The sequence below is a fragment of the Trueperaceae bacterium genome, assembly GCA_036381595.1.
In the GTDB taxonomy this organism is placed as follows: domain Bacteria; phylum Deinococcota; class Deinococci; order Deinococcales; family Trueperaceae; genus DASVCN01.
The window spans coordinates 1-57671 of record DASVCN010000002.1 but is presented as its reverse complement, the minus strand read 5'-3'; the positions used below and the strand labels follow the sequence as shown (position 1 = coordinate 57671).

The window sequence follows — 57671 nt, the reverse complement described above, 5'->3', positions numbered from 1 at the left end:
ACTACCGCCGCAATGACCTGGCGCGTGGGCTCGTAACCGGCAGGACCGGCGTTATCGGGGTGCTAATCCCGGACGTCATCGGCCCACTCTACGCGCAGATGGCCCGGGGGATCGAGGACGTGCTCGAACCTCTTGGCATGCACTACATGATGGTGACCGACAACCGCAGCCTCGAGCAGGAAGCCGCTGCACTCGAACTGCTACTCGCCCGCCAGGTGGACGCCCTCGTCCTCATCGGAAGCCAACTCGAGCCGAGGCGGCTGGAGGCGCTTCTACGAGGTGGCCCCGCCACCGTCCTCGTCCAACGTGAGCTGCCAACCGACGCCGATGATTTCACGACCCTTGCCATCGACAACCGTGCTGGCGTTGCGGCCTCCGTCGATCACCTGGTGGCTCTCGGCCACACCCGGATCGCTCACATCGCCGGGATAAGACGCGACGGGGTAGAGCGACGGCAGAGCTTCATCGAGCTGGTGGGGGATCGCGGCCTCCAGCCCGCCGCGCTCGTGGAGAGCGACTCCAGAGAGGAGAGTGGACGCGAAGCGGCGCAGAGGATCTTCGGCACAGTCTCGGCCACTGCCGTCGTCTGCACCAACGACAGGGTGGCAGTCGGTGTCTATCGAGCCGCTCGCGAGCGCGGCCTGTCCATACCGGCGGACCTGGCGGTGGTGGGGTTCGACGACCTCCCCTGGTCGGCTTACCTCGACCCGCCGCTCACGACCGTACGCCAACCGGCGCGAACCATGGGCCGCGAGGCGGCCAGGCGAGTATTAGCTGCTCTGGCGGGTGAAGACGAGGTCCAGCGCATCGTCGTCGCTCCCCGCCTGATCGAACGCGAGTCCAGTCGGGGGTTGGCCCGTTCCCAGGGAGGTGAGACGAATCCGAGCGTAAGAGTCAGATAACGATCCGTGAGCGACCGAGCACTCAAGGAGGCAGCAGAATGAAGACCATCCGAACCGCGGTACTACTACTCCTGCTATTCGGCCTCGCACAGGCGCAGCAGATAACCCTGTGGACGACCGAGGAGCAGCCGGAACGCCTGGAGATCCAGAATCGGATCGCTTCCGATTTCGAAGCGCAGACGGGGATCGGCGTCGAGGTGGTGCCTGTGACCGAGAGCGCGATGGGCGAGCGCGCGACAGCCGCCTTCGCGGCGGGAGAGTTGCCCGACGTCATCTTCCACCCCCTCTCCCGGACCATCGGCTGGGCTCAGGAAGGCATACTCGATACCTTCGCCGCCACCGATGTCGTCCTCGATCTGGGCGAGGATACCTTCGTAGAGGGCTCCCTCGACCTGGTCGCATTCCAGGGCGGATACGCGGCTGTTCCCCACAGCGGCTGGACCCAGTTGCTGCTCTATCGGGCCGATCTTTTCGAAGAACACGGCCTGGAGCCGCCCACCAGTTACGAGGCGATCCGCGAGGCGATAGACGTGCTGCACGATCCACCCGAGATGTACGGTTTCGTCGCCGCCACCGATCCCAACGAGGACTACATGATGCAGGTCTTCGAGCACATCGCCCTGGCCAACGGCGTCCGTCTGGTGGACGAAGAGGGCAATGTCACCCTGGACAGCGAAGCGATGGTCGAGACCCTGGAGTTCTACAAGGATCTGGTGGAGGCCAGCCCGCCAGGAAACCTCTACTGGCAGCAGTCACGGGAACTCTACTTCGCCGGCGACGCCGCGATGATCATCTGGTCGCCGTTCATCCTCGATGAGCTCGCCGGTTTACGCGATGAGGTCCCGGTCGTCTTCAACGCCGAGACCGAGGGTGCGAGCCTGGCCGACCGAACTGGCATCGTGTCACAGATCTCCGGTCCTTCGAATCCTGAAGGCGCCGGCTGGGCCGACATGCGCTACTACGGCATAACGATCGATGCCGATCTGGAGGCCGCCAAGCAGTTCGTCGAGTACTCGATGAGCGAAGGGTATGTCGACACCCTGTCGATAGCGCCCGAAGGCACCTTCCCGCTGCGGCGCGGCCCTGATCCGGGCTCGAGGGAGTTCGTCGAGCAGTGGTCGCAGCTGGACGTGGGCGTTTCCTCGCGAGCTCCTCTGGCCGAAGTCTTCGAGGAGGAGGTCATCAACGACATAGTTGCGGGACTGGAGAACGCCGACCGCTGGGGTTACAGCCAGGGTCAGGGAGCCCTGGTGTCGTCGCTCTACGGCACCCGTGTGATCTCCGAACTCGTCCGCGAATTCATCGACGGGGAACGGAGCGCTCAGGAGACGGCCCAACTCATGCAGCAGGAGGTCGCGGCGCTACAGCAGTAGCTTCGTCGGTGGGACGTCAACACGTCCCACCGGTACGCTCATATGGCCCGAGAACGACGAATCCGAGGTGGACTGGAGGCGCGCGAGCGGAGGCTCGCCTTGCTGATGCTGGCGCCCGCCTTCACCATCGTGTTCCTTGTCGTGCTCTTCCCGGTGCTGGCCAACTTCTGGATCAGCCTCAAGGAGGTTCGGCTGGGCGACCTGAGGGCACCGACCGCCGTACTGCGAGAACGTGTGGTCAGCGAGCCCGAGGAACCGGGGGACCACTTCGTCCTCAACTACCTGCTGAGGAACAGCAGCCCGCGTGGGCCGATCACGAATGTTCGGATCGACGCCACCCTCCCACCCGGACTCGAACCGGTCGCCATCGACGAACGATGCCGCGTCGAAGCCGGAGCACTCAGCTGCGACTTGGGCCGCTGGGAGGGAGGGCACATCGGCAGACTCGAACTCGAGTTCCTCGCGGGACCCGATTTTTTCGAGGCCCAGCTCGACGAGCGCTCGCCCACCGACGCCCACATAAGCGGACGCCCGATCGGCGTGCTGGGAAGCCTCGACTTCACTCTGGAGAATTTCCGCCACGTCCTCAGCGGTAGCGAGTTCTGGCCGGCGTTCTGGGTGACTATCGTCTACACGGTGGGAGGTTCGGTCTTCTCGATCCTGCTGGGCCTTTTCGCCGCCCAACTGCTGAACGCGAGTTTCCCGGGCCAGGGCCTGCTGCGTGGCCTGTTCCTCTTCCCCTACATCGCCCCGGTGATCGCCGTCGCTTTCACCTGGGCCTTCTTTCTCGACCCGTTCAGTGGCAGCCTCAACCTCCTGGCCGTCGAGCACGGCATCTTCGACAGGCCTATATCCTTCCTCAGCCAGCGCAACGTGGATTTCAACCTCTTCGGCGTTGCGTTCGAAGTGCCACTGGCGCTCTCCACCGTCATCGCCTTCGAGGCGTGGCGTTATTTCCCTTTCGCCTTCCTCTTCATACTGGCCCGGTTCCAGGCGATGCCCAAGGACATGTTCGAGGCGGCAGAGGTCGACGGGGCGACTCCCTTCCAGCAGTTCCGCTGGGTGACTCTCCCGCAGTTGGTAGGCGTTCTCTCGACGCTCTTCCTGCTCAGGTTCATCTGGACATTCAACAAGTTCGATGACATATTCCTCCTTACCGGCGGAGCTGCAGGGACCGAAACTCTCACCATCCGCGTCTACGACTACGCCTTCGCCCAGGCGAACATCGGGGCGGGGGCGGCGACCGCCGTAATACTCTTCATCATCCTGGCGATCTTCATGGTGCTCTATTTCAAGTTCGTCCCCGAGGAGGCCTGATGCAGCGGGTGAGCTCAGCCGTGCCGGCAAGAAGCGGGAGAGGCATCGGGACCGGTCTCGTAGCGGCTGCCGTCGTGGGCGTCGCCTCGGCACTCACCACCGTGCTCGTGAGCGCCTTCCTGCTCTCCATTCTCACGCGTTTCGAACCGCGTTTGGAGTTGGGATGGCCGCTTCTCCTCGGCCTGGCCCTCGGTGCGGGCATCGGTATTTTCAGGCGAGGCAAGAACAGCAGTCGTGCGGCCACGCTCTCTCTCGGCCTTGCCGCTGCGCTCGTCTGGCTGTTGCTCAACGCTCTGGACCCGCTGGAGCTCGGCGCGGCCGGGCTGCACTGGAGCCTCGTTGCCGCGTTCGGGTCGATGCTGCTTGCGGCCCAGCTCACTCGCTACGGACTGAGGGATATCGACCTGAGCAACCTGCGGCGCGACAGACTCGAGGTGATACTGTTGCGGCTCCTGCGGGGCGCCGGCTTCGTGTTCTTCCTCACGATCGTCATCTTCCCCTTCTACTTCATGGTCGTCTCGAGCCTGAAGCCACGCGCCCTCTACCTGCAGGATCCCACGCTGCTCAGTGTCGACTTCGGTCGCGGGCTATCGGAGCTGCTCGTGGGCTACCGTGAGGTGCTAGTCAGGTTCGACTTCGCCCACTACATCCTCAACAGCACGACAGTTGCCCTGGCAACGGTCGTCATAACGCTCACGCTGGCGATCCTGGGGGCGTATGCCGTTACCAGGCTTCGTTTCCCCGGCCGCGGCGTGCTCTCCCGCAGCATCCTGCTCATCTACATGTTCCCGGCGATCGTGCTGGTCGTGCCCCTCTACAGCATCTTCACTCAGGTGGGCCTGCGCGACACCCTCTACGGCCTGCTGATCGTCTACCCGGCGACAACCATCCCCGTCGCCCTCTACATGCTCAGGAGCTATTTCCAGACTCTGCCGGCCGACCTCGAGGAGGCCGGGCTGATAGACGGCTGCACTCGCGCCGGCGTCATCTGGCGGATCACCTTGCCCCTCTCCCTGCCGGCGATCGCCTCGGTAGGACTGTATGTATTCATGATCGCCTGGAACGAGTTCCTCTTCGCGTTCATGTTCCTCGACTCGCCGGAACTCTTCACCCTGCCGCGCGGGATGGTCAACCTCAACTCGCAAGAGGTACCACGACAGTTCCTGATGGCCGGGGCGGTGATCGTGACGGTGCCGGTGATGGTGCTCTTCTTCTGGTTCGAAAGGTACCTCGTCGGCGGTCTCACGGCCGGCGGAGTGAAAGGATGAGCGTCACGAGCGAAGGGCTCGCTCTCGACGGTCACGAACGTAACCGGTTGATAGGCGAGGCCCGTGCGCTGCTGAGGCGGAACCATACCGGTCGCTTCACCAAGCCGAGCCTGGGCCAATACCCTCACCAATGGAACTGGGATTCGGCCTTCATCGTCTTCGGCCTCGATCGCCTCGACGCTGACCTGGCCCGAAGCGAGGTTCGTTCGCTCCTCGAGGCCCAATGGGAGAACGGGATGCTGCCCCATATCGTTTACTCGGAGGGCCACTCCGACTACTTCCCTACGCCCGAGTTCTGGGGCACCTCCGAACTCTCGGGTACGCCCCCCGTGGCCACTTCCGGGCTCACTCAGCCACCGGTGCTCGCGAGCGCGGTGCGGACGCTCGTCGAACATGCTGGCGACCAGCGGGAGGGTGATGAGTTCGCGAGGGATGTTTTCCCGGCGCTCCTTCGCTGGCACCGCTGGCTCCACGAGGTCCGTGCCGTCGACGGGCTGGTAGCGATCGTGCACCCCTGGGAGTCGGGCACCGACAACTCGACTCGGTTCCGGACACCCCTGGCCAATCTGGGGGAGGTGCGGGCACCAGAATTCGCGCGCCGTGACCAGACCCACGTGGCGGTAGGGGAACGCCCCGTCCAGGAGGACTACGACCGGTTCATGTACCTCATCGCCCGCTACCGGACGCTGGGGTGGGACTACGACACGCTTGTCGAGCACGCCCCCTTCCTGGTCCAGGATGTCCTCTTCAATTCCATCCTCCACGCTGCCGACGCCGACCTCATGTGGCTCGCCAGACGGCTCGGCGAACAGACCGACGAGCTGGAGAGTTGGCTGAACGACACCCGCGCTGCTTTCGACGAGCGCTTCTGGAACGAGGAGGCGGGCCTCTACTTCGATTACGACCTGCGGGCAGGGAAGCAGATCGAGGAGAGCACCTGCGCCACTTTCATGCCCCTCTACGCCGGTATAGCGGGCGAAAGACAGGCGGAGAGGCTCGTACGGCAGCATCTGCTCGATCCGGGGCAGTACGCTCCCGGTGACGGCAGCCGCTACCTGCTGCCCTCGGTCAGCAAGAGCAGCCCCTACTTCGAACCGCGTCGCTACTGGCGCGGGCCGATCTGGCTGAACGTCAACTGGCTGGTGGCGCGCGGTCTGGAGCGGTACGGTCACCACGAGCAGGCCAGGCTGCTGCGCGAGCACAGCATCGAGCTGGTGAGCCGCTCCGGGTTCGTCGAGTACTACGACCCGAGGGACGGGACGGCCTGCGGCGCCGCCGGTTTCTCCTGGAGCGCCGCCCTCGCCGTCGATATGCTGCTGTCAACGTGATTCTCACCGATCGATGGCGGACCGAGGACAGTGCGTGGCCCAGTTAGTTTCCCTCCTGGGCCCCCGCCAGGTGGTACTGGAGGAGGTGCCCGATGCTCCGCTCGCCCGCGGGCAGGTGCGGGTTCGGACCCTCTACTCGGGAATCAGTGCGGGGACCGAACTCACGGCTTACCGGGGAACCAACCCATATCTCCATAAGAGGTGGGACCAGCAGATGCGGCTCTTCCAGGGGGGTGGTCTGGCGAGCGAGTCGTACCCGTTACGCAGTTGGGGGTATGAGGAGGTGGGGAAGGTGGTCGAGCTCGGCCCCGGAGTCGAACCTGGCCGAGAGTCCCTGGCGCCTGAGTTGGGCGCAGTGGTGTACGGAACCTGGGGCCACCGCAGCACAGCCGTACTCGACGGCCAGTACGCCTTCGGACGACTCCTCCCCCAGGGGCTCGAGCCCATCCTCGGGATCTTTTCCCACATCGGTTCAATCGCCCTGAACGGCATCCACGACGCAAACCCGAGGGTGGGCGAAACGGTTGCCGTATTCGGTCTGGGTGTCCTGGGCCAGATCGTCGCTCAGCTGGCGAAAGCGGCGGGCGCTCGGGTGATCGGGGTCGACCTGGATGGCAGCCGGCTAAGGCTCGCCCGAGAGGGTGGCGCGGTGGACGCCGCACTGGACGCAACCGAAGGCGGCGTGGCCGTGCGGGTCAAGGAACTCACCGGCGGCCGAGGCGCGGACGTGACGATCGAGGTGAGCGGCTCGGCTGCCGCCCTCCACGACGCCATCCGCGCCACGGCCTACTCGGCTCGGACAGTTGCGATGGGGTTCTACCAGGGTGGGGCAGAAGAGCTCTTCCTGGGCGAGGAGTTCCACCACAACCGCATCGAGCTCCGCTGCTCCCAGATATCCGGTGTGGCGCCGGAGCTAAGCGGCCGTTGGGATCGGCTTCGCCTGGCTTCTACCGTCATGCGGCTGCAGCTCGAGCGGGTATTGCGACTCGAACAGCTGATCTCCCGGGTGGTTCCGGCCGAGAGCGCCGCCGAGGCGTACAGGCAGTTGGATGAGCAGCCGGGCAAGGCGCTCCAGGTAGTGCTCGACTTCACCGCCGGTTCTGAAGATCGCAGGGACACGACGTGAGGATCGCCATGATAGGGGCTGGCGGGATCGCCGCCCGTCACCTCGAGGCGCTCGGCAAAGAACCCGGCGTCGAGATCGCAGGCCACCTTGCGAGGCATCCCCAGAGCGCCCGCGGTGCGGCCTCGCGCTGGGGCGGCAGGCCGTTCGAAAGCCTGGACGACTTGCTGGCCGACGGCGACCTCGACGCCGTCTGGGTTACGGTGCCACCCCACGCCCATGGCGAGATCGAACTCGCCCTCATCGAACGACGTATCCCCATGTTCGTGGAGAAGCCGCTCTCGGCCGACAGAGAGACAGCCCGTCGGATCGCCCGCGCCGTCGAGGAGTCCGGCCTGGTGACGGCAGTCGGCTACCAGTGGCGAGCCCTCGATACCCTCCCTCGACTTCGCGAGGCACTCAAGGAGCGGCCGGCCAGGATGGTATCGGGCAGTTGGCAGGGATCGCTCCCTGAGCCCGGCTGGTGGCGGCGGGTGGAGCTGAGCGGTGGCCAGATGGTCGAGCAGGCTACGCATCTATTCGACCTGGCCCGCTATCTGCTCGGGGAAGCCACTGTCCTCCATGCCGCGGTCGGTGACAACGAGCGCTCCGACTTTCCCGAGGCGAACGTCGCTGTCGCCGCGGCGGCTACCCTCCGCTTCCAAGGCGGTGCGCTCGGGAACTTCACCGCTACCAGCCTCCTTCCTTGGACGGGCTTCGTTGGGCTCCAGTTGATCTGCCAAGGGCTACTCGTGACGCTCACGCGGGAGAGTGTCATCTACTCTGACGCGAAGGGGCGCCGCGAGGAGATCACGGGGAACGACCCGTTCGAAGCGGTGGACCGGGCGTTCCTGCAGGCCGTAGGAGCCGGCGATCCGTCGCTCGTCCACAGCAGTTACGCTGATGCGATGAAGACCCACGAGCTCGTATTAGATGTTGCCGAAGCAGCGGGGGAACATGGGAGTGGAGAGCGATGACCAAGATCAGTTTCATCGGAGCCGGCAGTACCGTTTTCGCGAAGACCCTGATCGGCGACATCCTCAGCTACCCGGAGTTGGCGGGCTCGCAGATATGCCTGTTCGACATCGACGATAAGCGGCTGGAGAACTCCCTGGCGCTGGGCCGGCGGGTCGCCCAGCGGCTGGGCGTGGAGGCCGACATCCGCATCACCACCGACCGGGAGCGAGCCCTGGAGGGAGCGGATTACGCGATAAACATGATCCAGGTTGGCGGCTATCGCCCAGCAACGGTCATCGACTTCGAGATCCCCAAACGCTACGGCCTGCGCCAGACGATCGGCGACACCCTGGGCATCGGCGGGATAATGCGTGCGCTCCGAACCATCCCGGTGCTCCTCGAGATGCAGCGCGACATGGAGAGGCTCTGCCCCGACGTGCTGCACATAAACTACGTGAACCCTATGGCGATGAACTGCTGGGCGCTCTCCAGGGCCGGCTCGATAGCCACCGTCGGACTGTGCCACAGCGTTCCGCACACGGCCGCTCTACTGGCCAGGGACATCGGCGTGCCGCTCGCGGAGATCGATTACCTTGTCGCCGGCATAAACCACCTGGCCTTCTTCCTCCGCTTCGAGAAGGACGGCATTGACCTCTACCCCGAGATCCGCCGGGTCCTCGCCGAGCAGCGCGTCCCGGACAGCAACCGCACGCGATACGAGCTGCTGCGACAGTTCGGCTACTTCGTCACCGAATCGAGCGAGCACCTCAGCGAGTACGTTCCCTGGTTCATCAAGCGCGACCACCCCGAACTGCTCGAGCGCTTCAACATCCCGCTCGACGAGTACCTGGGGCGCTGCCAGCTCTACGAGGTGTTCTGGGAGTACCTCGAGGATGAACTGGCCCGACCCGGTTCCCGGGACGCTGAGGATCTCCGAGCGGACCTGCGCAGCCGCGAGATCGAGGTGATGCCTGGCCAGGCGGAGTACATGGTGCGGGAGTTCGCCACCCTCGACGAGCCACGTCGCAGCCAGGAGTACGGCGCCGCCATCATCCACTCCGTCGAGACCGGGGCTCCGCGCGTGGTCTACGGCAACGTGCCCAACGGAGGGTCGATCGAGAACCTGCCGAGGGATTGCTGTGTGGAGGTTCCTTGCCTGGTCGATGGGAACGGAGTCCAACCCACGAGGATCGGCGCGCTCCCGCCGCAGCTGGCTGCCCTGATCCAGACGAACGTCAACGTCCAGTCGCTGACGGTAGAGGCGCTGCTCAGCGGGAACCGTGAGCACGTCTACCACGCTGCCATGCTCGATCCGCACACCGCCGCCGAACTGACGCTGGACGAGATCAGGGAGATGGTGGACGACCTGCTCGAGGCGCACGCCCAGTGGCTACCCGAGGAGTGGGGCGGGCGGCACTACCCGAGCGTGGGTCTGGTGGGTGGCTGAGCACCTCCCCGGCGATTCAGCCGGCCTCGTTCACTCCGACCGGCGGTCCGCGATGCGCTTGGCGAGGTAGCGGGCGTCGCGGTGCACCCAACCGAGCAGGGCCGAACCGGTAGTGTGTTGCCAACGCAGCCCCAGGAAGTAGAGGCCCGGCACCGACGTCACTCCGCGTCTGTGGAGGGGCCGGCCTTCGTCATCGAACACGGGGAGTCGGATCCAGCTGTAGGCGTTGCGGTAGCCGGTCGCCCATACGACGTTGCTGAAGCTCGCGCGCGAACCGTCTGCGAAAGTCACGGTGTCGCCCTGGGCGTCAACGGCCCGGGGCGCGCGCTTCAATCGCTCTCCCAGGAGTGACGGCGGTCGATCCCCGATGAGGATGTTGTCGTTGCTGCTCATCCGTCTGCCCAGCGCACTGTTCGCCGGCACCAGCATGATGCCCGTCGCCCGGATCCACCAGAAGATGCTTCGTCCCAAGATCCGCAGCGGCACCCGCGGCAACTCCCTACCGGAGAGGACGACGTCGCGTGTTGCCGCGAGATCGACGGCGATCTGCCAGCCGGAGTTGCCGGTGCCGACCACCAGTACATCCCCGGGCGGCAGCGACTCGGTGTTCCTGTACTCCGAGCTGTGGAGTTGGGTCACGTGGGGGTCGAGTCGATCTGCGAACGGTGGGATGTAGGGCCGCTGGAAGGGGCCGGTCGCCACGACCACCTGCTTCGCCAGAACCGTCGAATCCTCCGTCTCGAGCAGGAAGTCGTGGCCCCGCCGTTCGAGCGCCACGACCTCCTGGTTCAGCCGAACGGGCAGGTCGAACACCTCCGCGTACCTCGCCAGGTAATCGGCCACCTCATCCTTGCCCGGAAAACTGTCTGGCCGCGCCGGGAAGGGCAGACCCGGCAGGGCATCGTAACGGGCCGGGGAGAAGAGGGTGAGCGAGTCCCAGCGCCGGCGCCAGGAGTAGCCGACCTGGGGGCCGCTGTCGAAAATCTGGAAGTGGGCCCCCTGACGCTTCAGGTAGTAGCCGAGGGCGAGGCCAGCCTGGCCGGCGCCGACGATGACGACTTGGAACGCCTCGGGCACGGGCCGATCGTAGCAGTCGGCGTCGTGATGCCGCACCGTTAACTTGACTAATAACTAGCGAACTAGCAAAAATAGAGACATGGACCTGGATCTCGACCGCCATTCCCCGTTGCCCCTCCATGAGCAGCTGACGGCACAGCTTCGGCTACTGGTCGATACCGGTGAACTCCGGCCCGGCGATCCTCTGCCGACTATAAAAACTATGGCATCGGACTTGGCCGTGAACCCTAACACCGTCGCCAGCGCCTACCGGACGCTCGAGAACGAAGGCTACCTGCACCAGCGAAAGAGGGCCGGGACGCGAGTGGCGCAGTCGCCGCCTCGTGACCCGGCAGGCATACTCGCCGGCCGGCTGGCGGCCGAGGCGGCCAAACGCGCGAGCGCGGCCGGCCTCAGCACAAGCGACCTGTTGAGGGCGGTTGCCGCTCAGAGCGCTCTGGTAAGCCGGAAGCCCAAGCTCAGTGTCGCCGTGCTGGCCGCGACCGAACTACAGGCCCGGAGGCTGGCCGCGAAGACCGAGGCCGTCCTGGGGGACGGGTTCCTCTGCATGCCCCTCACCCCCCTGAGCTACGACAGCATCGACTATCACCTGACCGTCATCGACCCGCAGCTCACCTCGGGTCTAGGCGGCAGGCCGGAGTCAGCGCCCCTCCCCACCTACCTTCGGTACGGACCCGAGTTCCCGGCGGGCGCGGACTGAGCCGGAAGCGAGCAGCGAGGAGACGGAAGTGAACAAGGTACGAGACGTAGAACAGCCCGACTACTTCGAGACGGCTTTCCCGCCCGGTTCGTTCCCCCGCTACGACTGGATCGATCGTCCCGCTACCCTGCCCGCCGAGGCGTGGACGACCGAAACCACCCACAGGGATGGACAGCAGGGCGGTCTGCCACTCTCCACCGAACTGTCGATCGCTATCTACGAGATCCTCTGCGAGTTCACCGGATCGTCAGGGGCGATACGACAGGCAGAGTTCTTCCCCTACCGGCCCTCCGACCGGGCGGCACTGGAAGCAGCTCTCGAGCGCTACCGCTCCGGCGCCCCCATCGAGCCGACTACCTGGATACGGGCTGTGAGGCGGGACGTGGAGCTCATCCGCGAACTAGGGGTGCGTGAGACGGGGATGCTGGCGTCGGCCTCCGACTACCACACGTTCTACAAGTTCCGGCCGGGTGGGCGCTCAGCGGCGGCCGCCGCCTACCTGGAAGCGGTGCGGATGGCGCTCGACCTCGGCATCCGGCCGCGCCTCCACCTCGAGGACGCAACCAGGGCGTCGATGGAGTTCATGGCGCCGTTCGTCGAGGAGGTACTGGAGGTCGCCTCGGGCTATGGACCCGAACTTCGCCCCAAGTTCAGGGTCTGCGACACCATGGGGTTGGGACTGCCTTACGACGACGTCGCCCTTCCTCGCAGTATCCCGCGCACCTTCAGGAGGCTTCGCGAGCTGGGCCTCGCGTCCGCCGACCTCGAGTTCCACCCGCACAACGACACCTGGCTGATAGTCCCCAACTGCCTGGCAGCGGTGCGCGAGGGCTGCGCGGTCATAAACGGAACCACACTGGGGAAGGGCGAACGTACCGGCAACGCTCCACTGGAAGGGGTGCTGCTTCACCTCATCGGCATGGGCTACTTCCGGAACGGCCCGCCCGACTTCACGGTCCTGAACCGACTCGTCGAGCTCTACCGTGAGATGGGCCAGGAACCCCCTGCCAACTATCCGCTCTACGGCAGTGACGCTCATAGGACTCGGGCAGGTGTCCATGCCGACGGGCTCAACAAGTTCTGGCGCATGTACGCCCCGTTCGACGTGCCTGGCCTCCTGGGCAGGCCCCTCGAAGTCTCCCTGACGAAGGAGTCTGGCAGCGCCGGGCTGGTGTTCCTCATCCGTCAGCACCTGGGCCTGGATCTCGCCAAGGATGATCCGGCGATAGCAGAGATCCAGGCGCAGATCGACCGGCAGTGGGCCGAGGGTCGCACCACGGGGATCGACTGGCCCGAGCTGGAGCCACTGGTTAGGGAGAGGCTGGAGACGCCCACGGGTAGCTAGGGGAGGCGAGTGAGATCGGGCCGGAGGCGTCCTCCTTCTTCCGCCACCACCAGGTTCTCGACCTCCCTCGCCAGCGTCAACGTCTCCTGTTCGGCGTAAAGACCGCCGCTGACCGTCATGCTTTCCTGGACCGGTACACCCCTCTCGTCGAGCCCGAGCGGCACCGACACCGAAGGATTGCCAGTGGCGTTGGTGAGGAAGAGGTTGGCGTAGAAGCCGGACGGGCACAGGTAGGCGTCGATCCCTTCGAAGAGCGCGGACATCGCTTTCACCGCTATGCTGCGCAGCCGGTTCGCCTGGACGTATTCGACCGCCGGAACGAGTCGCGCCGCCCGGAAGAGATTGGGCCACGAGCCTTGCCCCTGCTGCGCGAGGTGGTCATCGCCGCCCCTCCGGGTGAGCGCGTCGAAAGCGGCCGCCGCCTCTACCATCAACACCGTCATGATCGGTTCCGCTCCGAAGTCGGGCAGCTCTATCGGGACGAGTTCGATCCCTCGGGATTCGAGCCCCTCGAGAATCCTCTGACGACGGTCCCCTGCCGGACCCTCGTTCCCGAACGCCTTCTCTACGTAGCCCACCTTCAGGTCGCGGGCGGAGGCCCTGCCGTCCCACTCGAATCCGAAGTCGACGACGCTCGCGTCCTTGCCGTCAGGCCCGGCGATGGCCTGCAGTACCAGGGCGCAATCCTCTGCCGTTCGGGCTAGCGGACCAAGCTTGTCAAGGCTCCATGCCAGAGCCATGGCTCCATAGCGGGAGACCCTGTTGGCGCTGGGCCGCAACCCCACGACGCCGCAGCGGATCGACGGGCTGATTATCGAGCCCATCGTTTCGGAGCCGATCGCGAACGGAACCAGACCGGCCGCGACGGCCGCCGCCGATCCGGCAGATGACCCCGACGATCCGTTCCCGGGGTCCCACGGGCTCAGCGTCATCCCACCGAACCAGACGTCCCCCATCGCCAGCTCCCCAAGTGAGAGCTTGGCGACCAGCACGGCTCCGGCACGTTCGAGTCGCTCCACCACGCTGGCGGCCTCCTCGAAGCGCTGGTCCCGGTAGGGCGAGGCGCCCCAGGTGGTGGGGTAGCCGGGGACAGCCAGGAGGTCCTTGGCTCCGTACGGGATGCCGTGCAAGGCGCCACGATCTATCCCGGCTGCCAGCTCCTCATCCGCCCTGGTCGCCGCCTCGAGCGCCAAGTCGCTGGTGAGCGTGACCAGACAGCGGAGCTTGGGCCCGAAGCGCTCGAGGCGCTCGAGGCAGAGGCGGGTCAGCTCGAGAGAGGTCAGCGACCCCGAACGCAGCAACCGCGCGAGTTCGCTGACCGACAGGAACGGCAGGTCCTCCGCCCCTACCGAGTCGAGCCCGGGCCCGCCCGGGAGTGCGGGCGGGATCGGGTCGAGCGGGGGAGCTGGCGGGCGCGGGTCGAAGTAGAGGGCCGGGGCGACGCTGTTGTCGAGCCCTACCCTGCGGGCCTGGTCGAATCCCCGTAGCTGTTCCAGAGCCCGGGGCAGCAGCAGCCACCGTTCAGCCTCGGTGAACGAGATGCCAGCTAGCTTCTCGAACGCGCTGACGTCTTCGACCGTGATGCGAGGCTCCTCGCCCCCTGTCGTGTCGTCCATGGAGCCATTCTGACCCGCGGCAACGACCGCCGAGCCAGCCCGGCACTCCCGCCTGGAAATGTCATCCTTGAGCGGAGATCGGCCGAACGGAGGAGTGGATGAAGAGAAGAGTGGTGATCTTGTGTCTGCTGTCGGCATTGTCCGCCTGTGCCCCGTCGATCCGCGGGGGCAGCGCCGGTGATCCGATTCTGGCAGAGAACGCACAGCAGGTCGTGATGGAGCAGGGGAGCGAGAAGTTCCTGCGGCTCGACTACACGCTGGAGGATTTCGGGCTCAGGCGCAGCGACATAGCCGGAGCTTTCTGGATCCCGGAAGGCGTGGACGAGGAGAGTGCCAATATGAGCACCCGCTTCGCCCTCACCGATGTGATAGTTCCGGCCGGCTGGGAGCTCGAGCTCGTCGACATCAGGGCCTACCGGACGATCGAGACGCGCTACGGCCGGGACACCGGGGAGGTGACCCTGCGGATTTCGCCGGTACTGCGGCTGTACGTTCCCGCCGATGCGGATCTGGGTGAGTCGACCGTGAGGGCCGAACTCGACTCGCGGGACGGTGAAGCCCTGGAGATCGAACTGCCGGTCCGGGTGAGAGCGCCCCAGATTCGCTAGGTTCGAACGAGTCTCGAGGTCCGATAGGGCGAGGTCGCTCGTTCGCCCCGGGCCCGAGCCAGCGTAACAGCTACCACTCCCGCTCGAGTCCGGTGATGAGCCAGCGCTCACCGTCTCCGGCGGAGTTCGAGCGCTTGAGCGAGACCAGGAAGCGGGCGCGTCCGCCGTCGAGGGCGGCAACCGTCAGCACTTGCCTAGCGGAATCGCCGATCCGCTCCAATGGTCCCCGTTCCGTCCCGCGCGAGTCGATCAGCGGCGAGAAGAGCTCGTTGCCCAGCAGGCGCTCGAGATGTTCGGTACCACCCGCGCTGCGCCTCAATTTGGCCGCTCCGTTAGCCCACAGGAACTGGGCCGCCTCCCGACGCGAACTCGAAAAAGCTCCGAGGAGGTCGTCGATCAGTCGCTCGGCTGGATGCGCCGCTTCGTCCTCAGCCAAGCTGGCCGGGAAGACCCATCGAGACGTACTTGATCTCGAGGTACTCGTCGATCCCCCAGGGACCGCCTTCGCGCCCGAGTCCCGACTGCTTGAACCCGCCGAACGGGGTGTGAGGCGCCGATGGAACACCGTCGTTGACGCCCACGATCCCGTAGTCGAGCGCCTCGGACACGCGCCAGGCGCGGGAGAGGTCGTTGGTGTAGACGTAGGCGGCCAGCCCGTAGGGGGTGTCGTTCGCCCTCGAGATCACTTCCGTCTCGCTACCGAACGAGAGCAGCGGTGCGACCGGTCCGAACGTCTCCTCGTGCATGAGCCTCATGTCGGAGTTGACACCGGTGAGTACGGTCGGCTGGAAGAAGAGGCCTTCGCCCGGTGAGCCGCCCAGCACCACCTGCGCGCCCTTCGATACGGCATCCTCGACGTGAGCGACGACCTTCTCCAATCCCTGGCGGTCGACCAGCGGCCCCACGTCCGTGGACTCGCTCAACGGATCGCCCACCTGCAGCGCCTCGACCGCCCGCACGTAGCGTTCGGTGAAATCATCGAAGATCGCTTCTTCGACGTACACGCGATTGGTGCAGACGCAGGTCTGGCCGGCATTGCGGAACTTGCAGGCGACCACCTCTGCGACCGCCTTTTCGAGTTCGGCATCCGCGAATACCAGGTAGGGTGCGTGGCCCCCCAGCTCGAGCGAGATCTTCTTCACCGTGTCGGCCGACTTCCGGTAGAGGATCTTGCCTACCTCTGTCGAACCGGTGAAGGTCACCTTGCGGATGCGCGGATCCTCGAGGAGCGCGTCCGAGATCGGCACCGGGTCGAGGGCCGGGAGCACCTGGAGCGTGCCGGCGGGGCCGCCCGCCTGCTGCCACAGATCGGCGAGCATGAGCGCCGAGAGGGGCGTCTGCTCGGCCGGCTTGACTATCATCGTACAACCTGCGGCGAGCGCCGGAGCTGCCTTGCGCGTGATCATCGCAGCCGGGAAGTTCCAGGGCGTAACGGCGTAGACAGGACCCACAGGTTGCTTCATGGCGAGCAGACGCTTGCCGCCGGCATGACTCGGTATCAGACTGCCGTAAGCGCGCTTGGCCTCCTCGGCGTACCACTTCACGAAGCCGGCCGCGTACCTCACCTCGCCGCGCGACTCGCGGAGCGGCTTTCCCATCTCCAGGCTCATCGTGCGCGCGAGGTCTTCGCTGTTCTCCATCATCAGGTCGAACCAGCGCATGAGGATCTCGCTGCGTTCGAAGGCAGTCGTGGCCCTCCACGAAACGAACGCTTCCCACGCCACCGAAGCCGCTTGCCGGGCGTCGTCGGGGCCGCAGTCGGCCACCTGCGCCAGCGGTTCTTCGTTGACCGGGCTGGTGACCGTGAAGGTCCGCTCGGTCTCATGCCAGTCATCGGTCATGAACCGTCGTTCGAACGAAGCCAGGGTTGCCATGGGCCAGTCTAGCAATCGCAGGTCGCAGATGCCGTCGTGCTGAGCGCGGACTGGGCGCTACCGGGCCGGCGTCGACGAAGCGGCACTCACCAGCGGAAGACGCGCGGCGAGATCGCGTCGGCTACAGCAGAACGCCGCGCAACACCGAAGCGGCGATCGTGAAATAGATGACGATGCCGGTGACGTCGACGAGCGTGGCCACGAACGGCGTCGAGGAGGTAGCAGGGTCTACCCCTACGCGCTTGAGGAAGAGCGGGAGCAGGCCGCCCACTAGAGTTCCCCAGATGACGACGCCCAGGAGCGACAGGAAGATCGTTATGCCCATGTAGTGCCAGGCACCGCCGTACTCCTCACCGAGCCAGTCGCCCACGGCCACCCTGAGGAAACCCAGGGCGCCCATGATCCCGCCCAGCGCCAGGCCCGAGGCGAGCTCGCGCCGCATCACTCGCCACCAGTCCTCGAGTCGCACCTCGCCCACGGCCAACGCGCGGATGGTGAGAGTAGCCGCCTGCGAGCCGCTGTTCCCGCCGCTCGAGATGATGAGAGGCAGGAAGAAGGTCAGGACCAGCGCTTGGGAGATCTCGGCCTGGAAGTAGCCCATCGCGTTGGCGGTGAGCATCTGCCCGAAGAAGAGGAGGATCAGCCACAGCGACCGTTTGCGGATGAGCTTGCCCAGCCGGATGGTGAGATAGGGCTCGTCGAGCGCTTCGGAGCCGCCCAATTTGTGGAAGTCCTCGGTGGCCTCGGCCTCGGCGACGTCCAGGACATCGTCCACGGTCACTATCCCGACCAGGATCCCTTCGCTGTCGACCACGGGCAGAGCGGTTCGGTCGAAGCGGCGGAAGACGGCCACCGCCTCCTCCTGGTCGTCGCTGGCGTTGAGCGCTACGAACTGCCGGTCCATCAGGTCCTCGATCAGGACTTCGGGGTCGGTCAACAGGAGTTCGCGCATGCGCAGGTCGTCGATGAGCTTGCCGCCCTTGGCCACCACGTAGACGACGTTCAGCGTCTCGCTGTCGCGACCGAAGTGGCGCACGTGTTCCAGCGCCTCGCGAACCTTCCATTGCGGCTTGACCGCCACCCAGTCGGGCGTCATGAGCCGCCCGATGCTCTCCTCCGGATAGCCCAGCAGCTGCGTCGCCACCAGCCTTTCTTCGGGTGAGAGCAGGTTGAGCAGCCGCTTCGTCACCTTGCCCGGCAACTCCTCGAGCAGAGCGGTGCGGTCGTCCGGCGACATGTCGTCGAGGATCGAGGCCACGTCGTGGTCGCCCAATGCCTTGAGCAGAGCCTCCTGCGCGTCGAACGGCAGGTGCTCGAAGGCGAGAGTGGCGACACTCTTGGGCAGGAGCCTGAACACCACCGCCTGATTCTCGTGGCCCAGTGCCAGGAGCAGATCGGCGAGGCTCGGTGGGTCGAGCGCCTCCAGGCGCCGCCGGATCTCGAAGAAGCGCCGCTCTCCAATGAGTTCCCGGAGGCGGCTCACCTCCTCCTCGCGAAAGCCGGTTTCGACCATGCCCCTTGCCTCCAGATCGCCAGAATCGCCGTGTTCGACCGTGCATCGGCAATGCTACCGCGAGATCGACGCGCTCCTTCGTCGATTCGTCGGTCCGCTCCTGAGCCGCCCGGCGCAGAGGAGCCACTCCTTGGCTCATCGTGCGGCAGAGCCTATGCTGTCCGAATGAACAGACAGTTCCGCCGGGCTCAGGAGAAGCAGGACAAGAAGCAGCAGAAGGAGAAAACGCGGCGACGCGAGGAGCGCAAGGCCAAGGTCAGCCAGATGCGACAGGCCCGGCGGCAGCGGAGCGATGCGAAGCAGACCAGGGAGACTGGGGCCGAGAAGGCTCCGGACGGTTCGACGAAGCCCACGCGGGGCCGTGCACCCGGCCGCTTCTCCGGCGTGCTGGCGGCAGTCACCGTCTTCTTCATCACGCTGCAGGGCACCTCCGCCGAAGAGGAGGATCTCGTCGGCTGGCAGGAGGCCGCGCAGCCTTTCGTCTACCCGGCTTTCTACCTCATGCTCGGCTACTTCGCTACGCTCTGGTTCATGCGTCGGGGGACCGATCGAGCTGCGCTGATGAGCGTGCTGGGGGGCGTGCTGCTGGCCATCGGCGTGACGGTGGCTCGCCTCGTCCAGGACCTCCCGCTCGAGCCGTTGCCGCTCGTTCTGATACTCCCCGCACTCGTCCTCGGGGCGTATCTGGGCCGGCTGGTGTTCATCGCTACGCCGCGCTAGGCGCTCAGAAGGCCCGCCGGGTCGGCTTTCCGTGGCGCTCACGGCGTTCCGGGCCGCTCCTGTGACGATGATTACAATGCCATCGGGCGGTTTCCCAGGTTGGCGTGCACCACGCCCAAACGGCTCGTCTACACTTTCCCGCTGAACTGCAAGTTATCTCACTTGGGCCCCGGAATCCGCATGAGAAACGGCAAAAACGGCCGTCGACCCCTTGCCAAACCTTCACGGCCGCTGGTACCTTAGGGCAGTTCTCGAAAGGAGGGACTCAGTGGCAGTTTCCAAGGCAGATCTAGTCGATCAGATTGCTGGAGAGACCGGCATGAGCAAGAAGGACGTCAAGGCGGTTATCGACGGCATGCTCGGCCGCGTGACGACCAACCTCAAGAAGGGTGAGAAGGTGCAACTCACCGGCTTCGGCACCTTCGAAGTGCGCGAGCGCAAGGCCCGCAGCGGCGTCAAGCCAGGCACGACCGATCGCATCGAGATCCCGGCGAGCAAGTACCCGGCGTTCAAGCCCGGCAAAGGTCTCAAGGACAGCGTTCAGTAAACTCGCACTGATGTGAGGGCGCTCCGCACCGACGGGGCGCCCTCGGCCTTTGGAGATCACCACTTGAGTCCTCCCGGACCGGTAGCCATCCTCGGCGCAATGCCGGAGGAGATCCAGGCGCTGCTCGAAGCCCTCGAGGCCCGTAGCCAGGAGATCTCCTCGGGTGTCGTCATCCACCGCGGGCGACTCGAGGGGAAAGAGGTCGTGCTGGCTCGGTCGGGGGTCGGCAAGGTCAACGCCGCGGCCGTTGCGCAACTGCTCGCGTCGGCGGGCCCGCGCGCCCTCATCTTCACCGGTGTCGCCGGTGCTGTCGATCCTTCTCTGAGCACAGGCGACCTGGTAGTCGGTGTCGAGGCACTGCAGCACGATGTGGACGTGACAGCCCTTGGCTACGAGCTGGGCAGGGTACCGGGCGAGGCCCTGGTCTGGAAGGCCGCGCCGGACCTGGTAGAAATTGCGCTCGAGGCGGCAGCCCGGCTTGCGGCTGACAGCGAGGAGTTCGGCGAAGTGCAGATCTTGAGGGGCCGGGTGGCATCGGGTGATCAGTTCGTAGCGGACACCGCCCGCACCACCCACCTGCGAGAGGTGTTCGCCGCGACCTGCGTCGAGATGGAGGGGGCGGCAGTGGCCCAGGTGTGTAACCGTGCGGGCGTCCCCTTCGTGATCATCCGCTCTATAAGCGACAGCGCCGACGGTGAGGCTCAGATGTCGTTCCGCGAGTTCACCGAGTTGGCGGCCGGGCGGGCGAAGGCGCTCGTTCGAGCGATGCTGCGCCGACTCTGAGCACGTCCGCGGACTCGACGGGAGCGAAGGGTCGCGACGGTTCCGGCTCTGGGGCCCTGGGCTCGACCGACACATGGGGGGCACCGACTCCGCCCCGGGTCACGGGCTCCGGGCCCTGAACTCGGGGCCGTGAACTGGGGTCCAAGCCCCGACCGACACTTGGTCCGTCGGTCACGTAGTACGATGTGCGGGCACAGGGGAGTAGCCACCCGACACAAATCTCAAATCGGGGTTGCGCATCGTCAACACGGTCTCCGGCGGGGAGCCCGGTGCGCGAGGATAGAAGCGAGACCTGACAGCTGCGGCCGGCGCGGCCGCGGCTAGTCAGGAGGCCTAACTCGTGGAAGTCCCGCTAATCTTCTGGATCGGATTCCTGGTCTTCGTCCTGGCGATGCTGGCTCTGGACCTGGGCGTCTTCAACCGCAAGGAGCACGTCATCTCGGTAGGCGAGGCCGCCCGCTGGGTGGCGTTCTGGGTGAGCCTCGGTCTGCTCTTCAACGCCGGACTCTACTTCCTGGCCGGACCCCAGGTGGGGATCGAGTTCCTCACCGGCTACCTGATCGAATACTCGCTCTCTGTCGACAACATATTCGTCTTCGTGCTGCTCTTCTCCGCTTTCTCGGTGCCGGCACGCTATCAGCACCGCGTGCTCTTCTGGGGGATCCTCGGGGCGCTCCTCATGCGCGGGGCGATGATCTTCCTCGGTGTCGCCCTGATCGAGAACTTCCATTGGATCATCTACTTCTTCGGCGCCTTCCTGGTGTTCGCCGGTCTGCGCCTGCTCTTCAAGGGCGACGACGACGAGCTGATCGACGTACAACGGAATCCGATTCTCCGGCTCATACGCCGCTTCATACCGATTACCGAGCGGTACCACGGCTCCCGCTTCTTCATCCGGAACGGCGGTCAGCTTGCCGCTACGCCGTTGCTGCTGGTCCTCGTGCTCATCGAAGCGACCGACGTCGTATTCGCCGTAGACAGCATTCCCGCCATCTTCGCCATCACCCAGGAGCCGTTCATCGTCTTCACCAGTAACATCTTCGCGATCCTGGGCCTCAGGAGCCTCTACTTCCTGCTGGCTGGCATCATCGACAGGTTCGTCTACCTCGAGTATGGCCTCGCCGTGATCCTGAGCTACGTAGGCGTGAAGATGCTCGTGAGCGCCTTCTGGCACCCGCCTACCTGGATGAGCTTGGCGGTGATCGTGGCGGTACTGGCGGTCAGCATCGGGGCGTCGCTCATGAGCAAGAAGCGCAAGCACATCCCCGAAGGCAGCGCGATGAAGACCGAGGCTCATCACGAGTGAAGGTAGCTCGGGCGGCGCCTCCCGCCCGTAGCTATACCCTCCCCCGGCGCTCGTCACCTGCCTCTCCGGTGGAGGCAGAGGGCCGAGACGGACCGCTCGGGCTCTCAATCGTCCGGCAGCGACAGCAGGTAGACGGTCGTAGCCGCGTCCCAGGCCTGCGGTCTGCACGCGACCGGGTAGGGGATCGGCGGGCTGGAAGTGGATCCGGGCGAGTGAGCCGGGCTCCGGTCGTAGCCTCCGACCAGCTCGGGCAGCCGCAGGTCGGGTTGGGTCTGGGCCAGGTCGAAGAGAGCATCTCTTACCCGGGAAGCCTCGGCTGTGAAGCCGTAGTTGGCCATTCCTGCCGCTATCAGGGCGCTGTCGTGAGGCCACACCGAGCCGTTGTGGTAGGAGACCGGGTTGTAACGCCGTTCGGTGCTGCCGAGCGTGCGGAAGCCCCAACCGCTCCAGTTCTTGGCCGAGAAGAGCGTCTCGACCAGTCTGGGCGCCCGCTCCCGGGGCACTATGCCGCTCCACAACAGGTGACCGGCATCGGAGTTGTGGACCGCGAGGGGTCTCTTCTCACCATCCAGCGCCAGCGCGTAGGTGCCCATCTCTTCGATCCAGAACGCTCCGTCGAAGGCGGCCCGAAGCTCCCCGGCACGCTCCCGATAGCGTGAAGCTGCCTCCGCCTCGCCGAGTTCTGCGTAGAAGCTGGCGGCCGCCAGGTACGCCTCGAAGGCGTAGCCCTGGACCTCGGAGACGGCCAGTTCACCCTGAGCGAGTGTGCCGTCCGAGTGACTCATGGAGTCCTCGGAGTCTTTCCACGACTGAACGTTCAGCCCCTCCCCGGGCCGTGCCGGCGTGAACTCGAGGAAACCGTCGCCGTCGATGTCGCCCTCGCGCTCCATCCAGTCGAGGGCAGCCTCCCAGTTGGGCCTGAGCTCCCGCACCAGTTCGGGCCTGCCTGCGGTCTCATGGAGTCTGCCCAGAAGGACTATGAAGAGCGGAGTCGCATCGACCGTGCCGTAGTAGGGGGAGTGAGGCACCCGGCCGGTGCGGGCGAGTTCGCCGAAGCGCAACTCGTGCATGATCTTCCCGGGGGCTTCGGCGCGGAACGGATCGTGCCGCTTCCCCTGGTGACGGGCGAGGTACCGGAGTGTTCCCTCGGCGACTTCGGAAGCCCACGGCAGCAGCATCGCGCCCGTCAACAGGGCGTCGCGCCCGAACGCGGCCACGAACCAGGGGATGCCGGCGGCAGGGAAGGGGCCGTCCTCGGTGAAGAGGAGCAGCGCGCGCAGGTCGTCGATCGCCCTCTGAACCACCCGCTGCCTGCCCGTCGGGATCGACAGGGCCGAGAACCGCTCGCGCCACTCCAGGTAGTCGATGCGGGGCACGACCTCGACGCTGCCGTCCTGCATCTCCACCTCGACTTCCAGCGTTCGCGTTTCGCCCGGCTGGAGTTCGAGAACGAATCGAGCCCTGCCCGTGTCCTTCCACTCTGGGGCCTCCGACAGCGACAGCAGGGTGGCGATCTCGCGGCCATCACGCGCCCGGTAGTCGAGTCGAGCGTTGCTGCCTTCATGCTTGCGCTTCACTCGCCGGTCGGTCTCCCCCCAGCCGCGAACCTCGAACAGGTCGGCGAAGTCGCTGTCGAACTCGAGTTCGAGAGTCACGACCCTGGGCTCGAGACCGGTTGCTTCGACGACCAGCGTGTCGAGCAGTCGATCGGCGCTCACCCTGACCGTACGTCGCAGAGCCAGCTGTTGGTGATGGTTGTCGAGGAGGGCATGGTGCGCCCGGAACCGGTCGGGGCGCGCCGAGTCGATGAGCAGCGTCTGCAGCTCCGGTGTGACTCGCCAACGGTAGCGGTCGAGGAAGCGGGTATCTCTGCTGTACAGGCCGCGCTCGCCTCGTTCCACCTGGCCTTCCTGGTCCGCCACCAGGAAGGCGTAGTTCTCCTTGAGTACGATGTTCCTGCTGAAGTCCATGCGGTTCCTCGGTCGGACGGGCGGGCAGCTGCACCCGTCGGCTCTTCGCGCCTCCGAACGATACCCCTTCCGGAAGATAGCTCTGGGAACCGGTGAACTGGCCGAGCACCGGCACCGCCGACCTGCCCCGGGAGCAGCTTCTCGAGCAGGTAAAGGGGCCACCTGCCCGCTTCCGCTCCGCTATATCCTCGGGCGATGGCAAGACTTCTGATCATCTTCGGACTGCTCCTGCTACTGGCCGGCGTTCTCCTCGCCTTCTTCCCCCGAGCCCTCTCCTGGTTCGGTTCGCTGCCAGGGGATATAGACATCCGCCGCGGCAACACCCGGGTGTTCATCCCGCTCGGGTCGATGCTGGTGGTGAGCGTAGGCCTGACCATCCTGCTGAACCTGATCGCCTGGCTGCTCCGCTACTTCCGCTGAAGCACACCCGAGCCGGAGAAATTACGTTAGTAGCGGCTTCGGAGCGCCGAGCGCCGGGGTGTAGACTGGGTCGACAGGCCCGTCGACGGGCGCAACACAAGCAGAGGCGACGACGGCATCGAAGGATCCACCCGGCACCGCAAGAGACGATCACGCCGGAACGACGATGCACGTCCACTCGTGAGAGGACAGAAGCTGGCAATGGCAGACGTACTGGACGAACTACTGAACGTCGATCGTTCGCAACTGGAGCCGGCCGAGAGGCGGGAACTGGATCGGATCGAGACGCGCGAGTGGCTCGAGTCGCTCGATTACGTACTCGCCTCGGGCGGGCCCGAACGAGTCCTGGAGATCCTCGATAGGCTCGAGGGCCATGCCAGGCGACACGGCGTGGAGCTGGAGTTCACCCAGACCACCCCGTACGTGAACACCATCCCGGGCGAGGAAGAGCCCGAGTATCCCGGCGACCTTCAGCTCGAGCGGCGGATCCGCAACCTCATCCGCTGGAACGCGATGGCCATGGTGGTGCGAGCGAACAAGCTCTCGGACGGGATCGGCGGCCACATCTCCAGTTACGCCTCGGCTGCAACCCTCTACGAGGTGGGTTTCAACCACTTCTTCCGTGGTCCGGACGCAGGCGTCGACGCCGATCAGATCTACTTCCAGGGGCACTCCTCGCCCGGTATCTACGCTCGCTCCTACCTCGAGCGGCGTTTCGACGTGGAGCGCCTGCGGAACTTCCGGCGCGAACTCCAGGACGACCCGGGGCTCTCCTCCTACCCGCACCCGTGGCTCATGCCCGACTACTGGAGCTTTCCCACGGTATCGATGGGCCTCGGGCCGATCATGTCGATCTATCAGGCGCGCTTCAATCGCTATCTTGAGAACCGCGGCCTCAAGCCGCGTGGCAACGGCAAGGTGTGGGCGTTCCTGGGAGATGGTGAGACCGACGAACCGGAAACCCTGGGGGCTATCAAGGTCGCGAAACGGGAGAAACTGGACAACCTCATCTGGGTCGTCAACTGCAACCTGCAGCGCCTCGACGGGCCGGTGTACGGCAACGGACAGATCATGCAGGAGCTCGAGGGTCTCTTCCGGGGCGCCGGCTGGCACGTGATCAAGGTCGCCTGGGGCCGGGGCTGGGATGCTCTCCTCGAGAAGGACGAGGAAGGCGTGCTCATCGAGCGCTTCAATCAGCTCGTCGACGGCGAATCGCAGCGCTACGCCGCCTTCGGGGCCGAGGAGTTGCGCGAGAAGTTCTTCAACACCCCCCAGCTCCAGAAGCTCATAGAAGGCTGGAGCGATGAGGACATCGATCAGCTCAACCGGGGCGGTCACGACCCGATCAAGGTGTTCGCGGCGTACAAACGCGCCGTGGAACACAGCGGCTCGCCGGTCGCGATCCTCGCCCGCACCGTCAAGGGTTACGGACTAGGCGAATCGGGCGAAGGGAAGAACGTCACCCACCAGCAGAAGAAGCTCACCGAGGACGAGATGCGGGCCTTCCGCGACCGCTTCGACATACCCATCTCCGACGATGAGATAGGGAAGTTCCCCTTCTACCGCCCGCCGGAAGACAGTCCCGAGTTCCGCTATCTGATCGAGCGGCGCGAGGCGTTGGGCGGATTCGTGCCGCAACGGCGGGTGAAGGCGGAACCCCTCGATCCCCCGGCGAGCGAACTGTTCGAGGAGTTCTTCGAGGGCACCGGCGAGCGCGCCGTCTCGACCACGATGGTCTTCGTATCGATCCTCCGCAAGCTGCTTCGCGACGAGACCTGGGGCCGGCTGGTGGTGCCGATCATCCCCGACGAGGCCCGCACCTTCGGCATGGAGGCGCTTTTCCGGCAGATAGGCATCTACTCGAGCATCGGCCAGCTCTACGAGCCTGTCGACAAGGAGAACCTGCTCTACTACAAGGAGTCGAAGGACGGCCAGATCCTCGAGGAGGGGATCACCGAGGCCGGCTCGATCTCCTCCTACATCGCAGCGGGTACCGCCTACGCAACGCATGGCGTCAACACCATCCCCTTCTTCGTCTACTACTCGATGTTCGGTTTCCAGCGCATAGGCGACCTCGTATGGGCGGCGGGCGACATGCGCACCCGCGGCTTCATGCTCGGCGCTACTGCCGGACGTACCACCCTCGCTGGCGAGGGCCTGCAGCACCAGGACGGCAACTCGCATGTGCTGGCCTATCCGGTACCCACCCTCAAGGCCTACGACCCGGCGTTCGCCTACGAACTGGCGATCGTGATCCGGGACGGCATGAGGCGGATGTACCGGGAGCAGGAGGACCTGCAGTACTACCTCACCATCGGCAACGAGAACTACCCGCAGCCGGCCGCGCCGGAACACCTGAGTCGCGAGGAGCTCGAGCGGGGTGTACTGAAGGGGCTCTACCTCTTCCGGCCGTCACCTCATGGCAAGGGCAAGGGCAAGTTCAAGATGCGGGCGCAACTGTTCGGTTCCGGCTCGATCATGAACGAGGTACTCGAGGCACAGGAGCTGCTGGCCAAGTACGAGGTGGCCGCCGACGTCTGGAGCGCGACCTCATACAAGGAGTTGCACCTGGACGCCCTCCAGACGGAACGTTGGAACAGGCTGCATCCGCAGGAAGAGCCTCGCACCAGTTTCGTAGCGTCGACACTGGCGGACCGCGAAGGGGTGTTCGTCGCGGCGTCAGACTACCTGAGACTGCTGCCCGACGCGCTCTCCGGCCACCTGCCGCGGCGCATGGTCGCTCTCGGTACCGACGGTTTCGGACGAAGCGAGGCGCGTGAGGAGCTGCGCGACTTCTTCGAGGTCGACGCGAGGTACATCGCGATCGCGACGCTCTCGGCCCTCGCTGACGAGGGTGAACTCGGCCGTGATACCGTTGTCCGGGCGATGAAGGACCTGGAGATCGACGGGGACAAGCGGAACCCGTTCGTTTCCTGAGGGAGAGTGCAAGTGGCTAAAGAGTTCAAGCTCCCGGAGGTCGGTGAGGGCATCGAGGCCGGCACCGTCGTCCGTGTTCTGGTCGACGTGGGTGACCGGATCGAGGTCGACCAGCCCGTGCTCGAGCTGGAGACGGACAAGGCGGTGGTAGAGGTCCCCTCCACCGTGGCGGGCACCGTCGAGTCGATAGGGGTCAAGGAGAACGAAGAGGCCAAGGTCGGGCAGGTGGTTCTCACCGTTGGTGAGGGCAGCGACGCAGCGGAGAAGCCTGCGGCGGAGGCCGAACCGGAAGCCGTCGAAGCGAAGCCGGATGAAGGCCGAGGCTCACCGGTGCCGGCGGAACGGCGCCGCGAGGGCGAGCCGCGCGATGGGGCCGAGACCGGTCCGCTGCAGGCATCGCAGCGCCGGCCCACGCCACCGACACCGGCCAGAGAAGCCGGGGGCGATGGCGGCCTCGTCCCGGCTGCTCCGTCGGTGAGGCGGCTGGCCCGGGAGAAGGGGATCGACATCCGGCAGGTACCGGGCAGCGGACTGCTCGGCAGGATCTCGGCCCAGGACGTCATCCGCTTCGTCGAGGGAGGCGCAGCCGCCAGCGCCGGTCCGGCACGCCCGGCGGCGGCCCCTCTGCCCGACTTCTCGAAGTGGGGCGAGGTGGAGCGCAAGCCTATGAGCGGCGTCCGCAAGGCGACGGTCAGGTCGATGACCAATGCCTGGGCGACCGTGCCGATGGTCACCCACTTCGACAAGGCCGACATCACGGAGTTCGAGCGCCTGCGAAAGCGTTACGGCAAGCGTGCCGAGGAGGTGGGGGCCAAGCTCACGCCCACCGCCATGATCCTCAAGATCGTGGCCGCCGCCCTCAGGCGCTTCCCCGACTTCAACGCCTCCATCGACACCGACGCGCAGGAGATCGTCTACAAGAAGTACGTGAACGTAGGGGTAGCTGTAGACACCGACTCAGGGCTGCTGGTCCCGGTCATCCGGGACGCCGACAAGAAGAGCATGATCCAGCTCGCTGTCGAGCTGGGCGAGTTGGCAGAGAAGGCGCGCGACCGGAAGCTGGGACTGGATGAGATGCAGGGCGGCAACTTCAGCGTGAGCAACCTGGGAGGGATCGGCGGTACCGGCTTCACTCCCATCGTCAACCCGCCCGATGTTGCGATTCTGGGGGTGTCACGGGGCGATTACCAGCCGGTATTCGATCGCGACAAAGGCAAGTTCGTTCCTCGGCTGATCATGCCGGTGTCGCTCACTTACGATCACCGTCTCATCGATGGCGCTGCCGCCGCCAGGTTCCTCCGCTGGATCTGCGAGGCGATCGAGGAGCCGTTCCTTCTGACTATCGAGGGGTAGACCCTGGCGAAGCAGATCGACGACTATCTCCCGAAGTCCGTCTTCACCCGCCGCTTCCCCGGCTTCGGGGAGGCGGTCAACGGGTTGGAGGCGAACCTGAGCTCGTGAGCGATCTCCTTGAATCGACCAGTGCCCTTGTCAAGCAGGGGAGGGCTTTGCGTGAGGCGGGACGGCTCGAGGAAAGCTGTATCGTCCATGCCACCTTCCCTGCTCAGGAGAAGAAGTACCTGGTGCTGGTGCGCTACCTGCTCGAGCAGTTCGAGCCGGGTCGCGAGTACTCTGAAAGAGAGGTCAATGAAATCCTCGGCCGCTTCCACGAGGACACGGCCAGAGTGCGCCGGAGCTTCATCGACTACGGCTACATGGAGCGGGATCCCGCCGGCGCCCGTTACCGGAGAACCTGAGACCTCGACCCGATCAGCTCGCAGCTCCGAAGACCCGCCTCAGTTCCTACCGCTCGTGAAACGGCCTCAGCTCCGTGACCACGAGCTGCAGGTCGCCGTCGGGCGCTCGCACGGTTCCTTCCATCAGGTAAGGCCCGGGCGTCGTGAGCCTGCGGCCAAGGCGCTCGTTCGCAGCCGGGAACAGCACGCCCTCGACGAGCCCGGTCTCATCCTCCCAGGTGAGGTAGCGCAGCTCCCCCTCGCGCGTGGGAACGCGGCGAGCAGCGGCCAGGATCCCGGCGAAGCGTACGGAGCGGTCGATGCGGGTGTCGAGGGCGGTCGCCGGCAAGCAACCCAGTTCCTCTGCTTCTGCCCTCAATAGCCGCATCGGGTGCTCGGTTACGTGCATGCCGAGGATCTCGATCTCGTTGCGTACGCGCACCAACTGCTGGTAGTGCCGGAACTCGTCCGCGTCGGCACCCTCCCGGGGCCGGGCCTCGACTCGGCTCAGTACCTCGCTGAGCGCTCTAGGAGGCACCTCTCCCTCGAACCCTTCGAGCACGACGTCGTGGACATGCGGGTACGCATCGGGGGAGAGGGGCGGCAGTTCGTCGCAGGCGCCCGACAGGATGAGCCCCCTTAGTTCGCTCCTGGCGGGACGGGCGACGTCGATCAACTTCCCCAGGTCGCGGAATGGCCGGCCCCCGATGATGTCGCCGGCGGTTCGGCGGTTAAGGCCCTTGATCGCCGACAGCCCGATCAGCACCCCGTCGCCGACCAGCTTCGCCGAGAGCGCCGACGAATTGACGGAGGGCAACACGATTTCCACGCCCCAACGCTGGATCGCCGCGGCGATCGTGCGAAGCGGGTAGAGGGCGCGGTGATGGTTCAGTAGCGCGCAGCCGAACTGCAGCGGTGCGTGGGTGCGCAGCCAGGCCGCCTTCCAGGCGAGGTCGGCGTAGCTGGCGGCGTGTGCTTCGGCGAACGAGTAGGAGGCGAAACGGGAGGCGGCGCTCCAGGCGTTCTGGGCCGTTCCCGCGCGGGCTCCCGAGTCCACGGCCCTCGTTACGAACTCGTCACCGAGCCGGGTCAATGCCGCGGGATCCTCTCCTGCCGATATCAACGCGCTCCTCAGGGCGTCGGCCGAAGCGAGGCTCATGCCGCCCACGGCCGACAGCAGCCGGATGATGTCCTCGTCGTAGAGCAGTACGCCGTTCGTTCGCAGGAGCCTCTCCCGCAAGTCTGCATATCGTTCGTCATCGACGACTTCGCCCAGCAGTTCGAGCGGCCGGAACCGCTCCTCGCCGCGAGCTCGCCGGATGTAACGCTCCTTGGAGGCTCCGGCTGCGGCACCCGGACGTACCACGGCCAGGGCAGCCACCAGGTCGGAGAACCGTTTCATCGGCAGGCGTCTCAGTACCGAGCGCATCGCCGGACTCTCCACCTGGAAGCAGCCGATCGTATCGGCCCGGTCGAGAGTTTCCCAGGTGAGGGCGTCATCCTTGGGGATCGTCGGCACTCCGGGCAGCCCTTCGAGCGACTCCTGCATCTCGCTCAGGAAGTGATTGCCAAGCAGGTCGATCTTGAGGAAGCCGGCTCGCTCGACCGCGCCGTAGTCGTACTGGGTGACCAGCTTTCCGCCGGGCGCGAGCTCCAGTGGCACCAGCTCGTCGAGGTGGCGGTCGCCGATGACGATGCCGCCAGGGTGGGCTGAGAGGTGCGACGGCATGCCGAGGAGCCGGCGGATGAGCGGTGCCGCTTGCCGAACCGATGGGAGGCCGCTCTGCTGTAACGCCAGTTCTAGCCGGTCGCCCTCGGACAGATCGCGGTCCCTCATCGAGGCGTACTGTCGCACGAGCCAGTCGACCTTGCTGCGCGAGATACCAAGTGCCCCGCTGCCAGCTCTGATGGCGCTGCGGGCGCGGAAGGTGGAGTAGGCGGCGATCCCGGCGACCCGTTCCCTCCCGAACCGGCCCACTACCCAACGGTTGAGCTCGTCACGGCCGATCGAGGCAACGTCGAGATCGATGTCGGGCGGTGCCTGCCGCTGCTCGTGAAGGAATCGCTCGAAGAGGAGGCCGGACGCTACCGGGTCGATGGTGGTGACGCCCAGCAGGAAGGCGACGAGCGATCCGGCTGCGGAACCGCGTCCGGCGGTCTCCACCCGTAGTTCGCGGGCGCCTCTCGCTATCTCGGCGACAGCCAGGAAGTAGTCGGCGAACCCCAGGTTCTCGATCGTTGTCAACTCTCGCTCGAGCCGGGCGGCGTAGGCATCGCCACCGGTGGGAGCGAGGGCATCGAGGGCGTTCCTGCAGCGATTCCTCAGTTCGCCGGCAGCGGCGCCGGGTTGAAGCTCCGGCAGTCGGGGTTGGATCCTTTCCGGGGTCCTCAGGTCGAGCGTGAACGTTTCCACCATCCGCTCTATCTCTTCCGACCGCACCGAGCCGGTGCTCGATGCAGCCGGTCGTCCAGGATCCACTGCGCTGTCGATCCGTGACTGCCGCACCTCGCCCACCGTCAGGCGATGACGTATCGCCATGAGCAAGCGGTGCAGCTGAACGTCCTGTTCCTTCAGCGCGGTGACTTCAGGGATGGCTGCTGTTATCACCCCTGTTCCGGCGAGGCTCGAAGTCGAGTCGAGCATGCGGACCGAGTCGAAGTCCACCCCATGAAGGCGCGCTAGCCTCTCGATGACCCCAACGTCGTCGCTCAGCAAGTAGAGCCCTCCGGTCGCCCCCGCCAGTGACTCCAGCGGATCGCCCGTCTCCGAGCGCCGGCGCCTGCGGCTCGTTATCCGGCACAGATTTCCGTAACCCTCGTCGTCGCGGGCCAGCAGGAGCAGCCGGCCCGCCGCCGGGCCAACGCTGCGCCTCGAGAAGCCGGCACGAAGTTCGACCCCGGTGAGGGGTTTGACGCCTGCCAGGCAGCAGGCATCGTGAAACCTGATCTGCCCGGCAAGAGTCTCGATGTCGGTCAGGGCGAGGGCCGAGACGTTAGACTCCACCGCCCAGCGGACGAGCTCCTCGACGGAGGCGGTGCCGAATCCTAGCGAGTAGTGGCTGTGGGCGATTACGAGCCGTGGTCCCATGGACAAGGTCATTCTCGCGAGCGCCGGGAGTGTGCGCCGTGGAGAAGGCACAACTCGGCCGTGCCGCTATCGTCGGAACCGATGACCGCCAGCGATTATCCGGGGGCAGAGGAGTTCGTGCCGGAACGAGCGAGCATGGAAGCGATGCGCGCTGCGGTGCAGGGTTGCCGCGGCTGCCCGCTCTATCGGGACGCTACGCAGGCTGTTTTCGGCGAGGGGCTGGTGCGCTCCAGGCTGATGCTGGTGGGGGAGATCCCGGGCAACGACGAAGACCTGCAGGGCAAGCCGTTCGTGGGCCCTGCGGGCAGACTGCTGGACCGCGCGCTCGAAGCGGCCGGGATCGACAGGGGCGAAACTTATCTGACTAATGTCGTGAAACACTTCAAGTGGAAGCCGCGGGGCAAGCGCAGACTCCATCGCACGCCGAATCAACGCGAGATCGACGCCTGCCTGCCCTGGCTCGATGCCGAGATCGAGCGGATAAAGCCACGGATCCTGGTGGCGATGGGAGCGACCGCCGCCAAGACCCTGTTCGGTCCGAAGCACCGAGTATCGAAGCAGCATGGGGACCTCGTGGCGTTCGACCGCGCCGATTTCGCGACCTCGACCCTCCACCCGTCGGCGATCCTGAGAAAGCGGGAGGGGAGTGAACGCCGGGAGGAGATGGAGCGGTTCGTTGCGGATCTGCGGAAGGTATGGGGGCTGCTGGAGTCTTAGTCAGGTCGAAGCTATGCTATTCGGCGAGCGGAATCCTGGTCACCACCTGCCTGCGTTCGCTATCGATCCGATAAAGGCAGACTTCGAGCCGGCGCCGAGGCAGCTACTTCTACCTCCATGAGGGTGTACCAGCACGTGAGTATAACCTCATATGAGTAGAGTCAAGCCTGGCGATTCTCCTCCAGCCAACCGACACCGAACTCCACCAATTCCCGCTGACTCATCAGACGAAGCTGGGCCTGGCCCACCTTCGAGACCCGTACGGCGCCGGCGGCTTCGAAATCGCTCCCGAGGGCGTCGAAGTCGTCCGAGTCGTAGTCCAGGGGCCGGTACTCGACCCATTCGCGCCTGCCGTTCCGCAAGACAGCAGAACCTGTCTCTTGCCAAACTTTCCCCCTGTACCGGGCGCGGGCTTCGGCGAGGTGCAGAGACGTGTTGCTGGCGTGCCCCACCCCCAGGAGCAGGACGGAGGCATCGAGGTCGTAGAGCCGGGCCAGAGGCGACCCGTCCCCGAGAGCGTCCTCCAGGTCGTGGTTCGCGGTTATCAACGAAGCTCGCGGGCCGAGTGCAGCGAAGGAAACCGTGGGGTGGACGCTGCGCTTGACGCCGGGCCACGATCTGAACGCTTCGGCGATGACTCCCACTCCCCTGGTGGGCGTCTTCTCGGGATCGAACGGCGGCATCGACTCGCGGATCGTCTGCCACCACTCCCGTGGAACGGGCGGGTTCTGCCACAGGGACGGGTCGCAGTTTTCGCCGTTGTGGCTGGGCATCGCGAGCGTCCCGGATGGCCCGAGGACGATCAGCAGCGCCTCGATCACGGCGACGGGACCGCCCACGACCCAGCCCAGCGAACTGAGCGAACTGTGCACGAGCACCGTCTGCCCCGACTCCAGACCGGCGTTCCGGAGTCCCAGTGCGAGCGACTCGGCCGTAAGCGGACGGCGCGTGGCCCCCACGACCTCGTGCTCGCGCGAACCCATCAGAGGTGCCTCAGGTACGCTTCCGGCGAGTCGAGGAAGGCTCGCATCGTTCGCACATGCTCGAGCTCGTCGAACTCGGCGGCGACGACATCCGCGCCCCGCACCTCGTAGACGCGAGCGCCGGGGTAGGCCATCAGTATCGGGGCGTGGGTGGCGATGAGGAACTGTGCGCCCCTTGCCACCGCCTCCTTGACCAGTGCCAGAAACGCAAGCTGACGGAGCGGTGAGAGAGCGGCCTCCGGCTCGTCGAGCAGGTAGAGACCTGCGCCGCCGAGCCTCCCCTTGAAGAGCGAGAGGAAGCTCTCTCCGTGACTGCGTTCGTCGAGGTCGCCGCCGTACCGACTGTCGGTGGCCGCCAATGAGCCTGCGTAGGGGGAGCTTATCCGCCTCAGCTCCGGTTCCGGCATGCCCGGGTTCTCGTCCCGCAGGCGCTGGAGCTGCGAGCGCATCTCCGACTTCATCCGATTCTGAGCCTTGACGTAACCGAAGTAGTCCTCTGCCCTGAGGAACAGGCCCCGGCGGGTCCGGTGGCTCCAGGAAAGCTTGATCGCGTCTGCCAGCGGAGCGACCTTTCCAAGCGACGGGTCGGCTCCAGCGACCTCGAAGCTGCCCACGACAGGCAGCTCCGCCGCCAGCGCGATCGCCTCCAGCAGCGTGCTCTTGCCGCTGCCGTTCTCTCCGACTATCAGCGTTACCGGCCGGTCGAGCCTGAGTTCGCTGGTACCGCGCAGCATCTCGAGATCGAAGGGGAACTCGTCGCCGGCCGCAGGGAGCCGGATCTCTTCCAGAAGCATCCCCGGATGTTAGCAAGCGGCCATGCGTGGCACCACGTCACGGGCGCCCGGAGATCGATAGGGACCGCAGCTGCAGTGGCAACAGGTGTCACAGACTACGCTTCGGCGGCCGAGAGGCCCGTGTTAGCATGACCCGGTATGTCGGCGCTTACAGGCCCCCCCTACGAGAGCGCTCGCGCCGAGTCGAGCGAGAAGCATCTCGCGGCGACCGGCCTCGTGAAGCGCTACGGCCGCCGACCGGTCGTTTCGGGGGTCGACCTCAGGCTCGAGCCCGGCGAGATAGTCGCTCTCCTCGGACCCAATGGTGCCGGCAAGACTACCACCTTCTACATGATGGTCGGTTTCGTGCGGCCGCAGTCGGGCAGGATCGAGCTCGGAGGCCAGGACGTAACGAGCTGGCCCATGCACCGGCGCGCCCGGCAGGGGCTCGGTTACCTGGCGCAGGAACCGAGTGCCTTCCGGAAGATGAGCGTTCGCGACAACCTGCTGGCCATCCTCGAGTTCCAGGGCATGCCGCGCCACAAGCAGGAGGCCAAGGCGCAGGAGCTGCTCGAGGAGTTCGGGCTCGCCCATCTTGGCCTGCAGCGGGCCGACACCCTCTCCGGCGGCGAGCGGCGCCGTCTCGAGATAGCCAGGTCGCTCACCACCGACCCCTCCTACATCCTCCTCGACGAGCCGTTCACCGGCGTCGATCCGAAGTCGATCCGCGAGATCCAGATCCTGATCGCCGAACTGCGGGAACGGCGCGGGCTTGGCGTTCTCCTCACCGATCACAGCGTCCGCGAGACGTTGGCGATCGCCGATCGCGTCTACCTGATGTTCGACGGCCGCGTCCGCTTCTCGGGAACGCCGGCCCAGTTCGCGCAGGACGCCGATGTTCGTACCTTCTACCTTGGGAGCGACTTCCAGCTTTGAGGCTTGCGGGCTCGTCCCGGAGCCGCTGGACTGAGGGCGCGTCCCGATGATCTACCTACTCGGTCTGGTCGTGCTGCTGGTGCTGCTCGCCGGCATCATCGCCTACGCCGGTGACCGCCTCGGTACCCTCGTGGGCCGCAGGCGCTTGAGCCTATTCGGTACGAGGCCCAAGGTCACCGGTCAGATAGTGGGCGTGATAGCAGGTATCGTCATCATGCTCACCACCCTCGTCGTGCTGGCACTCGCCTTCGAGAACGCCACGGCGACGCTGCTCAACGCCCAACGCACCGCACGGCAGCTGAGCCTGCTCCAGTCGGAGCAGCGGCAGCTCAGCGACCAGATAGAACGACTGCAGCAGCGGATCGCCCAAGGTCAGGAGCTCCTGGCGGAGGCGGAGACGCAGCGGGACCAGGCGCAAGAGGAGAGGGCCCGGGCCGAAGCCGAGTACCGCCAGTTGAGCGAAGAGGCCAACGCGCTACGCAACGAGGTGGAGACTCTGCGTACCTCACTGCGCCAGGTGAGCGAGCGTTACGACCAGGCAGCCCTCGAGCTGGCCGAGGTCGAGCAGCAGCTTGCCGACGCCACCGACGCTCAACAGGAGGCCGAAGCCGATGCCAAGACGGCGCGCGACCAGGCCGAGCGGGCACGAGCCGACGCCGCCGCGGCCCGGGAAGAGGCCGAGCAACTGCAGGCGGAACGCGACCGGTTGCAGGGAGAGGTGACCGCCCTCAGGGAGCAGCTGGACGCCGCCAATTCGGACCTGGCGACCCTCGAGGGGAACCTCTCCGATACGCAACAGGACCTGCAGGTCGCGATAAAGAATCTCGAAACGGCGCAGTCACTCACCGTGCAGCGGGAGGACCAGGCGAGGCAGGCGCGGCAGGACGCCGAACGCGCTCGGGAGCAGGTGGCGGTCCTGGAAGGCCAGATCGCCGAGATGCAGCGCGCGCTGGCGGACAGCAACACCAGGCTTCAGCAGCAGCAGCAGCAGCTCGCGTTGGTCAGGGAGGAGCTCACGGCGACGGAGGCGAACCTGGAGGAGGCGATGGCCGCTCGCGAAGCGGCGATCGCCCAGCGCGACGAGGCCGACGCGCAGGCTCAGGCGTTGGAAACCGAGATCGAGGGGCTGCAGGGTCAGGTGGAGAGCCTCGGACAGCAGATCGCCAGCCTGGGTCAGGAGGCCGACCGCCTGCGAGCGCAGAACAGTCAACTCCGTGCCCAGAACCAGAGCCTCGAGAACCAGAACCGCGGGCTCGAACAGCGGGCCGCGGAACTCGACGCCAGCAACCAGGAGCTGCTTCTGCTCAACGACAACCTCGAGCAGCTCAACAGCACTCTGCGGGAGGACGTGCGAACCAGCAACGCGCGTGCCGAGGATCTGCAGACCTCTTTGGGTGAGCTCCAGCTCCAGCTGGAGGAGCAGAGTGAGCTGCTGAGGAACCTGCAGAGGCAGGCCGAGGCGTTCGCTCAGGGTGACGTCACCTACGGCACCGGCGACGTCATCTACAGCGGACTGGTGAGCGCCTCAGATCCCGCGGCCGCTCGGGAGGCGATCGCCGGCTTCGTGCGCGATGCGAGCGTGGCGACCGCAAGACGAGGGAGCGGAGAGGTGGTACTCAGCGCCGAGCAGTTCGACAGCCTGGTGTCTCTGCTCTCACAGACCGACGGGGAGCTGCTGGTGGTGCTGATCTCACCCCGCAACCAGTTCCGCTCGTCCAGCCAGGTGGAGGTCTCGGTCGAGGCGTACGAGAACGGCCAGGTCTTCGCCCGCGGGCAGCTCATCACAAGTCGCAAAATCCACGTGGGCACCGAGGAGCTGAGGGCCTCACAGTCGGACCTCAGGGCCGCAGTGCTCGACCTCGTGCGCGAGACCGAACGTCGGCTGACCATCGCCGGACTGTTCTCCACCGAACCGCCGCAGTTCACGACGTCCGAGGAGAGCTTCACCAACCAGCTCCTGAGGATGACGGGACCGGTGACGATCGGGGTGGTCGCGGCCGACTCGATAATGCGCAGCGGGCCCGCCACACTCGAGTTCGTGATCCTCTACTAGTCGCCGCCAGGTCCCCCTCGACCCGCGGCGTTCTGTGCCGCCAGCAGGTCACGGATCTCGGCCAGCAGGACCTCCTGGCGTGAGGGTGCGGGAGGGGGGCCCGGAGTGACCGCCTCCTGGCGCTGGAAGCGCCGCCGCAGCTGGTTGTAACCTCGCACAACCGAGAACATCGCCAGCGAGATGATCAGGAAGTTGATGATCGTCGTGAGGAAGGCTCCGTAGCGTAGGACGGGGGCGCCCGCGGCGACCGCGTCGGGCACGCTCGGGTAACTCGCGGAATCCTGGAGGATAATCCCCATGTTGTTGAAGTCGACCCCCGCCAACAGGAGGCCCACGGGTGGCATGACAACGTCGTTGACGAGCGACTGGGTTATCGCTCCGAAGGCCGAGCCCACGACCACGGCCACGGCCAGATCGATGACGTTACCCCTGTTGATGAAGTCGCGGAAGTCTTTCAGCACGCTCTCCTCCTCTCGTAGTCAGGTCGGTCGGCTGTCGAGCGGCGCCAGGAACCTGCGGATCTCGACCCGGTAGCCGTCGGGGTCACGGGCATAGAAGCGTTGAACCCGGTGCTGCTCGTCGCGTCGTGGGGGAAGCTCGGTTTCTGCCCCCAGACGCCGGAGGCGTCTGTACACCCCATCGACGTCGCTGGCGACGAGCGCGAGGGTGAGACCGTCGTGTTCCGGAAGCGGCCCCTCGAAAAGGCAGAAGCCAAGATGTCCACCAGCGGCCCTCACGATGAGGCAGCCTGCCTCCTCGCGTTCCAGCACGAGGCCCAGCTCACGAACGTAGAAGTCACGGGTCGCCGCCAGGTCGTGCACAGGATAGAAGGGGATGAAGGCATCGTAGTCGGATCCATCGACCATGCGGCAATGGTACTAGCTGATCGCGTCAGCCGGCCCGCCGCTGCCGGAGCGCCTCGTAGAGCAGCAGCGCCCCGGCGGTCGCTACGTTGAGGCTGTCGGCCATACCGGCCATAGGGATGCGCACCCTTTCATCGGATCCCTGCAGCCACTCGGACCCCAGCCCCTCATGCTCGCTCCCCAGCACGATCGCGACCCCTCCCGTCAGGTCCGCATCCCAGTACGGCTTCTCTGCCGCCGGCGAGGTAGCGACTATACGAACCGACTTCGAAGCCAGGAACGACCGCAACCCCTCGGTCGAGGCGGTCACCAGCGGTCGGCTGAAAAGGCTTCCCATGCTCGCTCGTATCACGTTCGGATTGAACGGGTCGGTTCCCGGCCCGGTGACGCACACCGCATCCGCGTCCACCGCGTCGGCAGTTCGCAGCAGGGCGCCCAGGTTACCTGGCTTCTCGAGGCCATCGAGGACGAGCAGGAGCGGCTTGGCCGGTAGCCGGAGATCGGCCGGTTCGGTCCGCCACGTGGGTGCGAGCGCCATCACCCCGTCTGGGTGCTCTCGTGCGCTCAACCGCTCGAAGGCCAGGGCGGAGAGCTCGGTTACCGGGATCCCCGAGGCCTCGGCCGATGAAGCGAGGGCAAGCGTCTCTGGCCGCGCAACCTCCGGGGCGACGAGCACCTCGAGGAGTGGCACTCCGGCGGTCAGGGCCCGCTCGACCTCACGTGCGCCCTCGATCAGGAAGCGCTCGCTCCGGTCGCGGGCGCGACGCTCGCGAAGGCGCAGCAACTCCTTGACGTTGGCATTCTTGGGGCTGTCGATCCTTCTGCGCGACACGGCCTTCCATGATAGTGGAGAACGGTTGCCGTGGCCGGGTGGCGGGCGAGCCGGACGTAGAATCGGGCATGAGCAACCTCATGCAGGTGGACGAGCTGGCGCGGCGCCTGGGCGAACCCGGGCTGCGCATCGTAGACGTTCGCTTCGACCTGAACGACACCGAAGCCGGTGAGCGGGAGTACCGCAAGGGACACCTGCCCGGGGCCGTCTACGCCCATCTGGACCGAGATCTCTCGGCACCACTGGGGCGGCATGGAGGGCGGCACCCGCTGCCCGATCCCGAGCGGCTGGCTGGGCGCCTGGGCGAGCTGGGGATCGGCAATGACGACCTCGTGGTCGCCTACGACGCCGGCAACGGCATGGTGGCCAGCCGGCTCTGGTGGCTGCTTCGCTACCTCGGTTCCGATCGGGTGAAGGTGCTCGACGGCGGTTTCGCTGCCTGGACCGACGCGGGTCATCCGGTAACGCGCGAGGTGACCGAACCATCGGGCGCCCGGTTCGAGCCCCGGGTGCGGAGCGAGATGGCGGTCGACCGCGACTACGTGTTGCGGAACCTGGGAGTCGCCGGCAAAGTCCTCGTCGATGCGCGGGCGCCGCAGCGCTACCGCGGCGAGGTCGAACCTCTGGACCCGATCGCCGGCCACATCCCCTCTGCCATCAACATCCCGTTCGAGGGGAACCTCGAAGGGGGCAGGTTCAGGAGCTCCTCTCAGTTGCGACGTCGCTACGAGACGCTCGCGGACGCCGACGAGGTGGTCGTCTATTGCGGTTCCGGCGTCAGTGCGGCTCACGACCTGCTGGCGATGGAGGAGGCCGGTCTCGAGGGGGCGAAGCTCTACCACGGCTCCTGGAGCGACTGGTGCTCCTTCGACGATGCGCCGGTTGCGACCGGCTCTGAATCGTAACCGTGCGGGAGCCGGTGAACAGCCTCACCCACCTCGTCGGCGCCCTGCTGGCGCTGGTCGGGGGCGTCGTCCTGGTGGTGCTCTCGGCTGGCGAACCGTGGAAGCTGATCTCCTTCTCGGTCTACTCCGTGTCGCTGGTGCTGCTCTTCACCGCCAGTACCCTGCTCCACGCCCTGTCGGTGGGGGAGAGGGTTCAGAGGCGGCTCCGAATATTCGATCATGCGGCGATCTTCCTGCTCATCGCCGGCTCCTACACTCCTCTGACGCTGATCACGCTGCGCGACGTCTACCCTGGCTGGGGCTGGTCACTGTTCGGGGTGGCCTGGGGGTTCGCGCTGCTAGGCGTGGTGTTCAAGCTCTTCTGGTTAGGCGCGCCGCGGCTTCTGTCCACCGGCCTCTACCTGCTGATGGGCTGGCTGGCGGTCGTCGGCATCGTCCCGCTGATACGTGCGCTGCCGCCCGGTGGCCTGCTCTGGCTCGCGCTGGGCGGCGCCTTCTACTCGGTCGGAGCGGTCATCTACGGGCTCAAGCAGCCCGATCCATTCCCCGGGAGGTTCGGGTACCACGAGATCTGGCATCTGTTCGTGCTGGCCGGGGCGCTGTGCCACTACCTGCTCATGCTGGGCTACGTCCTGCCGGCCTGAGTAACGACCGCGGAACTACTCCGGATCCGGTGGTGAGGCAGGAGCCGACGGCTTCGCCACCAGTTGCTCCCCGTCCTCGCCTCGACGGGTCGCGCCTGCTCGTGTCCTCGACGACCCCTTAAGCCTCGACCGAAGCCTCCTGGAACCGGAAGTCACATTTCCTGTATTCAGCTGCGGTTCACATATCTTAAGATGGCGATGAGACGATCATGAGCAGCCGGATCCTTCGCTACTCCGACCTCTGGGAAGCCTTCTTCCACAAGGTTCCATACGGCGTTGCCGTTCTCGCTGCGGTACGCGACGACGACGATCAGATCGTCGACTTCGAGGTGCTCGGCGTGAACGAGAAGGCGCTCCTGATCCTCGGGCGGGCCGAGGTCGAACTCCTCGGCTGCCGGCTGCGCGAGGTCGAGCCCGACCTGCTGAGGGTCGGACTCTTCTCCCGGCTCGCGCGTGCTCTAGAGAGCGGTGAAGGGGTCGAGCTGGAACATTCTGTTCCAGGCGCACCCGGCAGCCGCGACGCCCCCACCTGGTACTCGATAACCGTCATCCCAGCCGGTGAGCGGCTGATAATCACGCTCAGCTCGATCACCAGGCGGAAGGCCGTGCTGTTCGAGGCCGTCAAGATGATGAGCCATGACGAACTGACCGGCGTAGGCAATCGCCGGCTGCTCAAGAACCACTTCTGGATGAAGCGGCGCCAGGACGTACTGGTGAGCATGCTCTACTTCGATCTCAACGGGTTCAAGGAGATAAACGACCGTTGCGGTCACGAGACCGGCGACGAGGTCCTTCGTGTGGTGGCGCAGCGAATCGAGAAGAACATCCGGCCGAACGAACTCGTGGCCCGGCTGGGTGGTGACGAGTTCGCAGTGCTCCTCGACAGCGGCGACCGGGTGGTCGTCGAAGCGGTCGCCGAGCGACTGAGGCAGGAGATCGTCAGACCGATCACCCTGGCCGACGCAACCGTGCAGGTGAGAGCGGCCCTGGGAATAGCCGTTTATCCGGAGGACGGAGTCGTCTTCCGGGACCTGCTGCGGGCGGCCGACCGGCAGATGTACGAGAACAAGAAGGAAGTCCGGGGCCTCGCAGGCAAGTAACCGTGATGGTGCCGGTCGAGGCTGGGGCGCCGGCAACGATGCGGGGGGTCGTTGGTAGACTCGGACGATGCGCATAGCAGTAGTGGGTGCTGGAGCGGTGGGAGGCTACTTCGGCGGACGGTTGGCCGCCGCGGGGCATCAGGTGCACCTGCTCGCCCGCGGCGAGCACCTGAGAGCGCTCGCGGAGCGCGGTCTCAGGCTCCGGAGCCCGCTGGGCGACCTCCACGGCCTGAACGTGCCGGCAACGGACGACCCGCACGGGATCGGCCCGGTGGACGTTGTGCTCGTCACCGTCAAGGCTCGCGACCTCGCGGCCGCGGCCGAGACGACCCAGCTGCTCATCGACGACCACACCGCGGTGATCCCGCTGCAGAACGGCATCGTAGCCGAGGCTGAGCTGAGCGAGGCGCTCGGTGCGGAACGGGTGATGGGCGGGGTCGCTCAGATCGAGGCGGTGATAGCGGAACCGGGGGTGATCGAGCACAGGAGTCAGTTCGCCAAGCTCACCTTCGGGGAGCTCGATGGCAGTCGCAGCAGCAGGGCGCTGAGGTTCCTGCGCGCTTGCGAGGAAGCTGGCATCGACGCCTCCCTCTCCGAAGAGATAATCGTAGACCTGTGGAACAAGTGGATTTTCATCTGTGCTTTCAGCGGCATGACGACTCTCTGCCGTAGGCCTATCGGGCCGATTCTGGCCGACGAGGATCTCGCTCGCGTCTACCGCCGCCTGCTCGAGGAGATGGTCGACCTGGCCCGGGCCAGCGGCGTCGCCCTCGACGGCGACGCGGTCGAAGAGAGGCTCCGGTTCAGCCGGGAGAAACTCCACCCGCAGATGCGCTCCTCGCTTCTCGGCGACCTGGAGCGGGGCAAGCCCCTCGAACTGGACGCCCTCAACGGTCACGCCGTCAGGCTGGGCCGGCGGCTGGGGGTGCCCACCCCAGCGAACGAAGTCGTGTACGCAGCCCTCAAGCCGTTCCGGGAGGGGCGCTGAACCTGCTCACGTAGTAGGGTGCGGCGATGTCCAACCGCACATCTCTGGCCCTCCTGGCGTTCCTTGCTTTCATCAGCCTCGGTCTGCCGGATGGACTGCTGGGGGTAGCCTGGCCCTCGATCCGGCGTGAGTTCGGCGTCCCGCTCGACGCCCTCGGCCTGCTCCTCACCTTCACGACCGCCGGCTACCTCACCTCGAGCTTCCTGAGCGGGCGGATCCTGCGTGCGCTGCCGATCGGTACGGTCCTGGCCCTTTCGACAATGGCTGCCGCGACGGCCCTGCTCGGTTTCTCCGCGACACCCTTCTGGCCGCTGTTGGTGGGACTGGGCTTCCTAGCCGGCCTGGGAGGCGGCGCGGTTGATGCCGGTCTGAACGCCTACGGCGCCACCAACTTCTCCCCACGGACGCTCAACTGGCTCCATGCGTTCTTCGGGTTGGGCACTACGATCGGCCCGTTGATTGTGACGGCCGTACTCGAGGCGGGCCTGACCTGGCGCTGGAGCTACCTCGCGGTCGGCGCCGCGCAGGTGCTCCTGGCCGCCATCTTCTTCCTCAGCCGCGGTCGCTGGCAACGCCTGGATGGACTGGGTTCGGATTCCGGGCGGGTTACTGCCGCCCGAACCCGCGACACGCTCCGCCGGCCCAGGGTCTGGCTGGGGATGCTCCTCTTCTTCATCTATACCGGCGTGGAGCTCGTCGTTGGGGTGTGGAGCTATACGCTGCTGACCATCGGTCGAGGGGTGCCCGAAGGTACCGCCGGGATCTTCGTGAGTCTCTACTGGGGCAGCCTCATGGCGGGAAGGGTCCTCTTCGGGTTCATCGCCGACCGGGTACCGCTCATCAGAACTCTTCGCATCTGCGTGTTGGCCGTCCTCTGCGGCGCGTTGCTGCTCTGGCTCGCGCCCGTCAGTTCGATCGCGCTGCTCGGGCTGATGATCACCGGCTTCTTCATCGCTCCCGTATTCGCCTCGCTCGTGAGCCTGACTCCAGGAAGGGTGGGCGCCGAACACGCCGACAGCGCCATCGGTTTCCAGGTCGCCTCCGCCGGCCTTGGCGGGGCGCTGCTCACCTCGTTGGTTGGCGTGCTGGCAGACTCACTGGGCCTGGAGTTCGTAGGTGCCGCGGTCGTGGTCTTCGTCCTCCTGCTGCTGGGCCTCTTCGAAGCTACGGTGCGGTCCGCGCGCCAGGCTGCGCCCGTTACCGGCGCCTGAGCGATGCCCCGTCGGGACTTTTGCCTAGCTGAGGAACCGGCCGCAAGCCCCCTCCGCTTACAATGACCCATGAGACAGGAGATCGATGAGCTGCTCGAACGGCTCGACGAGGTGGCCCAGCTTCAGGGGACGGCGGCGCTCCTCAACTGGGATCAGGCGACCTACATGCCCACGGGCGGGGCGGAGACGCGGGGACGCCAACTCGCGCTGATCACCAGGCTCGCTCACGAGAAGTTCGTCGACCCGGCGGTCGGGTCGCTGCTCGATCGCCTCGAGAGGCATCTGAACGACCTCGACCCTCATTCGTTCGAAGCCCGCCTCATCACCGTCACCAGGTTCGACTTCGAACGGGCTACCCGCGTTCCTGCCGAATTCCTGGCACAGCTCGAGCGGCACGCCTCCCGCGGCTACCAATTGTGGGCCCGGGCCCGGCCGGCCAACGACTTCGGGTTGGTGCGGGAGCACCTGGAGCGAACGGTCGAGCTCAGCAGGCTCTACGCCTCCTTCTTCGGCGGCTACGAGCACGTCGCGGACGCACTCATAGACGAGAGCGACCGCGGAATGACCGTGGCGCGGTTGCGTCCACTCTTCGGCGAGCTGCGCAGTGAACTGCTGCCGCTCCTCGAACGGCAGCGGCACGCCCAAGACGACGCAGCCAGTTCCCTCTTGCACGGTTGCTTCCCTCGCGAAGCGCAGATCGCGTTCGGAGAAGAGGTCATCCGCGACTTCGGCTTCGACTTCCTGCGTGGTCGACAGGACCTCTCCCACCACCCGTTCGCCATCTCGTTCGGTTCCGGCGACGTCCGGATCACCACCAGGGTCAAGGAGCACGACCTGAGCGAGGCCCTGTTCAGCACCTTGCACGAGGCCGGGCACGCAATGTACGAGCAGGGGATGGACGACTTCCTCGACGGCACGCCCCTATCTGGCGGCGTTTCGAGCGGGGTGCACGAGAGCCAGTCGCGGCTCTGGGAGAATCTGGTCGGTCGCTCGCTGGAGTTCTGGGGGCACTACTATCCCCGCTTGCAGGAGCGCTTCCCCGATCAACTGATGAGGATAGGACTGGGAGCTTTCTACCGGGCCGTCAACCGCGTTCAACCCAGCCTCATCCGCACCGACGCCGACGAACTCACCTACAACCTGCACGTGATGATCCGTTTCGACCTGGAGTGCGAGCTGCTCGAGGGCTCGCTCCCCGTGCGCGACCTGGCCGAAGCCTGGCGCGCGAGGTACCTGAGCGACCTGGGAGTCGAGAGCGAGGGGGACGGCGACGGGGTGCTGCAGGACATGCACTGGTACTCAGGACTGGTCGGAGGCGCCTTCCAGGGCTACACCCTGGGGAACATCTTGAGCGCTCAGCTCTTCGCCGCCGCTCGAGAGGCGCATCCCGAGATCCCAGACGAGATCGCCCAGGGGCGCTTCGACACTCTCCACGACTGGTCACGGCGCAACATCTGGCGTCACGGTCGCAAGTACACTCCCGATGAACTGGTCGAGAGCTCCTGCGGAAGCGGCCTGACGACAGCGCCTTACATCCGCTACCTCGAAAGGAAGTACGACGAGCTGGGGTCGGTCGTCTGAAGCAGGGTCTTCGGCCGCCAAGCGTTCCGTTACCTTTGACTCAGCCGCAGCCCGCCCTCACCGCCGGCGGTTCCGCCTGACGCCCGCGACACAACTCGCGACTCACCGGCCGCCGCCGCAGGTACGATTGCTCCGTGCGGATCTCGATAGAGCTTGTGCCACGGAACGAAACCGACCTGCGGGCTCAGCTCGCCGAGGTGGAAAGTTTGCCCCGCGTCGACACCGTCAACATCCCCGACATCAGCCGTTTCGAGCTGAGGAGCTGGCAGAGTTGCGGTGCCGCCAGGGAGAGCGTCGACCGGGTGATCCCCCACCTGCGGGCGATCGACGTCGACCTCGAGCGGCCGGTGGCCGCTGCCAGGGAGCTGGAGTGCGGCGGGGTTGAGGAGGCGCTGGTGGTGGCCGGCGACGTGCCTGCGGACATGTCGCGACGGGTCTACGCGACGAGCACCTTGGATCTGATCCGCAAGCTCCGGCGCGAGCATCCATCGCTCGCGCTCTACGCCGCCTTCGACCCGTACCGGCAAGGCATGCTGGCCGAGCGCACCTACGCCGACCAGAAGCTGGAAGCCGGCGCCATCGGGCTATTCACCCAACCGTTCTTCGACGTGCGGCTGATGGAGGTATACGCCGAACAACTGGCTGGTATCGAAGTCTTCTGGGGCGTGACGAGCGTGCTTAGCATGCGCTCCCGGCGCTACTGGCAGACGCGCAACCGGGCCGTCTTCCCGGCCGGCTTCCAACCGACCCTCGAATGGAACCGGCGACTGGCGAAGGATGCGCTCACCTTCGTGGAGACCCACGGCGGCAACATCTACTTCATGCCCATACGAGCCGGCATCGGTGAGTACCTCCACGGTATCCTCTAGCCTCGGTTGACGGTTCTTGTCGTCTCTGCAGGTCGGCCAGACCGGACTCAGGGCTCGAAGGCACCGCCCCCAGTGAAGGGCCTCAGTCCTGACCGCTCTCGGGTGCCGCGGACTCCCCGTACGGCCCCCGCAGCTTGACCGGCGCCTCCTTGCTCCTCACTCGCAGGTTCAGCAGTTCGACGAAGACACTGAAACCCATCGCGAAGTAGATGTAGCCCTTGGGTATGTGCTGTCCGAACGCCTCGGCTATCAGCGACATGCCGATGAGCAGCAGGAAGCTGAGTGCCAGCATCTTGACCGTCGGGTGCTGCTCCACGAACTCCGAGATCGGACCAGCTGCCACCAGCATGATGCCCACGGCGATCACGACCGCGATGATCATGACCATGAGGTCCTCGGCCATGCCCACGGCGGTGATCACCGAGTCGAGCGAGAAGACGATATCTAGCAGCATTATCTGAACTATCACGCCCACGAACGATGGGACGACGCGGGCGACCTCGGAACTGCTCTCCCCCTCGAGTTTGTCGTGGATCTCGTGGGTAGCCTTCCCCAGCAGGAAGAGGCCGCCACCAAGGAGGATCAGATCGCGACCTGAGACCTCGAAGCTGAAGATCTCGAAGAGCGGACGCGTCAGACCGATGATCCAGGCGATCGAGAGGAGCAGCAGGATGCGCATGATCATCGCCGCGGCCAGACCCAGCGTCCGGGCGCGGGACTGTTGCTCCTTGGGGAGCTTGCCGGAGAGGATCGAGATGAAGATGATGTTGTCGATGCCCAGTACTATCTCGAGGACAGTAAGAGTGAGCAGGGCGATCCAGGCTTCGGGTGACGAGATCCACTCCATGCCCCGGTTATACCCGAAGCCGGAGGTCAGCGAGTACCTCCAGGCGTGAATCGAGAGAGAGTGACCGAGACCTGCCTTCGGGGCAGGATCGTGATGGCGAGGGGGGATCGTAGCTGGTTAGGAGAATCGTCGGACTGGCGGCCTGGAGGCTGAGGGCGGCCTTCCGCGGGCCCCGACCCGGCGACTGGTTGTTCACTCTGTCGGTGGGGGTCTTCTACCTGCTCGTGGCCTGGCCCCTGGCGCTCGGCGCCGGACTGGTCGATCCCCATACCGCACTGGGCTCGCCAGTCTCGCTGCTGGCCCTGGCGCTGCGGGTCTTCCTGCTCCCGTCCCTGGTCGAGGAAGCGTTCTTCCGGGTACTCCTCAATCCCCACCCTGCCGAGGAACCCGCTCGAAATGCCGTCCTCGGCCGGGGCGCTTCGTCCCTGCTCGTCTACGTCCTCGTGCACCCTCTCGCCGGCCTGCTCCTGCGGGCACCGGTCCCCTTCTTCGATCCCGCTTTCCTGCTCCTCACCACCCTGCTGGGCGCAGCCTGTCTGCTCCTCTACCTCAGAAGCGGCTCGATCTGGCCGCCGGTGACCCTCCACTGGCTTGTAGTCACCGCCTGGCTGATCTTAGGAGGCAGGGGCGTTCTTAATGCTGGTTGACCGGTGGACGGAGGATCTGCCACGTCAAAGCAGCCGGCGTTCGCGGGGAGGTGTTCACATGGTGGTCCTCCTACTGCGCGTCCTTCCGACGTCCCACCAGCCGTTAACCGGGCGCGGCGCCGTCTTAGCCTGCGCTCGCTGCCGGAGCCCTCGGTTCCGCCAGATTGGGCGCCAGCCAGCGCTGTACCTCGGCTTCGCTCATCCCCTTGCGCACCGCATAGTCCGCCACCTGGTCGGGCAGGATCTTGCCGACCGCGAAGTAGCGCGAGTCGGGATGCGCGAAGTAGAGCCCGCTCACGGAGGCGCCGGGATGCATCGCGAAGCTCTCGGTGAGCCTTATCGAGGTGCGCTCCTCTGCCCTCAGCAGTTCGAAGAGTTGCCGCTTCTCAGTATGGTCAGGGGAGGCGGGGTACCCGGCGGCAGGGCGGATCCCCCGGTAACGCTCCCGTATCAGGTCGTCCGCCGAGAGCTTCTCGTCGGCCGCGTAACCCCAGAACTCCCGTCTCACCCTAGCGTGGATCCGTTCGGCGAGCGCTTCAGCCAGTCGGTCCGCCAGCGACTTGACGAGGATGCTGCTGAAGTCGTCGAGTTCCTCGGCGAAGTTCCGCGCCAGTTCGTCTGCCCCTACGCCGGCTGTTACCGCGAAGCCGCCTATGTAGTCGGCCACGCCGGACTCCTTCGGTGCGACGTAGTCGGCGAGAGCGAGGTTCGGCCCCTCCCGCTTCTCGATCTGCTGGCGCAGTGTGTAGAAGGTAGCGAGACGGGCGTGCCGTTCCTCGCCCTCGTAGACCTCGATGTCGTCGCCTACCGAATTGGCTGGGAAGACACCGAAGACGGCCTGGGCCTTCAGCAGCTTCTCGTCGACGATCCGCCGCAGCATTGCCCTGCCGTCGGCGAAGAGCTTCCGGGCGGCGTCCCCCATCTCCTCGTGGTCGAGGATCTGCGGATAGCGGCCGGGCATCTGCCAGGCGTGGAAGAAGGGCCCCCAGTCGATGTACTGCTCGAGTTCATCGAGCGGGTACTCCTCGAACACCTGGACTCCCAGGGTTGCCGGGCGGACGATCCGAGCCGATTCGGGGTCGAACCGGAACCTGTTGTCGCGCGCGGCCTCGAGGGGAAGCAGGGAGACCCTTGCCCCCCGCTGCGCGTGCTTCTCCCGCAGTTCGCCGTAGAGAGTCGCCACCTCGCTGGCGTAGGCGTCACGATCGGCACCGATCACCCGGCTCGCGACGCCTACGCTCCGCGACGCATCGACGACGTGGATGGTGGGACCGCTGTAAGCCGGGGCGATCTTCACCGCGGTATGGATCCGCGAGGTGGTAGCCCCGCCGATGAGCAGTGGCAGGCTCATGCCGCGCCGGTCCATCTCACCCGCCACGTGGACCATCTCCTCGAGCGACGGAGTTATGAGGCCAGAGAGGCCGACGACGTCCACCTGCTCGGTCTCCGCAACCTCCAGTATCCGCTCGGAAGGCACCATGACCCCGAGGTCGATCACCTCGTAGCCGTTGCAGCTCAGCACCACACCCACGATGTTCTTGCCGATGTCGTGGACGTCGCCGCGAACCGTGGCCAGCAGGACCTTACCCGCCTTCGAGCCGGCCTGCTTCTCGGCCTCCAGATAGGGTGTCAGGTGTGCCACCGCCCGCTTCATGACCCTCGCGCTCTTGACTACCTGCGGCAGGAACATCTTCCCCGATGCGAAGAGGTCCCCCACGACGTTCATGCCGTCCATCAACGGCCCTTCGATGACAGCGAGGGGGGAGCCCAGCTCTACTCGCGCCTCCTCGGCGTCCTGCTCTACGAAATCGGCTACGCCTCGGACCAGGGCATGGCGCAGCCGTTCGGCCGTGGTGCCCTGGCGCCAGGCATCGTCCCTCTCGCGTTTGCGCGGGTCCGACTCGTTGCTCTCGGCGAACGAGATGAGGCGCTCGGTAGCGTCGGGACGACGGTCGAGTAGAACGTCCTCGACGAGTTCGAGCAAGTCGGCAGGGATCTCCTCGTATACCTCCAGCATGCTGGGGTTGACGATGCCCATGTCCATGCCGGCGGCTACCGCATGGTAGAGGAAAGCGGCGTTCATGGCCTCCCGAACCCTGGGATTGCCTCGGAAAGCGAACGACACATTGGAAACGCCGCCGGACACGAGGGCGCCAGGCAGATTCTCCTTGATCCAGCTGGTGGCAGCGAGGTAATCGACGGCGTAACGGGCGTGTTCCGTCATGCCGGTGCCGACGGTGAGGATGTTTGGGTCGAAGATGATATCGCTGGTAGGCATCCCTACCTCGTCCACCAGCAGCCGATAGGCACGCCTGCAGATCTCGATGCGCCGCCCGAGGTCGTCGGCCTGGCCCTGCTCGTCGAACGCCATGACGACGACCGCGGCGCCGAGCCGGCGGGCGATACGGGCCTGGCGGAGGAACTCCGCTTCGCCCTCCTTCAGCGAGATGGAGTTGACCACTCCCTTACCCTGCAGACGCTTCAGTCCGGTTTCGATGACCTCCCAGCGGGAGGAGTCGACCATGACCGGCAGCTTCGCGATGTCGGGTTCGGCCGCCAGCAGATCGAGGAAGCGGGCCATGACGACGGGGCCGTCGAGCATGCCTTCATCCATGTTCACGTCGATCATCTGAGCGCCGCCCTCGACCTGGTCGCGGGCTACCTCCAGGGCGCTCTCGAAGTCGCCGCTACGGATGAGGCGGGCGAACCGTTTCGAGCCGGTGACATTGGTGCGTTCGCCGACGTTGAGGAAGTTGCTATCGGGACGCAGCACCAGAGGCTCCAACCCGCTGAAGCTGGGCAACGGCTCGAGCCGCGGAGGGCGTCTAGGCGGGTGCTGCTCCGCGAGTTCCGCGAAAGCGCTGATGTGCTCCGGTGTCGTGCCGCAGCACCCCCCGATGATGTTCACCCAGCCTTCGCGCACGAACTCCTGCAGCGTTCGCCCCATGCGCTCCGGAGTCTCGTCGTAACCACCGAAGGCGTTGGGCAGGCCGGCGTTCGGGTAGCAGACGGTCGGCAGATCGGTGAGCCGCGCGAGCTCTTCGACATGGGGCCGCAGTTCGCTGGGGCCCAGGGCGCAGTTGAGTCCGACGGCCGTCAGCGGGGCGTGCGAGATCGAGATCAGGAACGCCTCGAGGGTCTGCCCGGAAAGCGTTCGACCGCTGGCGTCGGTGATGGTTCCCGAGACTATCAACGGCCATCGGCGTCCCCGGGCGGCGAACTCCTCCTGGGCCGCGAAGATCGCGGCCTTGCAGTTGAGTGTGTCGAAGACGGTTTCGATCAGCAGGAGATCGGCGCCCCCGTCGAGCAGCCCCTTGATCTGCTCCCGGTAGGCGACGGCCAGCGCATCGAAGTCGACGGTCCTGAGTCCGGGGTTCTCGACATCGGGAGACATGCTGGCGGTCCGGTTGGTCGGTCCGATGGAGCCCGCAACGAAACGCGGCCGCTCGGGAGTCGAGAAACGGTCTGCCGCTTCTCGAGCCAGGCGGGCGGCGGCGACGTTGAGCTCGTAGATGACCTCGTCGAGCGCGTACTCGAATAGCCCGATCCTGGTGGCGTTGAAGGTGTTGGTCTCGATGATGTCGGCGCCTGCCGCGAAGTAGGCCTCGTGGATGCCCATGATCAGGCGGGGACGGGTGAGGCAAAGGACATCGTTAGCGCCAGCCAGCGGCTTGGGGTGATCCCGGAAACGCTCGCCCCGGAACGCCCCTTCGTCGAGCCGCTCGCGCTGGATCATAGTTCCCATCGCACCGTCGAGGACGAGGATCCTCTGCGCCAGCAAGCTTTCCAGGCTGAGCTCGTTCATCCGCGAAACATTCTCCCTCCGGCCCCCGAGGGGCTCAACATACGCCCGGCCGCCCCGGTCCTGAGCGACTCGGACCAACGAGCGTGAAGCGGCGGCAGATCATCCGACGTCGCGACGCGTGAAGAGCCAGGCGAGCACGACGAAGAAGACCGCTGCGTAGCCGAGCATTACGAGGCCCGAGTGGGCGAGGGTCAGGTCGGAGCGAAGGAGGGTGGCGAACGGTCCCAGGTCGGGAGGCGCCTGCGGCATCGGCTCGTCGATCAGTACCGGCAGGAGCTCGAGCAGAGGCCGCCTGGCCGGGGCGTAGAGGTTCGACGTGAAGAAGTAGCGGGGCAGGTTGTCGAGCACGGTCTGAAGTTGGAGCGCCTGGAACACGGCGTTGAAGCGGTCGAGCGGGCGGATGCCTATCGTCGCCCGGTAGATCGAGTAGATACCCTCGAGCAGTGCCGGCACGAAGAAGACCAGCACCATTCCCAGCGAGACGTTGCGAACCAGGAAGATCATCAGGAAGGCGAAGATCACCGCGGCTCCCGAGTAGACCCACTGGAGGATGTAGAGGCGGACGAGTCCAGCCCACTCGCCGCTGAAGTCGGTTTCGAGGAAGAGGGTGCCCACACTGCCCAGGACGACGCCCGAGATGAGCGCGCCGGCCAGGAGGATGCCCAAGAGCAGCATCGCGACGAACAGTTTGCCCACCAGCACCGCCCAGCGGTTCGGCTGAGCCGTGAGCACGGTCTTCCACATGTTGTGCGACTTCTCCTCGCCTACCAGGAAGCCGGCGAAGAGGGCGATGGCGATGATGTAGTAGGTAGGGCTCAGGAGAGCGGGGCCCACCAGGCCGGCCCGGGCGATGCCGAACGGCGAAGCGAGTTCGCTCACCAGGGTTTTCACCACGTCGGCCTCGTCGATGAACGAGCCGCTGAGGTTCGCCTCCAGGACCTGCCCGATGAGCAGCATGATCGCCGGCAGCAGGAGCCAGAGGAGCCCGCTCACGACGTAGGTGCGGCGCTTGCGCTTCGCCTTGAAGAGCTCTGCCCGCATCACTTGGGCGAATGCGTTCACGCCGGCCTCCCATCTTCCCTCAGTAGCTTCAGGTAGGCGCCTTCGAGATTGTCGCTCTCGCGATGAGCTTCGAGGAGTTCCACTCCTTGGGCGCTCAGTCTGGAGATGAGCGTCGGGCCCTCGGCTGCGGGGACGAAGACACGGAGTCGCTCCTCGCCCTGCCACTCGTGCTCGAGTCCCAGTTCGGTCACTGCTCGTGCAAGCCGGTCCGGGTCGCTGGCCTCGAGTAGGTAGGCCACGCGCTGTTCTTCGATCCGGCGCAGCAGGCCGCTCAGCGAACCTCCATAGAGGAGCCGTCCTCGTTCGATCACCAGTACCCTCTCCACCACCTTCTCGATCTCGGCGAGGATGTGGGAGGAGATGAGCACCGTTGTTCCCTGCCGGGCCACCGTGTCGAGCATCTCCCTCACCTCGGCGATGCCCACCGGGTCGAGACCGTTCGTCGGTTCGTCGAGGATCAGCACTTCGGGTCGCCACAACAGAGCGCGCGCCAGGCCAAGACGCTGGCGCATCCCCTGCGAGTAGGCCCCCACGCGTTTGACGGCGGCGCGGTCCATCCCCACGAACTCCAGCACCTCGTCGATACGGCGTTCGTCGACGCCGCCGTGGAGGAGGGCGGCGTGCCTGAGGTTGGCCCGCCCGCTCAGGTAGGGGTAGAAGGAGGGCTCCTCGATCATCGTTCCGACTTCGCTAAGTGTTGGACCGGGGACGGGACGGCCGAGGATCGAGCAGCTGCCCGCGCTGGGGCGTATGAGGCCGGCGAGCATCCTCATCGTCGTCGTCTTGCCTGCACCGTTCGGCCCCAGGAAGCCGACGATCTCCCCTCTGGCGATTTCGAAGCTTACGTTGTCGACGGCCGCCGTGCGCCCGTAGCGCTTGCTGAGGTCGGATGCCGAGATAGCTGTGCTCATCGTCCTCCTCTTACCATTCGGACCCGCTCGCCCTGGTCATCAGGTCGCTGATCGCACGACTCGGGTCCTTCCCCTCGAAGGCCACTCGGTATACCTCCGAAGCGATCGGCAGCGACACCCCCCGCTCGACCGCGTAGGCGTGGACTGCGCGTACTGTCGGGATGCCTTCGGCCGTCAGGCCACTCGAGCGTAACTCTTCGACGTCGGCTCCGCGGGCGATCATCTCGCCAACTCGGTGATTCCGGGAGCCGCGACTGGAGCAGGTGGCGATCATGTCGCCCAAGCCGGCGAGCCCGTACAGGGTCTCCCTCCTGGCCCCCAGTTCATTGCCCAGCCGGACGATCTCGGCGAGGCCTCTCGTTACGATCGAAGCCTTGGCGTTGTCTCCCAGCCGCAGCCCATCCGACATGCCGGCCGCCAGCGCGATGACGTTCTTGAGGGCGCCGCCTACCTCGGCCCCGATCGGATCAGGACTGGTGTAGATGCGGAAGGAAGGTGACTGGAGCCAAGCCTGGACCATCTGGCCCAGGGATGCCGAGGTTGAAGCTGCGACCGCAGCGGCAGGGAGACCGGCGGCGATCTCCGGGGCAAGGTTGGGCCCCGTCAGCACGGCTACATGCGCATGGGGTTGGGCCCGCTCCAGCAGTTGGCTCAGCCGGGTGATGTCCTGTCCGGCGAAGCCCTTGCTGCAGGAAACGAGGGCCGGCAACTCGGGCAGGCGCTCTACGACCTCCTGCAGGCCCGAACTCGGCACCGCCACGAAAGCGGCGGCGGCTCCCTCGCAGCATTCGGCGAGGTCTGACGTGACCCGCACCCGTCCCGGCAAGGTCACGCCCGGCAAGCGTTGCACGTTCTCACGACGTCGCTCGATCTCTCTGGCCTGCTCCTCACGGCGCGACCAGAGCGCTACCGAGTGACCGTTACGCGCGAGGAGGATGGCGATGACGGTGCCCCAGGCGCCGCTTCCCACGACTGCCAGTTGGCCGACTGATAACGCGCGCGACATGGCGGCAGCTTAACAGGGGTGGTAAAATCGGGTCTGGCGTTTTCTACCACCAGGACGCCGTTGCTGTGGAGGATGCCATGCCGGTTTATGTCTACAAGAACCTCAGGACGGGTGAGAAGTTCGAGGTTGAACAGAGGATCACGGAGCCAGCTCTGACCGAGCATCCGGAATCGGGCGATCCGATCAAACGGCTCATCCAGCCGGTCGGGATAGCCTTCAAGGGAAGCGGATTCTATGTGACCGACTCGCGGAGCGGCTCCAGCGGGAGCAGCACCAAGAGCGACTCGACCTCGCAGGGCGAAAGCAAGGTCGAATCGAAGTCTGCTTCGGAGGGCAGCAAGACGGCCAGTGACAGCGCTTCGACGGTCGTTAAGAGCAGCGACTGAGCGGCCTCAATAGGTAGAAGAGAACAGGCCGAACCCACGCCGGTTCGGCCCTCGAAACGTCGGCCCGCACCGCGGGGGGCGGGGTGCGGGCACAACTTCGGCATCTCCTCCCGATGGCCGTGGTGCGAGGATAAGGGTAGGAAGGTTGCATACGGGTTGCAACCTTCGTCGCGGCGAGAGGAGTTCCGTCGGCTACTCGAGTTCGACTACGAACATCGCCGGCCACAACTTGCCGGTCAGGAGGAATCTCCCGCGCTGCGGGTCGTAGGCGATCCCGTTGAGAACGGCGTCGGGGGAGAGCACCGCGCGCATCTGCGGCGAAAGCAGCCCGGAGGCGTCGACCACGGCGTCTACTCTCCCGCTCTCCTTGACTACCCGAACTATCTCGTTCGTCTGCCAAACGTTCGCGTACACGTGTTCGCCCACGCACTCGAGCTCGTTGAGCCTTGTTACCGGCTCTCCCTCCAGCGTGACCTCGACCCGGTCCACCACTTCGAAGCTTCGAGGGTCACGCTCGAAGAGAGTCGCCGAACCATCGGACATCCAGAGCGACTCGCCATCGAAACAGAGGCCCCAGCCTTCGCCCTCGTACTCGAAAGTGCCGTCGGGCTCGAAGGTCTCCAGATCGTAGATCAGCGCCGTTCCCGATCGCCACGTCAACTGGATGAGTCGGTCCTCGACGAGTGCCAGGCCCTCGCCGAAGAGCGCCGGGTCGAGGGCGCGGATGCGCAGGACTTCCCCGCTTTGCGGGTCCACTTCCCGGAGGGAAGAGCGCCCGTAGAGCCCGGTGCTCTCGTAGAGCAGCCCATCGTGCAGCAGCAGGCCCTGAGTGAACGCACCGCTGTCGTGCGGCAGGCGCTCGAGCACCAGGGCGTCGAGTTCGGCGGGCGCCGACGCGCACGCGACGAGCAGCCAGGCGAGCAACAGCACCAGCGGAGCGACCCTGGTGATCACGACACTCCTCTCTGCTGCGGCAACATCCCACTCACCTGGTTCCAGATCGTGTCGGCCAGGTCCGCCTCGGGGCGGGTCGCGTCGAGAACGAGCCAGTCGGCTGCCCGATGGGCCTGTTCGAGGAAGCCCTGTCGTACGCGTTGGTGGAACTCCAGGTCGGCCAACTCGAGGCGGTCCGAGTCACCCCGGGAGACGATCCGCTCCAACCCATGGGCCGGGTCGAGGTCGAGCAGCACCGTGAGGTGGGGTCTGAGGCCGCCGGTTACCCGGTCGCTAAGCTCTCTTATGAAATCCAGGTCCAGACCACGGCCACTTCCCTGATAGGCAACGCTCGCGGACGTGAATCGGTCGCTCACCACCACTCGTCCCGCCTCGAGGGCCGGAAGCAGAACCTGAACCACATGTTGGGCCCGGCTAGCGCTATAGAGCAGGAATTCGGTGAGGGGCGAGACCTCCAGTGCGGGGTCGAGTACGACCTTTCGGATGGCGTCACCGGTCGGTGTTCCCCCTGGCTCCCGAGTGAGCACCGGTTCGACCCCGTGAGACCGCAGGCGTTCGCCCAGGCGCGCGATCTGCGTCGATTTGCCGCCGCCCTCGGGCCCTTCGAAGGCGATGAATACCCCTCTCATTCAGAGGCCCGTGGGCAGATAGATGAACTCGACAGGCAGGTCGTACAGGTCGCGGATCTTGCCGGCTAGGAGGTTCACCCCCACCGTCTCGGTCATGTAGTGACCGCCGAACATGGCATTGACGCCACGCTCGAACGCCTCGTGGAAGACCTCGTGACGCGGTTCGCCGGTGAGGAAGGCGTCCAGCCCCTCGTTGGCGGCGGTAACCACGTCCCACGCGGCCCCTCCGCTCACGATGCCGAAACTGGAGACGTTCTCGGGTCCGCCCTCCAGCACCATCACCGGCTCCCCCAGCTTCTCCTCCAGGAGGTTGGCCAGGAGCCGTCGTGGTCGCGGTTCGGCGAAGCGACCCTTGACGCCGATCGGCTTCCCCTTGAAGTAACCGAAGTCCTCCAGGTCCTCCATCCCCAGGATCGTCGCGAGCCCCCAGTTGTTCCCCACCTCCCGGTGGGCGTCGAGCGGTATGTGGGCTGCGTAGAGGCTTATCTCCTGGTCGAGCAGGAAGGCCACCCGCTTCTTGTGCATGCCGGTGATCGCTATCGGCGAACCCCAGAAGAGCCCGTGGTGCACGATGAGGATGTCGGCTCCCGTGTCGGCGGCCTTCTCGAAGGTCTCGAGGCTGGCATCGACCGCTACCGCTACCTTGCGTACCTCGTCGGCCCCCTCCACCTGGAGTCCGTTGAGAGATGGGTCGGTGTAGGCGGAGACAGCAAGGTATTCGTCCAACCAGCCGACTAGTGCGTCGCGCTTCATGGCAGCTAGCCTAACCCGGCCGGCTCGGCCGCCCCCTTACGGTCGGGGCGGAGGAGCGCCCGAGTCCACAGGCGACGGGAACGTCAGCTGGAAGTTGACAGGCTCCATCCAGGGATGGCATAATCTTTATTCGCGCCAAGCGGCGCGAGTACCTTGATAATCCAGTTTGCGTGGTCTTGTTGATTCCGTTTTACTCATGGAATTGAACGGTTTGACCGGGGCCGTGGTGCTTTGCATCGAACCTGGTTTTGAGTCTTTGACTCTTCTTGTTTTGGAGAGTTT

At 65.8% G+C, this 57671-nt stretch carries 51 protein-coding genes (1 of these 51 running past the window's edge); 31 read left to right on the top strand and 20 right to left on the bottom strand.

The features are described 5' to 3' along the window. The 8 genes in view from VF168_00370 to VF168_00335 are tightly spaced (at most 42 nt apart) and all read left to right on the top strand, a layout consistent with a single transcriptional unit that may run on beyond the window. Nucleotides 1-902, top strand: partial view of a LacI family DNA-binding transcriptional regulator gene (locus VF168_00370; protein HEX7002629.1) — the 3' portion only. The gene continues 139 nt to the left of window position 1, outside the view; the window shows 902 of its 1041 coding nt (coding positions 140-1041); the start codon falls outside the window, past its left edge; it ends in the stop codon at nt 900-902. A gap of 38 nt (nt 903-940) precedes the next feature. Further along, on the top strand, nt 941-2275 hold the full coding sequence (locus tag VF168_00365; GenBank protein HEX7002628.1) for an extracellular solute-binding protein: 1335 nt from the start codon (nt 941-943) through the stop codon (nt 2273-2275). Between the two features lie 42 nt (nt 2276-2317). Then, entirely contained in the window at nt 2318-3592 is a 1275-nt protein-coding gene (locus VF168_00360) for a sugar ABC transporter permease (GenBank protein ID HEX7002627.1), read from the top strand. Then, a complete protein-coding gene (locus tag VF168_00355; protein ID HEX7002626.1) occupies nt 3592-4860 on the top strand; it encodes a carbohydrate ABC transporter permease in 1269 nt (422 codons plus the stop codon). The genes VF168_00360 and VF168_00355 overlap by 1 nt, the downstream gene beginning before the upstream one ends. Then, nucleotides 4857-6188 carry a trehalase family glycosidase gene (locus VF168_00350; GenBank protein HEX7002625.1) on the top strand — a complete coding sequence of 444 codons (1332 nt, stop codon included), beginning with the start codon at nt 4857-4859 and terminating at the stop codon, nt 6186-6188. Before VF168_00355 ends, VF168_00350 begins: the two co-directional genes overlap by 4 nt. A 34-nt stretch (nt 6189-6222) precedes the next feature. Next, entirely contained in the window at nt 6223-7314 is a 1092-nt protein-coding gene (locus tag VF168_00345; GenBank protein ID HEX7002624.1) for a zinc-binding alcohol dehydrogenase, read from the top strand. An 8-nt stretch (nt 7315-7322) separates the two neighbouring features. After that, nucleotides 7323-8267 (top strand): Gfo/Idh/MocA family oxidoreductase, encoded by a 945-nt coding sequence (locus VF168_00340; GenBank protein ID HEX7002623.1) that lies wholly within the window; start codon nt 7323-7325, stop codon nt 8265-8267. Beyond that, on the top strand, nt 8264-9694 hold the full coding sequence (locus VF168_00335) for an alpha-glucosidase/alpha-galactosidase (protein HEX7002622.1): 1431 nt from the start codon (nt 8264-8266) through the stop codon (nt 9692-9694). The genes VF168_00340 and VF168_00335 overlap by 4 nt, the downstream gene beginning before the upstream one ends. A 30-nt stretch (nt 9695-9724) precedes the next feature. On the opposite strand, the gene VF168_00330 is transcribed toward VF168_00335, so the two are convergent. Then, entirely contained in the window at nt 9725-10771 is a 1047-nt protein-coding gene (locus VF168_00330) for an NAD(P)-binding domain-containing protein (protein ID HEX7002621.1), read from the bottom strand. 79 nt (nt 10772-10850) lie between these two features. On the opposite strand from VF168_00330, the gene VF168_00325 reads away from it, so the two are divergent. Both VF168_00325 and VF168_00320 read left to right on the top strand, forming a co-directional pair. Next, nucleotides 10851-11471, top strand: coding sequence for a GntR family transcriptional regulator (locus VF168_00325; GenBank protein ID HEX7002620.1), 621 nt, complete (start codon nt 10851-10853; stop codon nt 11469-11471). 28 nt (nt 11472-11499) lie between these two features. Continuing rightward, nucleotides 11500-12816: a hypothetical protein gene (locus VF168_00320; GenBank protein HEX7002619.1), complete on the top strand. Its 1317-nt coding sequence runs from the start codon at nt 11500-11502 to the stop codon at nt 12814-12816. On the opposite strand, the gene VF168_00315 is transcribed toward VF168_00320, so the two are convergent. Then, a complete protein-coding gene (locus tag VF168_00315) occupies nt 12813-14432 on the bottom strand; it encodes an amidase (protein HEX7002618.1) in 1620 nt (539 codons plus the stop codon). The two genes, VF168_00320 and VF168_00315, sit on opposite strands and share 4 nt — an antisense overlap. Nucleotides 14433-14530: 98 nt before the next feature. Between VF168_00315 and VF168_00310 the strand changes: the two genes are divergently transcribed. Next, complete coding sequence (locus VF168_00310) at nt 14531-15040, top strand: hypothetical protein (GenBank protein HEX7002617.1); 510 nt, start codon at nt 14531-14533, stop codon at nt 15038-15040. Between the two features lie 70 nt (nt 15041-15110). On the opposite strand, the gene VF168_00305 is transcribed toward VF168_00310, so the two are convergent. From VF168_00305 to mgtE, 3 genes are all read right to left on the bottom strand, one after another. Then, nucleotides 15111-15476 carry a hypothetical protein gene (locus tag VF168_00305; GenBank protein HEX7002616.1) on the bottom strand — a complete coding sequence of 122 codons (366 nt, stop codon included), beginning with the start codon at nt 15474-15476 and terminating at the stop codon, nt 15111-15113. Beyond that, a complete protein-coding gene (locus VF168_00300; protein HEX7002615.1) occupies nt 15469-16914 on the bottom strand; it encodes an NAD-dependent succinate-semialdehyde dehydrogenase in 1446 nt (481 codons plus the stop codon). Before VF168_00300 ends, VF168_00305 begins: the two co-directional genes overlap by 8 nt. Nucleotides 16915-17035: 121 nt before the next feature. Beyond that, nucleotides 17036-18427, bottom strand: coding sequence for a magnesium transporter (gene mgtE, locus VF168_00295; GenBank protein HEX7002614.1), 1392 nt, complete (start codon nt 18425-18427; stop codon nt 17036-17038). A gap of 165 nt (nt 18428-18592) precedes the next feature. Between mgtE and VF168_00290 the strand changes: the two genes are divergently transcribed. The 4 genes from VF168_00290 (at nt 18593) to VF168_00275 (ending at nt 21783) form a co-directional block, all read left to right on the top strand. Next, nucleotides 18593-19147, top strand: a complete 555-nt coding sequence (locus VF168_00290; GenBank protein ID HEX7002613.1) for a hypothetical protein — start codon at nt 18593-18595, stop codon at nt 19145-19147. Nucleotides 19148-19415: 268 nt separating this feature from the next. Then, nucleotides 19416-19694, top strand: coding sequence for an HU family DNA-binding protein (locus VF168_00285; protein HEX7002612.1), 279 nt, complete (start codon nt 19416-19418; stop codon nt 19692-19694). Nucleotides 19695-19757: 63 nt separating this feature from the next. Next, on the top strand, nt 19758-20477 hold the full coding sequence (locus tag VF168_00280) for a 5'-methylthioadenosine/adenosylhomocysteine nucleosidase (protein ID HEX7002611.1): 720 nt from the start codon (nt 19758-19760) through the stop codon (nt 20475-20477). A 340-nt stretch (nt 20478-20817) separates the two neighbouring features. Then, entirely contained in the window at nt 20818-21783 is a 966-nt protein-coding gene (locus VF168_00275; protein ID HEX7002610.1) for a TerC family protein, read from the top strand. Nucleotides 21784-21887: 104 nt separating this feature from the next. Here VF168_00275 and VF168_00270 read toward each other — a convergent pair whose 3' ends face one another. Then, the gene (locus VF168_00270; GenBank protein HEX7002609.1) at nt 21888-23753 is read right to left on the bottom strand and encodes a glycogen debranching N-terminal domain-containing protein; all 1866 of its coding nucleotides are present in this window, start codon (nt 23751-23753) and stop codon (nt 21888-21890) included. A gap of 195 nt (nt 23754-23948) precedes the next feature. Here VF168_00270 and VF168_00265 point away from each other — a divergent pair, with 195 nt between their 5' ends. The 4 genes from VF168_00265 to VF168_00250 all read left to right on the top strand — a co-directional run bounded on the left by VF168_00265 (nt 23949) and on the right by VF168_00250 (nt 28867). Continuing rightward, nucleotides 23949-24173: a DUF2905 domain-containing protein gene (locus VF168_00265; GenBank protein ID HEX7002608.1), complete on the top strand. Its 225-nt coding sequence runs from the start codon at nt 23949-23951 to the stop codon at nt 24171-24173. 201 nt (nt 24174-24374) lie between these two features. Next, complete coding sequence (aceE, locus tag VF168_00260; GenBank protein ID HEX7002607.1) at nt 24375-27110, top strand: pyruvate dehydrogenase (acetyl-transferring), homodimeric type; 2736 nt, start codon at nt 24375-24377, stop codon at nt 27108-27110. A gap of 12 nt (nt 27111-27122) precedes the next feature. Continuing rightward, complete coding sequence (locus VF168_00255) at nt 27123-28463, top strand: 2-oxo acid dehydrogenase subunit E2 (GenBank protein ID HEX7002606.1); 1341 nt, start codon at nt 27123-27125, stop codon at nt 28461-28463. Nucleotides 28464-28567: 104 nt separating this feature from the next. Further along, nucleotides 28568-28867 carry a DUF2087 domain-containing protein gene (locus VF168_00250; GenBank protein ID HEX7002605.1) on the top strand — a complete coding sequence of 100 codons (300 nt, stop codon included), beginning with the start codon at nt 28568-28570 and terminating at the stop codon, nt 28865-28867. 46 nt (nt 28868-28913) lie between these two features. Here VF168_00250 and VF168_00245 read toward each other — a convergent pair whose 3' ends face one another. After that, the gene (locus tag VF168_00245; GenBank protein ID HEX7002604.1) at nt 28914-31934 is read right to left on the bottom strand and encodes a PHP domain-containing protein; all 3021 of its coding nucleotides are present in this window, start codon (nt 31932-31934) and stop codon (nt 28914-28916) included. Nucleotides 31935-32015: 81 nt separating this feature from the next. Here VF168_00245 and VF168_00240 point away from each other — a divergent pair, with 81 nt between their 5' ends. Next, nucleotides 32016-32651 (top strand): UdgX family uracil-DNA binding protein, encoded by a 636-nt coding sequence (locus tag VF168_00240; GenBank protein HEX7002603.1) that lies wholly within the window; start codon nt 32016-32018, stop codon nt 32649-32651. A 161-nt stretch (nt 32652-32812) separates the two neighbouring features. On the opposite strand, the gene VF168_00235 is transcribed toward VF168_00240, so the two are convergent. Both VF168_00235 and VF168_00230 read right to left on the bottom strand, forming a co-directional pair. Beyond that, nucleotides 32813-33634: an AAC(3) family N-acetyltransferase gene (locus tag VF168_00235; GenBank protein HEX7002602.1), complete on the bottom strand. Its 822-nt coding sequence runs from the start codon at nt 33632-33634 to the stop codon at nt 32813-32815. Then, nucleotides 33634-34428, bottom strand: coding sequence for an AAA family ATPase (locus VF168_00230; protein ID HEX7002601.1), 795 nt, complete (start codon nt 34426-34428; stop codon nt 33634-33636). Before VF168_00230 ends, VF168_00235 begins: the two co-directional genes overlap by 1 nt. A 138-nt stretch (nt 34429-34566) precedes the next feature. On the opposite strand from VF168_00230, the gene lptB reads away from it, so the two are divergent. Further along, the gene (gene lptB / locus VF168_00225; protein HEX7002600.1) at nt 34567-35343 is read left to right on the top strand and encodes an LPS export ABC transporter ATP-binding protein; all 777 of its coding nucleotides are present in this window, start codon (nt 34567-34569) and stop codon (nt 35341-35343) included. A 46-nt stretch (nt 35344-35389) separates the two neighbouring features. Then, a complete protein-coding gene (locus VF168_00220) occupies nt 35390-37396 on the top strand; it encodes a DUF3084 domain-containing protein (GenBank protein HEX7002599.1) in 2007 nt (668 codons plus the stop codon). Here the strand turns inward: VF168_00220 and mscL are convergent. From mscL to VF168_00205, 3 genes are read right to left on the bottom strand one after another with little or no spacing between them, the layout of a single operon-like run. After that, nucleotides 37393-37857 (bottom strand): large-conductance mechanosensitive channel protein MscL, encoded by a 465-nt coding sequence (mscL, locus tag VF168_00215; GenBank protein HEX7002598.1) that lies wholly within the window; start codon nt 37855-37857, stop codon nt 37393-37395. The two genes, VF168_00220 and mscL, sit on opposite strands and share 4 nt — an antisense overlap. An 18-nt stretch (nt 37858-37875) precedes the next feature. Continuing rightward, nucleotides 37876-38262, bottom strand: a complete 387-nt coding sequence (locus tag VF168_00210; protein HEX7002597.1) for a VOC family protein — start codon at nt 38260-38262, stop codon at nt 37876-37878. 25 nt (nt 38263-38287) lie between these two features. Then, nucleotides 38288-39091 carry an RNA methyltransferase gene (locus VF168_00205; GenBank protein HEX7002596.1) on the bottom strand — a complete coding sequence of 268 codons (804 nt, stop codon included), beginning with the start codon at nt 39089-39091 and terminating at the stop codon, nt 38288-38290. Between the two features lie 68 nt (nt 39092-39159). On the opposite strand from VF168_00205, the gene VF168_00200 reads away from it, so the two are divergent. The 7 genes from VF168_00200 to VF168_00170 all read left to right on the top strand — a co-directional run bounded on the left by VF168_00200 (nt 39160) and on the right by VF168_00170 (nt 46389). After that, on the top strand, nt 39160-39996 hold the full coding sequence (locus VF168_00200) for a sulfurtransferase (protein ID HEX7002595.1): 837 nt from the start codon (nt 39160-39162) through the stop codon (nt 39994-39996). Between the two features lie 14 nt (nt 39997-40010). Further along, on the top strand, nt 40011-40640 hold the full coding sequence (locus VF168_00195) for a hemolysin III family protein (protein HEX7002594.1): 630 nt from the start codon (nt 40011-40013) through the stop codon (nt 40638-40640). A gap of 209 nt (nt 40641-40849) precedes the next feature. Continuing rightward, complete coding sequence (locus VF168_00190) at nt 40850-41740, top strand: diguanylate cyclase (protein ID HEX7002593.1); 891 nt, start codon at nt 40850-40852, stop codon at nt 41738-41740. Between the two features lie 67 nt (nt 41741-41807). Continuing rightward, the gene (locus tag VF168_00185) at nt 41808-42728 is read left to right on the top strand and encodes a 2-dehydropantoate 2-reductase (protein ID HEX7002592.1); all 921 of its coding nucleotides are present in this window, start codon (nt 41808-41810) and stop codon (nt 42726-42728) included. Nucleotides 42729-42754: 26 nt separating this feature from the next. After that, nucleotides 42755-43939, top strand: coding sequence for an MFS transporter (locus VF168_00180; GenBank protein HEX7002591.1), 1185 nt, complete (start codon nt 42755-42757; stop codon nt 43937-43939). Nucleotides 43940-44008: 69 nt separating this feature from the next. Beyond that, entirely contained in the window at nt 44009-45520 is a 1512-nt protein-coding gene (locus VF168_00175) for a carboxypeptidase M32 (protein ID HEX7002590.1), read from the top strand. 134 nt (nt 45521-45654) lie between these two features. Then, a complete protein-coding gene (locus tag VF168_00170; protein ID HEX7002589.1) occupies nt 45655-46389 on the top strand; it encodes a methylenetetrahydrofolate reductase in 735 nt (244 codons plus the stop codon). Between the two features lie 82 nt (nt 46390-46471). Here the strand turns inward: VF168_00170 and VF168_00165 are convergent, their stop codons facing one another. After that, nucleotides 46472-47236, bottom strand: coding sequence for a TerC family protein (locus VF168_00165; protein HEX7002588.1), 765 nt, complete (start codon nt 47234-47236; stop codon nt 46472-46474). A 203-nt stretch (nt 47237-47439) separates the two neighbouring features. On the opposite strand from VF168_00165, the gene VF168_00160 reads away from it, so the two are divergent. Then, the gene (locus VF168_00160) at nt 47440-47883 is read left to right on the top strand and encodes a CPBP family glutamic-type intramembrane protease (GenBank protein ID HEX7002587.1); all 444 of its coding nucleotides are present in this window, start codon (nt 47440-47442) and stop codon (nt 47881-47883) included. A gap of 124 nt (nt 47884-48007) precedes the next feature. Here the strand turns inward: VF168_00160 and metH are convergent, their stop codons facing one another. From metH to VF168_00140, 4 genes are all read right to left on the bottom strand, one after another. Continuing rightward, nucleotides 48008-51688: a methionine synthase gene (metH, locus tag VF168_00155; GenBank protein HEX7002586.1), complete on the bottom strand. Its 3681-nt coding sequence runs from the start codon at nt 51686-51688 to the stop codon at nt 48008-48010. A 99-nt stretch (nt 51689-51787) separates the two neighbouring features. Beyond that, the gene (locus VF168_00150) at nt 51788-52750 is read right to left on the bottom strand and encodes a hypothetical protein (protein ID HEX7002585.1); all 963 of its coding nucleotides are present in this window, start codon (nt 52748-52750) and stop codon (nt 51788-51790) included. Further along, nucleotides 52747-53661, bottom strand: coding sequence for an ATP-binding cassette domain-containing protein (locus VF168_00145; GenBank protein ID HEX7002584.1), 915 nt, complete (start codon nt 53659-53661; stop codon nt 52747-52749). Before VF168_00145 ends, VF168_00150 begins: the two co-directional genes overlap by 4 nt. Nucleotides 53662-53671: 10 nt before the next feature. Then, the gene (locus VF168_00140; GenBank protein ID HEX7002583.1) at nt 53672-54667 is read right to left on the bottom strand and encodes an NAD(P)H-dependent glycerol-3-phosphate dehydrogenase; all 996 of its coding nucleotides are present in this window, start codon (nt 54665-54667) and stop codon (nt 53672-53674) included. Nucleotides 54668-54744: 77 nt separating this feature from the next. Here VF168_00140 and VF168_00135 point away from each other — a divergent pair, with 77 nt between their 5' ends. After that, nucleotides 54745-55053, top strand: a complete 309-nt coding sequence (locus tag VF168_00135; GenBank protein ID HEX7002582.1) for an FmdB family transcriptional regulator — start codon at nt 54745-54747, stop codon at nt 55051-55053. 192 nt (nt 55054-55245) lie between these two features. Here VF168_00135 and VF168_00130 read toward each other — a convergent pair whose 3' ends face one another. Genes VF168_00130 through VF168_00120 form a run of 3 tightly spaced genes read right to left on the bottom strand, consistent with a single transcriptional unit; the run spans nt 55246 to nt 57389 of the window. Beyond that, nucleotides 55246-56007 carry a glutaminyl-peptide cyclotransferase gene (locus tag VF168_00130; GenBank protein HEX7002581.1) on the bottom strand — a complete coding sequence of 254 codons (762 nt, stop codon included), beginning with the start codon at nt 56005-56007 and terminating at the stop codon, nt 55246-55248. Continuing rightward, a complete protein-coding gene (gene tmk, locus VF168_00125) occupies nt 56004-56636 on the bottom strand; it encodes a dTMP kinase (protein ID HEX7002580.1) in 633 nt (210 codons plus the stop codon). The genes VF168_00130 and tmk overlap by 4 nt, the downstream gene beginning before the upstream one ends. Then, nucleotides 56637-57389, bottom strand: coding sequence for a Nif3-like dinuclear metal center hexameric protein (locus tag VF168_00120; protein ID HEX7002579.1), 753 nt, complete (start codon nt 57387-57389; stop codon nt 56637-56639). Between the last annotated feature and the right edge of the window lie 282 nt (nt 57390-57671).

Coding starts and splice junctions, on each gene's coding strand:
- mgtE (HEX7002614.1), bottom strand. CDS start 18,427: ATGGTCGAAACCGGCTTTCGCGAGGAGGAGGTGAGCCGCCTCCGGGAA.
- VF168_00335 (HEX7002622.1), top strand. CDS start 8,264: ATGACCAAGATCAGTTTCATCGGAGCCGGCAGTACCGTTTTCGCGAAG.
- VF168_00245 (HEX7002604.1), bottom strand. CDS start 31,934: ATGGGACCACGGCTCGTAATCGCCCACAGCCACTACTCGCTAGGATTC.
- VF168_00145 (HEX7002584.1), bottom strand. CDS start 53,661: ATGAGCACAGCTATCTCGGCATCCGACCTCAGCAAGCGCTACGGGCGC.
- VF168_00270 (HEX7002609.1), bottom strand. CDS start 23,753: ATGGACTTCAGCAGGAACATCGTACTCAAGGAGAACTACGCCTTCCTG.
- VF168_00300 (HEX7002615.1), bottom strand. CDS start 16,914: ATGGCAACCCTGGCTTCGTTCGAACGACGGTTCATGACCGATGACTGG.
- VF168_00175 (HEX7002590.1), top strand. CDS start 44,009: ATGAGACAGGAGATCGATGAGCTGCTCGAACGGCTCGACGAGGTGGCC.
- VF168_00210 (HEX7002597.1), bottom strand. CDS start 38,262: ATGGTCGATGGATCCGACTACGATGCCTTCATCCCCTTCTATCCTGTG.
- VF168_00165 (HEX7002588.1), bottom strand. CDS start 47,236: ATGGAGTGGATCTCGTCACCCGAAGCCTGGATCGCCCTGCTCACTCTT.
- VF168_00200 (HEX7002595.1), top strand. CDS start 39,160: ATGAGCAACCTCATGCAGGTGGACGAGCTGGCGCGGCGCCTGGGCGAA.
- VF168_00290 (HEX7002613.1), top strand. CDS start 18,593: ATGAACAGACAGTTCCGCCGGGCTCAGGAGAAGCAGGACAAGAAGCAG.
- VF168_00235 (HEX7002602.1), bottom strand. CDS start 33,634: ATGGGTTCGCGCGAGCACGAGGTCGTGGGGGCCACGCGCCGTCCGCTT.
- aceE (HEX7002607.1), top strand. CDS start 24,375: ATGGCAGACGTACTGGACGAACTACTGAACGTCGATCGTTCGCAACTG.
- tmk (HEX7002580.1), bottom strand. CDS start 56,636: ATGAGAGGGGTATTCATCGCCTTCGAAGGGCCCGAGGGCGGCGGCAAA.
- VF168_00350 (HEX7002625.1), top strand. CDS start 4,857: ATGAGCGTCACGAGCGAAGGGCTCGCTCTCGACGGTCACGAACGTAAC.
- VF168_00240 (HEX7002603.1), top strand. CDS start 32,016: ATGACCGCCAGCGATTATCCGGGGGCAGAGGAGTTCGTGCCGGAACGA.
- VF168_00365 (HEX7002628.1), top strand. CDS start 941: ATGAAGACCATCCGAACCGCGGTACTACTACTCCTGCTATTCGGCCTC.
- VF168_00230 (HEX7002601.1), bottom strand. CDS start 34,428: ATGCTTCTGGAAGAGATCCGGCTCCCTGCGGCCGGCGACGAGTTCCCC.
- VF168_00140 (HEX7002583.1), bottom strand. CDS start 54,667: ATGTCGCGCGCGTTATCAGTCGGCCAACTGGCAGTCGTGGGAAGCGGC.
- VF168_00325 (HEX7002620.1), top strand. CDS start 10,851: ATGGACCTGGATCTCGACCGCCATTCCCCGTTGCCCCTCCATGAGCAG.
- VF168_00180 (HEX7002591.1), top strand. CDS start 42,755: ATGTCCAACCGCACATCTCTGGCCCTCCTGGCGTTCCTTGCTTTCATC.
- lptB (HEX7002600.1), top strand. CDS start 34,567: ATGTCGGCGCTTACAGGCCCCCCCTACGAGAGCGCTCGCGCCGAGTCG.
- VF168_00220 (HEX7002599.1), top strand. CDS start 35,390: ATGATCTACCTACTCGGTCTGGTCGTGCTGCTGGTGCTGCTCGCCGGC.
- VF168_00360 (HEX7002627.1), top strand. CDS start 2,318: ATGGCCCGAGAACGACGAATCCGAGGTGGACTGGAGGCGCGCGAGCGG.
- VF168_00185 (HEX7002592.1), top strand. CDS start 41,808: ATGCGCATAGCAGTAGTGGGTGCTGGAGCGGTGGGAGGCTACTTCGGC.
- VF168_00355 (HEX7002626.1), top strand. CDS start 3,592: ATGCAGCGGGTGAGCTCAGCCGTGCCGGCAAGAAGCGGGAGAGGCATC.
- VF168_00190 (HEX7002593.1), top strand. CDS start 40,850: ATGAGCAGCCGGATCCTTCGCTACTCCGACCTCTGGGAAGCCTTCTTC.
- VF168_00315 (HEX7002618.1), bottom strand. CDS start 14,432: ATGGACGACACGACAGGGGGCGAGGAGCCTCGCATCACGGTCGAAGAC.
- VF168_00310 (HEX7002617.1), top strand. CDS start 14,531: ATGAAGAGAAGAGTGGTGATCTTGTGTCTGCTGTCGGCATTGTCCGCC.
- VF168_00340 (HEX7002623.1), top strand. CDS start 7,323: ATGATAGGGGCTGGCGGGATCGCCGCCCGTCACCTCGAGGCGCTCGGC.
- VF168_00135 (HEX7002582.1), top strand. CDS start 54,745: ATGCCGGTTTATGTCTACAAGAACCTCAGGACGGGTGAGAAGTTCGAG.
- VF168_00265 (HEX7002608.1), top strand. CDS start 23,949: ATGGCAAGACTTCTGATCATCTTCGGACTGCTCCTGCTACTGGCCGGC.
- metH (HEX7002586.1), bottom strand. CDS start 51,688: ATGAACGAGCTCAGCCTGGAAAGCTTGCTGGCGCAGAGGATCCTCGTC.
- VF168_00120 (HEX7002579.1), bottom strand. CDS start 57,389: ATGAAGCGCGACGCACTAGTCGGCTGGTTGGACGAATACCTTGCTGTC.